A 57,671-nucleotide genomic window follows, 5' to 3' on the forward strand; every position below is an offset into this window, starting at 1 on the left:
TCGGCGGCTACACGCAAAGCCTGATCCTGCGCACCAGCCAATTGCTCTTCGAGCAGTTGTACACGAGCCGCCAGGTCTTCACCCGAAGCCTCGGGGCCCTGGTTGGCGTCTAGATTTTGCGTATCCACTGTCTGTTCGTCAGCCATAGATTTCTCCTTCCAATATCGTCCGCGAGCTCAACTCACGCTTCTGCCCCGGTATATGGGGCCGCAAAATTCAGCTTCAAGGGCTATTTGATGATTAACCCTACAAAAAACACCTGCATTGTCATTCCGCATTGCACTAAGGATTTTCATAAATCAAGCAAATCGACCTAAGAAGAGGCATTGTCAGCCCGAAACAAAACACTGTATAAATAACCAGACCTAAAGCCTGGGAGCGGCCTTTATGCTGGTGCACCTGTCCGTACATAACTACGCCATCGTTGAACATCTCGATCTCGAACTCGATCGCGGGATGAGCGTGATCACAGGGGAAACCGGCGCCGGCAAGTCGATCATGCTCGACGCCCTGGGCCTGACCCTGGGCGATCGCGCCGACAGCGGAGTAGTCCGCCCGGGCGCCGACAAGGCCGATATCCTGGCCACCTTCGACCTGGTCGACATCCCGGAAGCCAGTGCCTGGTTGGCAGAGCGCGACCTCGAAAACGACGGCCCGTGCATTTTGCGTCGCGTGATCACCGCTGAAGGGCGCTCGCGCGGTTATATCAACGGAACCCCCTGCCCTCTCGGCGACTTGAAGGCCTTGGGCGAGTTGCTAATCGATATCCACAGCCAGCACGAACATCAATCCCTGCTCAAAACCGATACCCATCGCCGCCTGCTCGACGAATACGCCGGCGCGACGGACCTCGCCCGCCAAGTGCAACTGGCCGCCCAACGCTGGCGCCAGACCCGCCAGGAACTGGAACGCCTTTCCAACTCCGGAGACGAACAACGCGCTCGCCATCAATTGCTCAGCTATCAACTCGAAGAACTGGAAAACCTCGGCCTCGGCGAAACCGAACTGGAGCAGCTGGAACAGGAGCACAAGAACCTGACCAACGCCGAAACCCTGCTGGGCATTTGCCGGCAAGTGGTCGAACAATGCAGCGAAAGTGATTCCGGCAACGTACTGAACGCGCTCACCGCCAGCCTTAATCGCCTATCAAGCGTGAATAATTCGATTGGCGCCCTGGGCGAAGCCAGCAGCCTGCTGACCAGCGCGCAGATTCAGGTTGAAGAAGCCGTGGGCGAGCTGAACCGCTTTCTCGACAACTTCGACGCCGATCCGGCGCGCCTTCAATACCTGGAAGAACGCCTCGATGCCATCTACACCCTGGCGCGCAAACACCGCATCCAGCCGACCGAAGTCGCCGAGATGCAGCAGAAGCTACTCGATGAAATCGAAACCCTGAATGCCAATGACGAATCCATCGAACGACTGAGCGATGAGCTGGCGTCCTACGCCCGCCATTATCAGGAGAAGGCGCGGGAGCTGAGCGATCTGCGGCATCAAGCCTCAAGCAGCCTGGCCAGCGCCGTGGAACAGGAAATCCAGCGTTTGGGCATGCCCGGCGGCCGCTTTACCATCGAACTGCGCCCCAACTGCAGCGACGAATTGCTGCCCAACGGGCTCGAACAAGTAGAACTGCTGGTAAGCGCCAACCCGGGGCAACCATTGAAAGCCCTGGCAAAAGTGGCGTCGGGTGGCGAACTGTCGCGTATCAGCCTGGCGATTCAGGTGATCACTGCACAGACCTCCCGCGTACCGACCCTGGTGTTCGACGAAGTGGACGTGGGTATCGGCGGTCCGACTGCCGAAATTGTCGGCCAGTTGCTGCGGCGACTCGGGGAGCGTGGGCAGGTCCTGACCGTGACTCACTTGCCGCAAGTGGCGGCGCAGGGGCATCAACATCTATTTGTACATAAGGTCCGCGGTGATGACGCCACACATACGGCCGTCTCCAAACTGAGCAAGACCGATCGCGTTGAAGAAGTGGCACGGATGCTCGGGGGCATCGATCTCACCAAGGAATCACTGGCTCACGCCAAAAAAATGGTCGTTACCGCGAAAACTTGAAAACAGCAGAAAGCACGAAGGCGACCCTGAGGTCGCCTTCGTTCGTTTCGCGAACCTGAAGTTCACGCGACATGCTTACTTTTTCTTGCGCACGTACAGTACAAGATTGTGATCAACCATCTCGAAGCCATACTTGTCGACGATTGCTTTCTGCAGCCGCTCGATTTCTTCGTCGAAGAATTCGATCACTTCACTGGTCTCGACGTTGACCATGTGGTCGTGATGCTTGCCGTCGTCCAGCTCGAAGACCGCATGGCCTCCGTCGAAGTTGTGCCGCACCACAAGGCCAGCTGCCTCGAACTGGGTCAGTACACGGTAAACCGTGGCCAGACCGACGTCCTCACCAGCCTCCATCAGCGCCTTGTAGACATCCTCGGCACTCATGTGGCGTTGCTCGGCGGAATCGAGCATTTGCAGAATTTTGACCCGTGGAAGGGTCACTTTGAGGCCGGCTTTGCGTAGTTCGCTATTTTCAACCATGGTCAGCTTTCTCGCGATGCTGCTTCGCAGCTTCTCTTAATGCGGGTATGATCGGCGTTTACGTTGTCCCAGCCAAGATAGTGGAAGTCGCCCACCGATGCAAAACACCAAGCTCTTGCTAACCAGTTTCACCTTTGTGGGACTGCTCGCACTCGCCGGTTGTTCATTCCCCGGGGTTTACAAAATCGACATCCAGCAGGGCAATGTCGTCACGCAGGACATGATAGACCAGTTACGCCCGGGAATGACCCGCCGGCAAGTACGGTTTATCATGGGTAACCCTCTGCTGACTGACACGTTCCATGCCGATCGCTGGGATTATCTCTACAGCCTGCAACCGGGTGGCGGTGAACGCCAACAGGAACGCATTAGCGTTATCTTCAACCCAAATGATCAACTTGTCAGCCTTTCTGGCGATTTCATGCCGGGCGTGAGCCGCGACGAAGCCATTCTCGGCAAAGACAGCGACACTACAGTGACCGCGCCGGCCGAAAATGCCGAGAAGCCGAAGCCAGAAAAACCGGTCAAGCCTGGGTCGTTGCTGGATCAGATCCAGAAGGACGTGGACAACGTGGAAACCGTTCCAGTCCCGACGCCAGAACCGCTGGAAACCTCGCCGCAATAATTTGCGACGCAATAAAAAACCCGGCATGTCCGGGTTTTTTATCGACTGGCGTTTGACCGGCTCACTGATTCCGGGCTTTAGCCTCGGCAGCCTTGGCGGCGCGCAACCGGCGAACTTCTTTCGGATCGGCGAGCAACGGCCGGTAGATCTCGAGGCGATCCCCTGCCTGAACCGGACGATTGGCCGGTTCAGCGATCACTTTGCCAAAGATTCCAACCGGACAACTGGCCAGATCCAGCTCAGGGAATTCGCTGTTCAAGCCGGATTTGAGCAATGTATCTCGCACCGTTGCACCCACCGGCACGGTTACAGTCAGCAATACCTGACGATCAACAGCGGCATATACCACTTCGACTTTGATCATTGCCTCAACCATGCATCTGTTTCGCACGCTGGCAAAACGCGTCCATCAGCGTATTCGCCGCCTGATTGAACAAAGGCCCCAACGTCGCACGCACCAGCGGGCCCGAGTAGTCGAACGACAAATCCAGACTGATCTTGCAGGCCTTTTCGCCCAACGGCTTGAACACCCAGACGCCGTGCAGCTGGCTGAACGGACCTTCCTCGAGGTTCATCTCGATCGAACGCCCCGGCACCAAGGTGTTACGCGTCACGAAATGCTGACTCAGCCCCCCCTTCGCCACGCCGACGCTGGCACGCATAAACTCAGGAGTGCTTTCCAGGACTTCGGCCGACGAGCACCACGGCAGAAATTCCGGATAGCGGGCTACATCGTTGACCAGGTCATACAGCGCTTGTGCCGGATATGGCAGCAGGGCCGAACGTTGAATGTGTGTCGTCATGTCAGCGTTACTTCCACAGCTGGGCGGCAAATACTACAAGAATGCCGATGGGCGCCACATAGCGCATCAAGAACAGGGACAAAGCGAACAGCAGCGGACGACGGATCGACAATTCGTCGCGCACCGCTTCACGCCCCATCACCCAGCCCGCAAACATTACGAAACACAAACCACCGAGTGGCAACATGATCCGCGAGGTGAAGAAATCGATCACACCAAAGAAGTCCAGACCACCGGCTGCTCCCCATTGATAGAGGTGGAACATCCCGCCTTCGTTCACGAAAAACTTGGCTTGCTTCCAGATATTGAAGGAGAACACAGTGCCCAGACCGACGAACCAGCATGTGAATGCCAGCCAGAAGGTGACCCATGCGCGACTGATCTTCGTGCGCTCAACCAGGTAAGCCACCATCGGCTCGAGCAGGGAAATCGCCGAACTCCAGGCCGCAATCGCCACCAGCACGAAGAACACTACGCCCATCAACTGGCCGAACGCTACATTGCCAAAGGCAAATGGAAGGCTGACGAACATCAGGCCAGGGCCTTCGCTCGGGTTCAGGCCGGCAGCGAACACAATCGGAAACAATGCCAGACCGGCGACCAGGGAAACGAAAGTATCAAGCAGTGCCACACCGACCACGGTGCCGGAAATCGACGAGCTCTTGGGCATATATGCCCCGTAGATCATGATCGAACCGACACCCACGCTCAGAGAGAAAAACGCGTGCCCCATGGCCGGCAGCAAGCCGTCGAGTACTTTTTCGGGGTGGAAGTCGAACATGAAATGCACGCCCTCCATGAAATGGCCAGTGGTCATGCTGTAGCCCAGCAGGACAATCACCATCACGAACAGCAGCGGCATCATGATCCGCAGGCTGCGCTCCAGCCCGGCGACTACACCTTTGGCGATTACCACGGCGGAGAGGAGCATGAAAACCGTGTGCCAAAGTGTCAGGCGCCATGGATCGGCGATCACATTGCCGAAGTAGGCGCCGACCTGATCAGGCGTCGCTCCCTGGAAGTCGCCACGCCCCATGTCGATGATGTAATCCAGCGACCAGCCGCCGACCACACTATAGAACGACAGGATCAGCAGCGCCGTGATCATCCCGGCAAATGCACCCCAGGACCATTTCGCCGAATGCCCCGCTTCCAGCGCCAGGACCTTCAAGGCATTGGCCGGGCTCTGCCGCGCGCGGCGACCGATCAGGGTTTCGGCCAGCATGACGGGCATACCGATCAGCGCAATACAGGCCAGGAACATCAGCACGAAGGCTCCGCCACCGTAGACGCCGACCATGTAAGGGAATTTCCAGATACTACCCAAACCCACGGCCGAACCGGTCGCGGCGAGTATGAAGACCCAGCGGCTAGCCCAACTGCCGTGGACAGAAACCTTGTCTGTCGACATCGTTATCACGCCCAAGCGTTCAAAAAAGAGGCCGCATTGTCCGGGATTCAATCAACCTGCTCAAGCACGTAGCGTCACCGTAGCCGACTCGCTTGCAACTCCCTATAATGCCGCCCCTATGGCTAAACAGAAGAAACACCCAACAGGGACCATCGCGCAGAACAAAAAGGCGCGACACGATTACTTCATCGAGCATAAGTTCGAGGCTGGTCTGGTCCTGGCCGGCTGGGAAGTAAAAAGTTTGCGGGCAAGCAAGCTACAACTGGTTGACAGTTATGTGCTGCTCAAAGATGGCGAAGCCTGGCTGCTCGGCAGCCACATTACGCCGTTGATGACGGCCAGCACCCACGTCATCGCCGATCCGACCCGCACCCGAAAATTGCTGCTCAACCGGCGGGAGCTGGAAAAGCTGGCCGCTGCCGTGCAGCAAAAAGGTTACGCCTGCGTATGCCTGTCCTGGTACTGGAGCAAGCACATGGTCAAGTGCGAGATCGCTCTGGGCAAGGGCAAGAAGGAATACGACAAGCGTGATACCGAACGCGAGCGCGACGCCGGTCGTGAATTGCAGCGCGCGGTGCGAAACAAGGGCAAGGAAGATTAATTTCCCTGCCTGATCGCGGCTTTTGTGGCGAGGGAGCTTGCTCCCGCTCGGCTGCGAAGCAGTCGTAAACGATCTGCTAAACGGTGCAGGCCTGGGGGCCGCTTCGCGCCCCAGCGGGAGCAAGCTCCCTCGCCACAGAGAAGCTGACTACATCCCCTTGCGCCGCTCTGCTCGAGCCACGCGCTGCACTTCCTGACGCACCTCTTCCAGCACTTCCTGCACATACAGAATGTGTCGACTGGAAACCTCTCTTGCCTGCTCTGCCCTGCCTTCGATAATCGCCAGGTACAATTCTCTGTGCTGCGCAATCAGCATGTCGCGGGTTTCGGAGCGCTGCTTGTACATGCCGCCGATGTTGGTCACCACGTTGCGCTTGAGCAGGTCGAACAGCCCACGGATGGTGTGCAGCAACACCGCGTTATGACTCGCTTCGGCGATCGCCAAGTGAAATTTTGCGTCCGCCGCGCCCTCTTCCAGCCGACTCACTTCGTCATGACGCGAATAGCAGTCCTGCAATTCGTCGAATGCCGCCGTCAGTCGCTCGCGATCCACATCAGTCGCACGCAATGCCGCGTAGTAAGCGCAGGAGGCTTCCAGCGTATGACGAAACTCCAGCAAGTCGCGCTGGGCCTCGGGGTTGCTTTCCAGCAGATGCAGCAGTGGATCGCTGAACGTCGAACCCAGGGATTCCACCACATAGTTACCGCCGCCCTGACGACTGACCAGCAGCCCTTTGGCCGTCAGTTTCTGAATCGCTTCGCGCAACGAAGGGCGTGACACGCCGAATTGCTCGGCCAACGCGCGCTCTGCCGGCAAGCGTTCGCCAGCCTTCAATGTGCCCTCGAGGATCATCCCCTCGAGTTGCTCGACAATATCGTCAGACAAACGGCGCTGCCGAATCTGATCAAACCCCATCACTCAATTCTCCACGATCCCGGCGGCTCGCCGGGCTCTCTATTCTGGCCTATTGGCGCTGCACCAGCACCTACCAGACGACGTTTGATCGAACAGATCAGATGCGTTCTGCACCGCTCATTCGACAAAAGTTTTAGGGCGGCAAATTGACACACCGCATACAAGGCTTTTACCCTAGCCAACAGCGATTGTAAATTGGTATTACCAATTAACCAAGAACGCTGACCAGTGCCTGACCAACAACAATTAGGGGCCACCCCATATGCAAACCTGGCAACAGCTCTACAGCCCGCTCGGCAGTCTCGGCGTATCCGCACTCGCGGCCGTCATCCCCATTGTATTTTTCTTCCTCGCTTTGGCCGTGTTCCGCCTCAAAGGCCACGTGGCCGGCAGCATCACCCTGGCGCTGTCGATTGCGGTGGCAATCTTCGCGTTCCAGATGCCGGTCGATATGGCCTTCGCGGCTGCCGGATACGGCTTCGCCTACGGCTTGTGGCCGATTGCGTGGATCATCGTGGCAGCGGTGTTTCTCTACAAACTGACGGTCAAGAGTGGCCAGTTCGAAGTGATCCGCAGCTCGGTGCTGTCAATTACTGACGACCAGCGCCTGCAAGTGCTGCTGATCGGCTTCTGCTTCGGCGCCTTCCTGGAAGGTGCCGCCGGTTTCGGCGCTCCGGTAGCGATTACCGCCGCGCTGCTGGTAGGGCTGGGTTTCAACCCGCTGTACGCCGCGGGCCTGTGCCTGATCGCCAACACCGCGCCGGTGGCTTTTGGCGCCTTGGGGATTCCGATCATCGTCGCCGGGCAAGTCACCGGCATCGATGCGTTCAAGATCGGCGCCATGACCGGCCGTCAATTGCCATTGCTGTCGCTGTTCGTGCCGTTCTGGCTGGTGTTCATGATGGACGGCCTGCGCGGTGTTCGGGAAACCTGGCCGGCAGCCTTGGTGGCCGGCTTGAGCTTTGCCATCACCCAATACTTCACCTCGAACTTCATTGGCCCGGAACTGCCGGACATCACCTCGGCACTCGCCAGCCTGATCTCCCTGACGCTATTCCTGAAAATCTGGCAACCAAAACGCGCCGCCGGCCAACACATCGTCGGCGCCGTCTCGGCTTCCGTGGTGGCCAGCAGCGGTGGTTTCGGCCAACCACGCACCACCGTGGCGTCGCCTTACAGCCTGGGGGAAATTTTCAAAGCCTGGTCGCCGTTCCTGATCCTCACCGTACTGGTCACCATCTGGACGCTGAAACCGTTCAAAGCGATGTTCGCTGCGGGCGGCTCGATGTATAGCTGGGTGTTCAACTTCGCGATTCCGCATCTGGATCAAATGGTGATCAAGGTCGCCCCGATCGTAACCGCCCCGACGGCGATTCCGGCGGTGTTCAAACTCGATCCGATTTCCGCGACCGGCACGGCGATTTTCTTCTCCGCGCTGATCTCGATGCTGGTATTGAAGATCAATCTAAAAACTGGTCTTACCACTTTCAAAGAGACCGTCTACGAACTGCGCTGGCCGATTTTGTCCATCGGCATGGTGCTGGCCTTCGCCTTCGTCACCAACTATTCGGGCATGTCATCAACCATGGCTCTGGTACTGGCAGGCACAGGTGCGGCATTCCCGTTCTTCTCGCCATTCCTCGGCTGGCTCGGCGTGTTCCTGACCGGTTCCGATACGTCGTCCAACGCACTGTTCAGTTCGCTGCAAGCAACCACCGCGCACCAGATCGGCGTCAACGACACCTTGCTGGTGGCGGCGAATACAAGCGGCGGAGTAACCGGCAAGATGATTTCGCCGCAATCGATCGCCGTGGCCTGTGCCGCGACCGGGTTAGTGGGGAAGGAATCGGATCTGTTCCGCTTCACCCTCAAGCACAGCCTATTCTTTGCAACGATTGTCGGCCTGATCACGTTGGCCCAGGCTTACTGGTTCACCGGCATGCTGGTGCACTAAGTACTACACGCGACACGGAAAAAACCGACGCCGGGTTACGCCACCTGGCGTCAGCTATTCACAACCGGGTCTGCAAGGCTGCTGAAAGCTTCCCTCTCTATATTCAGCAGCCTCAGCGGACGGATAACCGGGACCACCCGGAGACACGCCTGATGAGCGAGCTTTTTTACAACGCAGTGCCGAATGCGACCCGCGTCGCCCCCCCACTGCCCAAGCCTCGGCAATACCCCAGCGAGAAACCGTCACGGGTCTACCTGTTCGGGACTTGCGTGGTGGATCTGTTCTACCCGGAAGCCGGGATGGACGCGATCCACCTGCTGGAACGCGAAGGCATTCGTGTTGAATACCCGCAAGGGCAAAGCTGCTGCGGGCAACCGGCCTACACCTCGGGTTACACCGAACAGGCCCGGACCGTGGCGCGCTCGCAACTGGCGCTGTTTGCCGGTGATTATCCGGTGGTGGTGCCGTCGGGATCTTGCGCGGGGATGTTGCGCGAACACTACGCTGACTTGTTCAAGGACGAGCCGCAAACGCTGAAACAGGTCCAGGCCCTGGCCGCCCGGACTTATGAACTGGCGGAGTTTCTGCTGTTTGTCTGCAAGGTACAGCTCAAGGACAGCGGCGAACCAGTCAAAGTGGCGCTGCACACGTCGTGCTCGGCACGTCGAGAAATGAACACCCACCTGCATGGCCGTGAGTTGCTGGCGCAGCTGAGCAATGTGGAGCGAGTCGACCACAGCCACGAAAGTGAATGCTGTGGCTTTGGTGGGACTTTCAGCGTCCGTATGCCAGATATTTCCGGCGCGATGGTGGCTGACAAGACCCGTTCGTTGAAGGAATCCGGTGCGCACAAGGTACTCAGTGCCGACTGCGGTTGCCTGATGAACATCAATGGCTCGCTGGAGAAACAGCAGGAAGCGTTACGCGGTCAGCATTTGGCCAGTTTCCTGTGGCAGCGTACCGGAGATGCCCGATGAACAGCTCCGCGATTATTCCTACGGTCGCCGTCGAAGAAGATTTTCGCGCCCGGGCCCACAAGGCATTGGCTGACACGCAACTGCGAAACAACTTTCGCAGCGCGATGGATTCACTGATGAGCAAACGGGCAGCGTCCTTCAGCGATGCCTTTGAGCGAGAACATTTGCGAGTGCTGGGCAATGCTGTCCGCGCCCGTGCATTATCCAGGTTGCCCGATTTACTTGAGCAGCTTGAACAGAACCTGACCCGCAACGGTGTGACAGTGCACTGGGCGGAAACGGTGGACGAGGCCAATGGCATCGTCTTATCGATCATCCGCGCTCACGAGGCGCGGCAAGTGATCAAGGGCAAATCGATGGTCAGCGAAGAGATGGAAATGAACCATGTCCTCGCGGCTCAAGGCATTGAATGCCTGGAGTCGGACATGGGCGAATTCATCGTCCAGCTCGACCACGAGAAGCCTTCACACATCATTATGCCGGCGATCCACAAGAATGCCGGTCAGGTCGCGTCCTTGTTCCATGACAAACTTGGCGTGGAGTACACCAAGGACGTAGACCAACTCATTCAGATCGGTCGCAAGGTCTTGCGACAGAAATTCTTCGAAGCAGACATCGGCGTCTCCGGCGTCAACTTCGCCGTGGCCGAAACCGGCACTTTGCTGTTGGTGGAAAACGAAGGCAATGGGCGCATGTCGACCACCGTGCCGCCCGTTCACATCGCCGTCACGGGCATCGAAAAAGTTGTCGAAAACCTGCGGGATGTTGTACCGCTGTTGTCGCTGCTGACCCGTTCGGCCCTCGGCCAGCCGATCACCACCTACGTCAACATGATTTCCGGGCCACGCAAGGAGCATGAACTCGACGGTCCGCAGGAAGTGCACCTGGTATTGCTCGACAATGGTCGCAGCCAGGCGTTTGCCGACAGCGAATTGCGCCAGACCCTGAACTGCATCCGCTGCGGCGCCTGTATGAATCACTGCCCGGTCTACACCCGAATCGGCGGCCATGCCTATGGGGAGGTTTACCCTGGGCCTATCGGAAAAATCATCACCCCGCACATGGTCGGCCTGGCGAAAGTCCCCGACCATCCGAGTGCCTCGTCGTTATGCGGCGCTTGCGGCGAAGTCTGCCCGGTAAAAATTCCGATCCCCGCATTGCTGCGTCGCTTGCGGGAAGAGAATGTCAAAGCCCCGGACAGCCCGCATCAAGTCATGCGCGGCCAAGGCAGCAAGTTCTCACGCAAAGAACGGTTTATCTGGAACGCCTGGGCGAAGCTCAACAGCTCGCCAACGCTCTATCGCTTGTTCGGCTTCTTCGCCACTCGCTTGCGCGCGCTGACCCCAAGCAACATCGGTCCGTGGACCCAGAACCACAGCGCACCTAAACCTGCGGCCCGTTCACTGCATGACATGGCCCGCGAGCATCTGGCCAAACAGGAAGACCGTCGATGAGCGCCAAGCAAAATATCCTCGCCAAATTGCGTAACAGTCTGACAGGCACCACACCGGTGCCTGACAACTTCGATATCGAATTGGTGACAGCGCCCTACACCTACACGCCAGAACAACGCATCCCGCAACTGCGCAAACTGATGGAAGCGGTGCACACCGAAATTCATCTGACGTCCAGAGATGGCTGGCCCGAATTGCTGGCGCAACTGCTGCAGGATCGCCAGCTGCCGAGCCTGTTGATTGCGCCGACGACACCTCACGGTCAACGCATCACTGCGCATTGGGCGAAAAATCCTGGCCTGCCCGCGCTCAAAGCCTATGACCGTCCGGTCGAGGAATGGAAAGCCGAGTTGTTCAACGACACCCCGGCCAGCCTGACCACCACCCTCGGCGCAATCGCCGCGACAGGTAGCCTGATTCTCTGGCCGACGCGGGAAGAACCGCGCCTGATGAGCCTGGTGCCGCCGGTGCATTTTGCCCTGCTCAAGGCCAGTGAAATCCGCGATAACTTTTATCAGGTGCAGCAGGAGTTCGAATGGGCCCAAGGCATGCCGACCAACGCCTTGCTGGTGTCCGGCCCGTCGAAGACTGCCGACATTGAGCAAGTCCTGGCTTATGGCGCCCACGGCCCGAAAGACCTGGTCGTTCTGATCCTGGAGGACCAATGAGTCTACCGGCGGCTTTCCTGCAAAATGTGCAGCAACTGATTCCTGAAACGCGACGCTTTGATGATCCGCTGTCTACCTTGGCCTTCGGCACCGACGCCAGTTTCTACCGGCTGATTCCGAAACTGGTGATCCGCGTCGAGTCCGAAGACGAAGTGGTGGCGCTGCTCAAACTGGCGCAACGGGATAAAGTCCCGGTGACCTTCCGCGCCGCCGGCACCAGCCTGTCTGGCCAGGCCATCAGCGATTCGGTGCTGATCGTGCTGGGAGATAACTGGAACGGTCGCGAAATCCGAGGTCAGGGCACGCAAATCCGTCTGCAACCGGGCGTGATCGGCGCCCAGGCCAACGCCTGGCTGGCACCGTTCGGGCGCAAGATCGGTCCGGACCCGGCGTCGATCAACGCCTGCAAAATCGGCGGCATCGTCGCCAACAATGCCAGCGGCATGTGCTGCGGCACGGCGCAAAACACCTATCACACGCTGGCCGGTATTCGTCTGGTGCTGGCCGATGGAAGCCGTCTCGATACCGAAGATGCTGCCAGTGTGATGGCCTTTCGTGAAAGCCACGCCGAGTTGCTGGAACAACTGGCGACTTTGGGCCGCGAGACCCGCGCAAATGCCGAACTGGCTGCGAAAATTCGCCACAAATACCGTCTGAAAAATACCACCGGCCTGTCACTCAATGCGCTGGTGGATTTCGATGAGCCTGTGGATATCTTGAGCCACTTGCTGGTGGGCTCCGAAGGCACGCTCGGGTTTATCAGCGCGGTGACCTACGACACGGTAATCGACCACCCGCACAAGGCGTCGGCGCTGGTCGTGTTCCCTGACGTAGAAACCTGCTGCAACGCCGTCACCGTGCTGAAAAGCCAACCCGTGTCGGCGGTGGAATTGCTGGACCGTCGCAGCCTGCGCTCGGTACAGGACAAGCCCGGCATGCCGGCTTTCGTACAACAATTGTCGACCCATGCCTGCGCCCTGCTGATCGAATCCCGCGCCGCTTCGTCCTCTTTACTTCAGGAACAGCTGACGCAGATCATGGCTGCGCTGACTGGGTTCCCGGTAGAGAAGCAAGTCGACTTCACCGAAGACCCGGTGGAAAACGCCCGGCTCTGGGCGATTCGCAAGGACACCTTCCCTGCCGTCGGCGCGGTGCGTAAAACCGGCACCACAGTGATCATCGAAGACGTGACGTTCCCGGTGGAACAGCTGGCCAGCGGCGTCAACCGCTTGATCGAGCTATTCGACAAACACCACTACGACGAAGCGATCCTTTTCGGACACGCCCTGGAAGGCAATCTGCACTTCGTCTTCACCCAAGGCTTCAACAGCGCGGAAGAAGTCGCACGCTACCAGGCGTTCATGGACGACGTGGCGCAGTTGGTGGCCGTTGAATTCGGCGGTTCGCTGAAGGCTGAACACGGCACCGGTCGCAACATGGCGCCCTTCGTCGAACTGGAATGGGGCAGCGATGCATATCAGTTGATGTGGCAGCTCAAACGCCTGCTCGACCCTAACGGCATTCTCAACCCGGACGTGGTACTCAGCGACGATCCACAAATCCACCTCAAGCATCTGAAACCGTTGCCGGCCGCCGATGAGATTGTGGATAAGTGCATCGAGTGCGGTTTCTGCGAACCGGTGTGTCCGTCGAAAGGCCTGACATTGAGTCCACGCCAGCGCATCGTGATCTGGCGAGATATCCAGGCGAAGAAGCGCGCAGGCGTCAACACCACCGAGCTCGAAGCCGCTTACGAATACCAAGGCATCGACACCTGCGCCGCCACTGGCCTGTGTGCGCAACGTTGCCCTGTAGGAATCAACACCGGCGAACTGGTGAAAAAACTCCGCAGCCGTCAGGCAACGCATACGAAAACCGCTAACTGGATTGAAGGAAATTTCGCCACTGTATTGCAAGGCGCGCGCTTTACTCTGCATGTGGCCAACGGAGCGCGGATGCTGCTGGGGGCCCCACGTTTGGCAAAGCTTTCGGCATCGCTGACGCGGTTATCCAAGGGTCAAATCCCGCAATGGACCAACGCCATGCCGCAGCCGGAAAGGGCCATCCGTTTCAGCCCGACCGTGTCGGACGAGCGGCCTCGGGTGGTGTACCTGGCGGCCTGCGTGTCGCGGGTCATGGGCCCGGCAGCGGGTGATAAAGAGCAAATGTCGCTGTACGAAAAAACCCGCGGCCTGCTGGAAAAAGCCGGTTATCAGGTAGTTTTTCCAGACAATCAGGACAACCTCTGCTGCGGTCAACCGTTTGCTTCCAAGGGTTACGCCGAACAGGCCGAACACAAACGCCAGGAACTGATCGGCGCACTGCTGCACGCCAGTCGTGGCGGGCTCGATCCAATCTACTGCGACACCAGCCCCTGCACCTTGCGATTGGTTCAGGATCTGGGCGACGCACGGCTGGATCTGTACGACCCGGTGCGCTTCATCCGCACGCATTTGATGGATCGCCTCGATTTCACCCCCCAGGAAGCGCCGATCGCGGTGCATGTCACGTGCAGCACTCAGCATCTGGGCGAGAGCCAGGCGTTGATCGATCTGGCGCGCAAGTGCAGTAAAAACGTGGTCATCCCGGAAGGCATTCACTGCTGCGGTTTTGCCGGCGACAAGGGCTTCACCACTCCGGAACTGAATGCTCATTCGTTGCGCACGCTCAAGGACGCGGTACAGCAATGCAGTGAGGGGATTTCCACCAGTCGCACCTGTGAGATCGGTCTGACACAACATGGCGGAATTGACTACCACGGGCTGGTCTATCTGGTGGATCGGGTGACCCAGGCCAGGGCGAGCTGAAGAAAAATAGAACCCTGATGCACCGCCGCGGTCCACCGATCAAGTCCCGTAAACGCGGGACCTTTCCCAAAAATTGGCAGCCCGTCCTGATGGCCAGCGATGCCTGGCCCCTCAGTTGAAGGAGATACCTATGAAACGCTCAGTACTGTTCGGTCTGTTCGTTACTGCCTCAATGCTGGCCTCCTCCTCGTTTGCCGCCGGCGATGATCTCTGTGCAACCAACCTGCAAGCCATCGCCAATGCCAAGACCCAGACCCTGACTCCGGAAATGAAAACTCGCATCGAGGCCAGCGTCCAGCAAGCCAAGGCCTACCAGGCGCAAAACACCGAGGAAGGCACCAAAAAATGCATTTCCGAAACCACTCAAACCCTGCAGGAAATACAGAACGCGGAGAAAGGCGCTAAAAGCTGATAACCACTGAGGGCCGACCTTCGGGTTGGCCTTCTGAGCCATGTAAAACCCAAGCTTGCGGAGCATCAGGCGCACCCACGACTGCTTCGCAGCCGAACGCAGCCTCGCGAGCTCGACAGCTGCTACAGATTGCATTTCGTCTTAAGGGATCAGGCGTTTCTTTTCCCTTTTTCGCTTCACCCTCCCGGCAAAATCTTTCACCCCATCGCCAGCAAAAACAGAACCCTTGCACGCCATCACAGTCCATTTGTTAAGCCCCAATCAGCGCGGCCCAATCCCCCCATTCCCAGGAGATACCCATGAAGCGTTCCGCCCTGGCTGGACTGCTCATCGCTGCAACAATGCTGGCCTCCTGCGCATACGCTTCAAACGAAAGCGATCAATGCGTAATGAAGCTCCAGGAAGTCAACAGCAAGCTATCCAGCGCAGCCACGCTGGACGCCGCCACTAAAGGTGTCGTCATCACCAAAGCCGAACAAGCCAAGGCTGCCCACGCCGCCAACAATGACAGGGAGTGTGTTTCCCTGACGCAACAGGCGCTTCAGGACATTCAAAACCACATGAACAGCCATTAGGGCCGGACCAGAGCCAATCCGGCGTTCGCCGACATGCAGGCAAGGACAGAAGGTCGACTCTCGGCGCATATTGGCGTACACTGCGCTCGCCTGCTGGTGACACACAGCAGGTTCGGGGCCGTTTAGGATTCGACGCCGGTTGCGAAACTTTAGGTGCATGCCGAGTTGGTAACAGAACTCGTAAATCCACTGTTGCAACTTTCTATAGTTGCCAATGACGAAACCTACGGGGAATACGCTCTCGCTGCGTAAGCAGCCTTAGCCCTTCCCTCCTGGTACCTTCGGGTCCAGCAATCATCAGGGGATGTCTGTAAACCCAAAGTGATTGTCATATAGAACAGAATCGCCGTGCAGTACGTTGTGGACGAAGCGGCTAAAACTTACACAACTCGCCCAAAGCACCCTGCCCGTCGGGTCGCTGAGGGTTAACTTAATAGACACGGCTACGCATGTAGTACCGACAGCGGAGTACTGGCGGACGGGGGTTCAAATCCCCCCGGCTCCACCACTTCATCATCTAAAGACGTCCACGGACGTCTTTTTTTGTACCTAAAATCCAGTGGATACGGGGATTTCAGGGCTGCTGGGGGCTTTCCAGGTTTTTTGAGTTCCAGGCGGTTTGGTATTCCCAATGGTATTCCCGGCTACCCGGCGCTAATCTTGGGAATACCAAAAGGTGTCATGGAGTACTTCTCATGTGCGCTCAAACCACCCGCCTCTCCGACCGTCAGCTCAAGGCGGTCAAACCGAAAGACAAGGATTACGTCCTCACGGATGGCGACGGGCTCCAACTGCGAGTCAGAGTCAATCGTTCGATGCAGTGGAATTTCAACTACCGGCATCCCGTCACCAAGAACCGAATCAACATGGCACTCGGCTCCTATCCCGAGGTTTCTCTTGCGCAAGCCAGGAAGAAAACCGTTGAGGCCAGAGAGCTGCTTGCACAGGGCATTGACCCCAAAGCTCAGCGTAATGAACTGCAGGAAGCCAAACGAGCGGAAACGGAACATACGTTCGAGAACGTAGCCAACGCGTGGTTCGAATTGAAGAAGGATTCCGTCACCCCGGCGTATGCCGAAGACATCTGGCGCTCGCTCACACTGCATGTTTTTCCAAGCATGAAATCAACGCCGTTATCGGAAGTGAACGCCCCGATGGTCATCAAGCTGCTTCGTCCGATCGAGGCCAAAGGCAGCCTCGAGACGGTTAAGCGAGTGAGCCAGCGCCTTAACGAGATCATGACCTACGGGGTCAACTCCGGAATGATCTTTGCCAACCCTCTCAGCGGCATTCGAGCGGTGTTCAAGAAACCCAAGAAAGAGAATATGGCCGCGCTACCACCTGATGAGCTTCCGGAGCTCATGATGGAAATCGCGAACGCCAGCATCAAGCGGACGACCCGTTGCCTGATCGAATGGCAGTTGCACACCATGACCCGCCCCTCCGAAGCGGCGACCACCCGATGGGCAGACATCGACTTCGACAAACGCATCTGGACCATCCCTCCGGAGCGAATGAAAAAACGTCGTCCGCACACAATCCCGCTGACCGAACATGCACTCTTGTTATTGGAGACGCTTAAGCCCCACAGCGGCCACAGGGATTATGTGTTCCCGTCAGATAGAAACCCGCGCACCCACGCGAATAGCCAGACAGCCAACATGGCGTTGAAACGAATGGGCTTTCAGGACCGCTTAGTCAGCCACGGCATGCGCTCCATGGCCAGCACAATCCTGAACGAGCATGGATGGGATCCGGAGCTAATCGAAGTCGCGCTGGCCCATGTCGATAAAGACGAAGTTCGGAGCGCCTACAACCGGGCGGATTACATCGAACGCCGCCGTCCGATGATGGCCTGGTGGAGTGAACACATCCAGAAGGCGGCCACTGGCAGCCTGTCGGCATCTGCCATCAATCAAACCAGGGACCGCAACGTCGTGCCAATTCGCTGAGCATCCAAAGGTTGGCGACGCCGGAGACAATCAGTGTCGTGCAGCAGAGCGACAGAAGTGACGAATGTCGCTAAAGCTCTCGCATACCCGCACTTCTTCGGCCAAGCCCCTGAGTAGGGGAAGGCTCCGCATTCCCCTACTCAGGGGCTCATGCTTAAAAGCGTCTATCAGACAACCACGAGTTGCGCCTTTCTGCGGCGGATCAACCCTGCTGTTAATTCATAGTAATAGACGGTCGCTGGTGCTGAGCAACGCAGATAGTGCTCTAAAAACCATCTGGTGTGCTTTTCCTTCCAGGACCAGGGAGTCGCACAACTCCAGCGCTCACGAATCGCCTCATGCATCCTTTCTGCTTGCCTTATGTGCCGCTGCCGTGTGGCATGCGCGCCTTTGAGAACGGGGCTCAGAAACAATGCCATATCGAACTCGGACCTCATCGCCGACCTCCGATGTAGGCACCCACCACATCGATGCGGTTATGTCCCAACTCATGGCTGATCTGCTCTCGTGCACGCTTATCGAGTACTCGATCTTCTCGATGACCACGACCGCAATTGATAGGCGCAGGGAAGCCGGTCAGTTGCTCATAGCGCTCACAGGCGTAAGCCGCACGCAGCTCATGAAAACCTTTCAATCCATGCTCGTGCAGTAGGTCCCGTGCCGGTCGCACAACTGATTGCATAAAGTCTCTGTAGCTTTCGTCGGGTGCTAACAGGTTCCGACTGCCTGCGGGGGAGCTCTCAGTGGCCCTCTTCAGGGCAGCGCTGACTTGGTCGGTGACGGAGATCCAACGCGGCGCCGATGCCCCTGACCGCCCACCTTTGGTGCCATCCTGGATGTTGATCTTGCCCAGTCGTTGGGCCTCTCGTTGCAGCCGAGGCAGGTCCGCCAAGATCGCTTCACGCAGGCGCATACCGGTCTCCCGAGCTAAGAGCACAATGGCACTCACCCTCGATTGCTGTCGCTCTGTCAGCGCTTGCGCAATCAGCCTGACCTGCACTCGGTCTTGGCCTTGCGGTGCCTCACTACGCACGCCTGAGCGCTGCAGGCCCAGCGCCTTGCTCGGACTGGGAATTTTGACGTAATGATCACCGCGTAGCGCAGCCATCGTTCGGTTCACACTGGACAGGCGGTTCTGCGCGGTGGCGATGCCGACGTTACCCTGCTCAACCTGCTCGCGCATATGGGCGGCGTAGCGCATGAGGATGTCACGGTCGATCTGCCGCGCGTCGTTGAGCCTCGGACCTTCGTCAGATCGACACCAATTCACGAACGCCTGCCAGCGATCGCTATGGGCTTTGACGGTAGCAAAATGGCCGTCGCCAAATAGATCCTTCAGTGCTTGCGGTCCGGCATAGCTGAGCTGGCGACCAAAGCCAAAATTACGCCCCGCTCGCTTACCGACCCGAGCCATTTTCCTGCTCCTGATCGACTGCCATGAGATCATGCAAAAGGGCTCTCCAGTGCACACTCACGATAGCGAACTGGGCCCAATCAGTCGGGCGAAAACACAGCGTGTTGTCGGTGATGTAGAGATGCGCACCCTCCTCTTCTAACCACTGGATAATGGCTGTCGTCGAGGTGATAGTTTTACGGAGGGTGGCGACATCGGCGACAGCGGCGACACCCCTTGTCCTGCCTGGCTTTGAGCGTGGCGACAAAGTGGCGACACTCGCGGCGACAAACCGCGCTTTCGGCTCCTTTTGGCGCTGAGCCAGATGGTTGCGCAGCGCTTCATCAAGATTGAACATGGCGCACCTCGAAGGTGTGGCCGTCGGTGATGAGCCACTGATGATCAATCAACTCGACCAGTAGCTTGGTGGCATGGCGACTGCTCTTACGGGCAAAACGGGGACCGTTGCGGTTCAGGTCTCGAATACTGAAGCGCTTCCAATCCTTGACCTGCAGCCAGCGCAGCAGGCGGTCCGCCTCCTCCTTTACCCGGCATACCGGTTCCTGCTCGGTCAGGCGCTGGATCTCGGTGAGGTAGTAGCCGACCAAGGCAGAGGCCCGTTGGATATGGTCGACCTCCACGACACTGCTCTCCTCCACCATGGCCAAAATGCCAGCGATGCGTAGCAGGTTATCGGCGGCCTTCGATCCACTGGGTCGTACGTTGGCCAGCTCGCCAAACTCACCCAACTGGGCCTCGATGGCGTCATGCAAATCAATCCAGCGACGGCGGGCTAACGGACTGAGTGTCAGCGGTGATAGCTGCAGAGCACCATCAGGAGACAATGACCAAGACTGATGAAACAGGGCAAAGAGGCGATGGTGATAGCTCTTTAGGGCAGCGTCCTTGGACAAGTCGACAGACTGATAACTGCGCTGTCCAGCCAGGCTGGTGGGCCAGGTCATCAGGCAGCGACCGAGGATGCCTTGTCCCTGCAGCAATGGATCACTGAGTAACTGCATGGCCAAATACGGTTGGAGCATTAGGTGCAGGCTCAAGCGTCGGTCGTAGGCTCGCAAGCTTTCACCAACCATGGAGCGCGCGCGATCTATCGGACTACCGTCCCAGAGTGACGACAAGGTCGTGACCGCTTTCAAACGGTTATCCCGACTCATGGTGCTGCTACCGAGGAATTGCCCGCCTTCGTCACAGAACAGGCCCATGCTCGGCAAGTCATGACAGAGCCCTTTGATCAGGGCCTCAATGGTTGGGTCTGTGGTGATAAGTCGAGGGGCAGAGGGCTCTGCTTCGAGCGGTACGTTTATTTTGGGATCAGGTTCGGCAGGATTGATACGCTGCGCCTGTCGCTGTGCGGCACGGCACCGGGCAAGTTGTTCGCGATAGCGCTGCCACTGCTCACGCTCCCATTGCCGTGCTGGCAGCAATGCACATCGGTCTGCCGCGGTCTTGCGATCACCGGATGCGGCCACTGTGATTAGGTACAGCGACAGGGGATAGTTTCTCCCGTCGAGCTGTAAGCCTGCGTGACCCTGGGTGGCCAGTGCCGAGGCGGACAATACCGATTGTGCGGCCAGTGCCTGGGGCACGCCGATGACCTCGGCCATGCGCTCAACCGCAGGCCCAAGAATTCCACCCAACGCCTGAATCGGATAAGGCCCGGCCACGGAATTCGACTCAATCAAAGGTCGAGGTGGTCGTGGTAGTTCAAGCTTCGGATCTAACTGCTGCATGGGCCCTCTCCTCGTTCATTGCTGGTTTTCCTCACGTAGTCCCGCCACGACTGTTGAGTGTTATCAGGGATCAAGGCCCCTGCGGCCTGTGAGGTGTTCACTGACGCGGAACGAACGGCTCCTTACGACCGGGAGCAAGGGCATGAACCCATGAATCTGGCCTCCTTAGACGCATCCGAAGATGCGGGCGGGTGGAGGCTGTGCCGAGTGACGAGTTCGGGACCTAGAGATTCTGGGTGGGAGAAGGCAAAGACCTAGACACCTGGGGCATACCTGACTGTCAGTCAGGGGCAGTCCTTCCATAGGCTGCGGCACCGGTGCCTGTGTCGTTGCTGATGGCGACGAATCGGATTTGTCAGGCCGATTGTCACGAGGAGAGTTGCGGCAATGCCCTGTACGACGTGGCTTGCAGCAGTGGTACGAGCGCCCGTCTCTTTCCAAGAGAAAGAGACGGGCGCGGATTGGCGCAGCGAAGAGTGCCAAGAGGTGAGATTGCTGCAGCGCAGCGAGGTAGGTCCATCGTCTGCCGCAGTGGGCAGATCAGTCGAGTGGGCATCCATCACTCTTGGGAGTGATCGTGCGAGCCGCCGGACGCTAATCGCACTTTGGGAGAACCACCAACAAGTGGCGTAGCCTTGAATGTTCTGGCTACCTGGGCAGGTGCTGTCAACGACAGCGATCCGTGCGCCAATTTTTATACCTACTCGAAAAGTCGGTCAAGCGTCACAGGCAAAGTGGGGGAAAAGTGGCGACTGTCGCCACATTTGTCGCCATGCTCCAGGCCCCGTTCTGCATGGGTTGTCGCCGGTGTCGCCGCTGTCGCCACTTCTCTAGCCATGGCCACACGACAAGATCAGTTCTGACACTGAACTGCACCGAGCTCGATAACAATAGTGGGTAGTTTCTGACGGGCAAACGACGGCGTGACACTAATTAAATTTGAAATGGGGGGGTGGAATGGGGTGGCTTGGAGAAAAAGCGAGTAAACCCTCCGATCGGCGCGATCAAAGATCGCTGGATCGGAGGGTTTGGCGGGAAAAGCAAAATCTCAAACGTCAAATACAGCCTCAAGCATCAAAGCTGGTTGATTGGGCGTTGGCAGTTTCACGCCGCATGATCAGCGTCTGCTGCAGCCGCAGCAGAAAATCAGCCTCGAACGCTTCCTGAAAATCCCCAGGGCGATGACGCTTTCGGCTCTGCGCCAGTGCCCACCGTAGCGGAATTTATGAACCGTCAAGCCAAGTCTCCGCACAACGAACGCCGTCCTCAATCATCGGGCCGAATTCATTGCCCCATGGGGTTCGGATACCGAGATGACCTTCAGCGGAGGGGACAGAGAAGGACTCACCGACCTGTTGATGAACGCGTGAGCAGGGTTACCGGACAGATATCAGAACGCCTTGTCGAACAACACCGCGGCAGCACATCTGAAACGATGCGATACCTTACGTCTACTGCTTCAGACAAGATACTCATATAAATGACATCAATGCTGTATCCACCACTAATCTCTTTAGCGAGAGTGACACTGAAACCGTGCATGACTCCAGAGTCAAGGTTAAATCTTCCAACCTTATTCTCCAGAGAGGTTTAAAACCAAACTTACAACAGATGGACGGCAACCACAGCCTTCTAGGCTGTTCACCTACCATTCCAACCTGGCAGACAAAAATTTAGTTACATGACGGCCCTGCCGGACCATTGCATGTAATATATATTGCCAACACCTCCGCACTTGGTTTAACTATAGAGATAAAGCGAGCAAATCTTCGTCAAACCCATCCTTGATTTTTAGCCCTCTGGAGCATCGCTTATACATCATCCAATAATCTCTCAACTCTTCGCTTAATCCGGTATTTACTATTTCTATAAGACAGCTCAGCACAAAGTCCACCATTTCTGTAGACGAATGAAAAAAACCATGCCCTAAATATGACTTATTCCGAACCGTGATAAAGGAGGAGAGGGCTTGAGAGGTCGGTTCAAGAAGCAAAACGTTAAGCTTTAGAGCGCCCCAGAGGTCTTTAACACCTAAAACCTGCTTACCGTTAAGCTCATAAGAAAGAATTCGGCCACTGAAAACAGGAGTCACCTTCCCCAACCCAATCAAAATACTCAACATCAAGAACTCAAAAGATCGAAATGCAAACAATGCAGCCAAGTTAGACTCTAATGACAAATAGACTTTTGACAAAGAAAAACCATATGAAGACTGAACTAGTAAATACTTTGACAGAGCCAAACTATCATGAGAAGCCGCCTTACTCGACGAGAGAGCGATTAGCAGATTCTTACGATCCTCAATGAAGTCGCTTTTGTATTTCCCCTGCCTCCCAAGAACACGGTACTCATCCAACACGGCCTCAAACATATTTACCGCGCCACAATCCAGATGACCAAAAGATGAAATCTTGTTCACCGTCCAACTCACTAATCCACGAGCCAGTGAGTTTTCAGCCCGGGTCAATGCGCAAAAACTGCTCAGACGGTCACTCAATATAAAACAGAGCTTTTCTGCTCTACGTGAAATGCCTGATACCAAAGCTGAAGTACTTTCTATCTGAGAAATAACACCACTGCTCATACTAGGCAACAGAGTGCACTTCTCAAACTCGGATTTTAGCCTATAGCAAAGCTCAGCATCAAACCTCGTGGAAACCCCTATTTCGGTCCCAGCAATAGCATCGTACAATACAACAGGCTGAATACCAGAAAAAGCATAGTACAGCAGCCATTCTTCCAGAGTACGACGTTGCTCTCCAACATATATAATATTATTCTTATTTTTCCACCCGACAATCAACTCCTCATATATCGCCGGGCTCGACTGAATAGAAATAACAACATCGTACGCCTTATCATATATTTCTAAAGCACATTCAGCATACATATCTGCATCTTCAACACTATCCACTCCATGAAGCTGAATGATGCATATATTCACTCTATAGGATCCTCATACTCGTCAAACTCATCGGTACCACTCCCTGGAATGATATCAAGTGTCAAGCCCAAAGTTATCTTAAACGATTCTGAAGCTTTCGTTACAGAACTTGCCACATACGTATCAAGCAAGCTATCAAACTCAGTTGAAACATCTTCCCGCGCCCTGATCTTTTCCCTGTATTCCTTTTTATGCTGCTTCTGTTTGGCTTCAGCTTGTGCGAGCCGATCCTTCTCACTAGCGCTCAGAGTTTCATCTAAAGTATAGGTTTTCTTGAAGTCACGGATATATCCTTTTTCATATGACTTGAAAAAATCAGCAGGGCACTGATCACCATAAGTTTTTATCCGGCTCAAAAAGTCTTTTTCGTTTATACCCTTACCCCGGATAACACCGGCAATAACTTTTAGTGTTTTCTCCAGCCCGAGAAATGACCCAAGCAAGCTTTTCAGCGCTTTTCTAGTCTCATCAATCGTTATAATATTATCTGCACGAAACACTGCATGCTGCATGTAAGACTGTTTATAGTCGAATACATGGCGCAGCTCATGCGAGTGGGCTTCATCAAGAACCGCGACTAAAATATCATTTATCAGCGCAGGTTGAACATTGAAGATGTTCCCGATTTTTAGCAAATCGAACCAAAGGGCGAATATACCTCGTTGATACAAAGCATATTGTACGATCTTTAGCCCAGCTGCATCCATCGCGACTGCGACTTGCTCACCTAACTCACGAACAACCGCTAAAGCCTCTTTATTATCGCGGGATTTATCGATGGGGATTTGCATATAATCCAGAATCTGCTCGTAAGCCGGAGTATAAACATTTATCCCTTTCTGAGTATCCTCACATTTAACTTCGAGCTGCTTCAACTTTCGCTGAAACTCTTCAAACATCGAAGAGAATGCTGTTGCTCGAAAATAAATATCATGCAATAGAGGGACTGCGTATTTATTTACTTGCTCAGCAAGAACCTTTCTCTGTCGCGAGTTAAAAGTATCCCAATCTACGACAGGACACTCAAACGACCCCTTCTCATGTTCGACCGGATATAACGCGTCCTGCACACTATTAAGGTTCAGCCAATATTCAAGCTCGTTCGCTCCTTTTTTAAGATTTTCTCTCAGAGCTTTTTCAATAATACCTATAGAAGTTGCCGAATATTTACGTACAATATTAGTGGAATCTTTGAACTTCTTGGTATTCCACTCAACCGCAGCCAATTTTTGTCGACCATCTCCCATCTCCAGGAGGCTTGAGCAAAACTGACGACAGATTAGGCTTCCGATATTATTATCTTTCAAAAGAATATTGAAGTGCCCACCAACCGTTTCAGCAGTGCTATTCACGTCTACAAACAACTGACGAAAAACCTCAGGAATGGTTAAAACACCTTCTGACTCAAGACGATGCTGAGACTTTGGAGCATAAAGCAGACAAATAGGGATCAGTAAGTCATCTATTAGGCCATCGCGGCGCTTGTATACTTCTTGAAGCGCTTTAAGACGGTGTTGACCGTCTATGACAATTAGTCGAACACCTGGTGAATTACCTTTAGATTTCCACCCCTCAAAAATAACTTGAGATGCTCTAGCTGGGAAGCTGAATTTCTTTCCGCTCGGATCGTATGTTTCGATTATTGGAGAGTTTGCAGATTTAGAAACCTGATATGTAATCTTGAAGAGATTTCGCCCCCACTTTCGATACGCACGCGTTTTATCAGCGGAAATTTCACATGTTTCGTCTTCGTAATAACGCCCCATTTTCTTACCTTCCACCGGAGCAATCGCTACAAGCAGTGGGGGAAAGAAAAGTGCCCTGGACGAGCCACTCGGTACGCCATCTTCGTCTGAGTGTTGCCGCTGACCGAAAACTGACCCAGTAAAGGCTGTTCTGCCGACTGAAAACTGACCCAGGTGTTCAACTGCTTCTGCTCACTTTTCGAGCAGGAGAACACAGGGTGATCAGCATGGAAATGTTGGGAAAAATCCGGCGGATGTACTTCCGCGACAAGCTCTCGCTGCACCAGATAGCCAAGCGTACCGGGCTGTCGAGAAACACCATTCGAAAATGGGTCAGAGCACCCGAAGCCACTCAGCCGGCGTACCAGCGGTGTGCAACCTTCAATAAACTCAGCCCATTCCACGACACGCTGGAACAGGCGCTCAAGGCCGATTCGTTCCGGGCAAAGCACAACCGCAGAAGCGCCAAAGCACTTTTCGAGCAGATCAAAGCCGAGGGTTATGACGGCGGCTACAGCCAGCTCACGGCGTTTGTACGCGCGTGGCGCGGTGAGCAAGGCAAGTCTTTACGCGCTTTCGTACCGCTGACCTTTGCACTCGGCGAGGCCTTTCAATTCGACTGGAGCGAAGAAGGTCTGCTGATCGGCGGCCTGTTCCGACGCATCCAGGTCTCCCACATGAAGCTGTGCGCCAGTCGCGCATTTTGGTTGGTTGCGTATCCCAGCCAAGGCCACGAGATGTTGTTCGATGCCCATACCCGCTCGTTTGGCGCACTAGGTGGGGTACCGCGTCGCGGCATCTACGACAACATGAAAACCGCTGTCGACAAGGTCAACAAGGGTAAGGGCCGCACGGTCAATGCCCGGTTTGCCGTGATGTGTGCCCACTACCTGTTCGACCCGGACTTCTGCAACGTGGCCTCCGGCTGGGAAAAAGGCATCGTTGAAAAGAACGTCCAAGACAGCCGACGGCGCATCTGGCTCGATGCTCAAAACTGCATGTTCCACACCTTCGAGGAACTGAATGCCTGGCTCGGCCAACGCTGCCGTGCGCTCTGGGGTGAGCTGCTGCACCCGCAGTACAACGGGCTGACAGTGGCGGACGTCCTGGAGCTGGAACGCGCTGAATTGATGCCGATGCCGACCGCCTTTGATGGTTATGTTGAACGTACGGTAAGGGTTTCCAGCACCTGTTTGATCAGCGTGGCGCGAAATCGCTACTCGGTGCCGTGTGAGCGGGTCGGCCAGTGGGTCAGCAGCCGTCTGTATCCTTCACGGATTGTAGTCATCGCCGATGAAACGACGATTGCCAGTCACGAGCGCCTCTTTGATCGAGACCAGGTCAGCTTCGACTGGCAGCACTACATCCCGCTTATCGAGCGCAAGCCCGGAGCGCTGCGTAATGGCGCTCCGTTTGCTGATCTGCCGAAGCCGTTGCAACTGCTAAAACGCGGTCTGAGGCGTCACACCAACGGTGATCGAATCATGACGCAGGTACTGGCGGCTGTTCCCATCGCCGGGCTCGATGCCGTGTTGGTGGCGGTGGAGTTGGTACTTGAATCAGGCAGCTTGAGCGCCGACCACATCCTGAATGTCCTGGCTCGACTGACATCGACAGCAGCCCCTCCGTCCGCCGAAACCAGCCTTCAACTCAAGATAGCGCCTGTCGCCAATACGGCGCGCTACGACCGGCTCCGTACCACCGATGAGGAGACTCGCAATGCGTGATCTTATGGTGGAACTCAAAGAACTGCGTCTGCATGGCATGGCCAACGCCTGGGAAGAACTGGCTTCCCAAGGAGAAGCTTCGACGGCGTCGTCGAAATGGCTGCTCGAACATCTGCTTCAACAGGAACATGCAGATCGCGCCGTACGGTCTGTGAATCATCAGATGAACATGGCCAAACTCCCCATGCATCGTGATTTGGCAGGCTTCGACTTCAGCGCTTCCAGCGCAGACGCTCGCTTGGTCAGGGATCTGTCCAACCTGGAGTTCACAGATACCGCGCAGAATGTCGTGTTCATCGGCGGGCCTGGAACGGGCAAGACACACCTGGCCACTGCCTTGGCCGTGTCCGGGATCACGACGCATAACAAACGCGTGCGCTTCTACTCCACGGTGGATTTGGTCAACTTGCTGGAGCGCGAAAAATACGATGGAAAGGCAGGCCGAATCACCCAAGGACTGCTTCGCACAGACCTGGTGATACTCGACGAACTGGGGTATTTGCCCTTCAGCCAGAGCGGTGGCGCCCTGTTATTTCACCTGCTATCCAAGCTGTACGAGCACACCAGCGTGGTTATCACCACCAACCTCAGCTTCTCGGAATGGTCGAGTGTGTTTGGCGACGCCAAGATGACCACTGCGTTGCTGGATCGGCTGACACACCACTGCCACATCGTCGAAACGGGCAACGAGTCCTACCGACTGCAAAACAGCAGCCTGGCCACTCAGACGAAGATCAAGTCACGTGAACGAAAGCGAAAGGACGGTATCGAGGACGACGAGCCGTTTTGATCTGCACCGTAAACACCCTGCCGCATGCCGTTATGCGGTGGGGCTTGATGCCTCTTCTCACTGGGACACTGCTGCTAAGCTTATCCACAATTGCTGGGGCAAAAATCAGCAATCCGCCCTGGGTCAATTTTCAATCGGCAGGGTGGGTCAGTTTTCAATCAGCGCCGACACCACGTGGAAACCCAGCCACTCCAGAGTCGGAAACCCTAGACCTCGACCAACTCTCCAAAACCACCCAACGCGCCGTCAGCGCCCGCTTGCGCGACCCGAAACAGCCCGATCCGGTGAGCCATGTTTTCACCATCCTTCCCGACGTCGACACACCCACCCTGCTCGCTCACGCCAGCGAAACCCTGGCCTCCATGAATGTCATGACCACCGATCTGGCCGACCAGCTCGAAGGCTCGCATCGCAACGTGGCAGTGGCGATTCAGCAACTGGCCGTGCTGGCCGAGATGTTGATCAACCGAGCGCTGGATAACCTCGATTCGCCCCTGCCGGCGGTCACGCCCGCCTGCCACTGAGTGATCGCGCTCGTTGATCGAATGGAGGTTTTGTCATGGATCGATACATGCCGGTCACCGGCATCGACTGCACCATCGCGTCGCTGCTGATCGACACCGAAGCACCGCTTGATGTGCTGCATGAAACGGCGGCCTACCGCATCCGCACGGCGACTCAATTGCTGGAGAGTTTCGCTGTGAACGAAGGCGTTCACAGCGAGCTGGCGCGGGTGTTGGTGACTTCGCTGCGCGATGGCTGCGATTTGCTGGATGTGGTTGGGCGAAGGTTACAGATGCAGGTTTCGGCGTTGTAACGAACCCGGCATAGAAGTCGTTGCCGCTCCCCCAACACATAAAGGCACCTGTCGAGCATATCGCAGGTGCCTTTTTTTGGATTGAACAGCATTAGACGACTCAACAGTAGGTTTCATAATCTGTAACTTACTGTCGACTCAATGGACGCAGAGTCGCCATGCTTTCGCCCTTGTGTAGAAAAAGGATTTCTCTGACAGATTAGAACCACGTCTTCCTGGGAAATTTCCCGCAACCCGTAGCGACTTCCATGAACTGGCGAACAACGTTTCCGGCAGATAGTCTTCACGCTTCGCTGTAAACCCTGCGGACGGTTTGACAAGCCCGAAATAGCGTAAGGATCCCTAACCTCATGGAACGCCCTTATGAAAAAAATCACCCTGCATTTAGTTGAAAATACGGCCACTTCAGAGCCTGAAACCCTCGACCCCACCCAACGTCCCCAAGCCACCGAACGCGCCGTCAGCGCCCGCCGGCGCAACCCTAACAGGAACATCTTCGCCGTCCGCCCCGACGTCGACACGCTCACCCTGCTCTCTCATGCCAGCGAAACCCTGGCGTCCCTCAACGTTATGACTCTGGACTTTGCCAACCGACTCGATGGGCCACAGCGCGATGTGGCGCTGGCGCTTCAGCAGTTGACGATGCTGACCGAGCTTTTGGTCAACCGAGCGCGGGATAACCTTGATCCGAACGCGTCGGTGCCGGCGGGCAAGCCTCCCGTTTTTCACTGAGTGATCGAGCGACGACTACAAGCGCAGATTTCGGCGTAGAAAAGCAAAATGGGCGGCCTCATTGACGTCGCCCATTTTTGCTGATGCCGTCGTTGCTACATCTACAAGTCCTGAAGGCGCTATGCCGGCAGGTCTTTGTTGCTACCCAAAACTCAGTGCAAATGGCGCCGCCGCTTTTTGAATGGCACTGACCACATGAGGTGCCTGCTCTCGATACTGAGGATAGCGCCCCAGCACCACCTCCAACGCAGCCAGCAGCGTCTGGATACGCTCCTTCGGACGGGTGACTTCACACGTATGTGCAAACTCCAGCAGACCTTGTCGCGAGGCAAACATTGACTTGTTGCTCGCCAGATCCAGCGCCAATACATCCTCCGGTATATAAGCCGTGGTATTGACGATGTCATAAGCTGGCGCCAGGTGCGCATCACGTTGCGTAGGCTCCGAGTAAAGCAAGCCAAAATTCTTCAGGTGAGCGTCGCCATTTCCGACGATGCAGCTCAGCGCCACGCTATCGAAGAGTTGATCAAGGGAGGACCGCAGATGCTGCGCGGGGCAGAACAGGCGAATCGCCTTGGCGATTGCTGCATAGCTTTTGCTGTACTTCTGATCGGCTGAAAGCCCCATCAACGCTGCCATGTCCTCGAAACCAAGTGGATTAAGTTGCTCGTCTCGATCAAAACGACGCATCACAAACAACTTGGCATTGTCGGAGAGGAAAAATTCCGGGACGGGGATGCCCGCCTCCTTGGCAATGGACATGCAAAGGAACTCGTTGATCGCCAGACCTGGAAACTCGTCTCGGCCACTTTTGATGATCAAATCGGAAGTTTTCGAGGTGATTCGTGGTCGCGACTCCTGCTGCTCCGGCACCAGGACTTTCGGTTGAACACCTGAAATACCTGCACGCAGGATGTAGCGATCAAGCAGGTCTGCAAAGATATCTTCCGTGCCGTCCCACGTCAGAATCTCTTCAAGTTTTTCTCCCGCAAATGTCTGCTCCTCCAACAGAGCATCGACCGCCTCCGAGCGCACATGAACCCTGCCGATGGGTGAACTGCTACCGGACAGAGCGAGTAACAGCATGGGGTCAACGTTTACGGTTTTAGCCAGGCGATTACGTAGCTGCTCCAGCACATAGCCTTCCGGCAGGTTCATCTGGAAGATAGGGTGCAGGTCTCGTCGACGAAACTCGTCGGGGCGAACGGGCATCGTCAAGCTGATTGCCATGTTGGGTAATGCATCTTCGTCGTAGCGGAAAATGAAATCCTCCGCGCTGGTGAGGATTCGGCCGCTGCTCCCTTCGGGGGTACTGACTTTGAGCGAGGTCATTTTCATTAAAACAGCTCACCAAGTTCTTCCAGGGTTGGCATGGCTGCCGGAATGACAGCAAATTCGCAATCCAGAGCACCTAACACCCGTGCATAAGCACTCATGCTCACAGAAAGAGTGCCCTTCTCTACTGCGATGACCTTCTGCCGAGTCAGCCCGGCGAGTTCGGCGAGATTTGCCTGCGTCAGGCCACGATTCATACGTTTTTCGCGTATTTGCTTACCTAAGCGGGAGATCAACAGAGAATAATCCATGTTCATTTACCGTGACATTTATATTTAAATGTACCGTATACATAACATAATTGCGACTGCGGGGTAGTTCGCTCACTCAGAGGCTGACTGGCGGTTAAAAATTGCCTTAAAAGGCCTTCCATCCACCTGAATTTTTCTTCACCCCCACCGCCTCTCCCCAACCTGTACATCTCCTCGCTCATTTTTGCCCGCGCTCCCGCGGGCTTTTTTTTGTCTGCGTTTTTGTTGCCGGCCAGTTCAAGTAGCCAGCGCAGGGGAAACCTTCGGCAGTTTCTGCAGGCATTTCAATCGATACAAATATTCCTGCTCTCCATGCTGCTGCGAACACCGCGCCTGATAACACTTCCTGATCAAACCAAAACCGGCCGCGTCAGCCAGCCGTTGGCTCGCCACGTTGGCTACGTCTATGGTCAGGTAAAACGTGAAACCGGGCAGGCTTTTGATCAATTCTTTGAGCGCGGTGCGCATATAGCCTTTGCCCGAATATTCGGTGTTGGCCCAGTAGCCGACGACATAGCAGTTGCGGCGCCGGGGCTTCAAGCCGATGCAGCCGATGATCGCGTGCGCGGTATCGTCGACGATGAACAGCCGCCGCTCGCCGGTTTCGCTTTTGAATTCATCGACTGCCCGCACGAGGAACGATCGGGCCTCGTCCTCGGTGGTGTAGGGTTTGGCCCAGGGCAGAAATTCGCAATGGGCGGTAAAACTGGCGTTTAGCGCATGCTGCAACGCTTTACACCATTGCGGATTGGGGGCGCTCAATCTCAATGTATGAGTGCCCACCGTCAGCGAAAGCTCCATTGCATCTTCCTTGAATTCAAACTCAGTCACGTCAAACAGTAACAGCGTCAGAAAGGATACTGCGACTTCACCGGTCCAGCTCGGGATGATTCGCGCCATTTATGGATGATTTGCTCGAAGACGAACGCCTCTCGCTGCCGCGAGGCTAGGGGCGCGCGTCGGCAGCCGGTGAAACCCTTGTTACAAACATTGCCTGACAAAAACCTTTCAGCTCCCGGGATTGCTGCCGATACAAACCTGCTAACCCCCTTGCTGGCTCTTAAAACAACAATCTTCCAGCCAACCGACGATCAAGAAGCACAACGTTCCTGGAGGAATATTGATGAATAGCTGGTTCGGTAACATCAGCGTGAACCTGAAACTGGGCCTGGGATTTGGCCTGGTCCTGGCACTGACCTGTGTCCTCGCCCTCACCGGCTGGACGAGCCTGGGCGGGTTGATTGACCGCAGTAACTGGATGAGCGACATCACTCAGCTCAACGCAGGGCTGACCAAGCTGCGCGTGGTTCGCCTGCAATACATGCTGACCAACGGCGATGAAACGGCCGCACAGAATGTGCAGACCACCCTCGACAGTTTCGTCGCTCAGCAACAAGCGTTGCTGTCCAGTTTCAAGAGCCCGGAAAACGTCAAACTGCTCAAAGAGCAGAGCGCCACCATCAGCGCTTACCAGATCTCTCTGAACAAAATGCGCAGCGCCTACCGCACCGGTAACAGCGCCCGCGACGCCATGGGCGCCAATGCTGAAACCGCCAGCAAGCTGATTGAAGCGATCAGTACCGGCGTGCAGCAAATGCCCCTGAGCGACCAACGTTTCGAACAGTTCCAGGCCATCACCGCGGCCAAGGAAGCGTTTATCCTGGCTCGCTACGAGGTGCGTGGTTACACGGCCAGCACCAACCCCGAGACTGAGCAAAAAGCCGTCGCCCAACTGGACACGGCCATCGCCAGCCTGAAACAGCTCAATGTACATTTCGCCGAGACCCAGCAAGATGCGCTGCGTCAGTTGGAAACCGCGCTGAGCAGCTACCGCAGTGCCTTGCAAGCGTATAAGGCCGCCAACACCGAGGCGGTGCAGGCGCGCAAGGAAATGACCGAACAGGGCGCCACCATCGTGACCCTGAGTGACCACCTGTATCAGATCCAGCTTGACCGCCGCGACGCCGAAAGCGCCCAGGCCCGCACGCTGCAACTGATCAGCACCTTGCTGGCCTTGCTGGTCGGCGTCATTGCCGCCGTAATCATCACCCGTCAGATCACCGGCCCGTTGCGCGATACCCTGGCCGTGGTCGAGCGCATTGCCAGCGGCGATCTGTCCCAGGACGTCAAAGTGACTCGCCGCGACGAACTCGGCGTGCTGCAACAAGGCATCGCACGCATGGGCGTGACCCTGCGCGATTTGATCAGCGGTATCCGCGATGGCGTCACCCAGATTGCCAGCGCCGCCGAAGAATTGTCTGCCGTGACCGAGCAAACCAGCGCCGGGGTCAACAGCCAGAAAATCGAGACCGATCAAGTGGCCACCGCCATGCACGAGATGACTGCCACGGTGCAGGAAGTCGCGCGCAACGCTGAAGAAGCGTCCCAGGCCGCAGCCGCCGCTGATGGCGAAGCACGTGAAGGCGATAAAGTGGTCAACGAAGCGATCGCCCAGATCGAGCGCCTGGCCAACGAAGTGGCGCGCTCCACCGAAGCCATGAGCGTGCTACAGAAGGAAAGTGACAAGATCGGCAGCGTTATGGACGTGATCAAAGCCGTGGCCGAACAGACCAACCTGCTGGCCCTCAACGCCGCCATCGAAGCAGCTCGTGCCGGTGAAGCCGGTCGTGGTTTTGCCGTGGTGGCCGACGAAGTTCGTGGCCTGGCCCAGCGCACGCAGAAATCCACCGAGGAAATCGAAGGCCTGGTGGCCGGCTTGCAGAACGGCACTCAACAAGTGTCGGTGGTGATGAACAACAGCCGCGCCCTGACCGACAGCAGCGTGGCGCTGACGCGCAAGGCCGGCGTATCACTGGAAAACATCACCCGCACCGTGTCCAGCATCCAGTCGATGAACCAGCAGATCGCTGCCGCCGCCGAGCAACAAAGTGCCGTGGCCGAAGAGATCAGCCGCAGCATTATCAACGTACGCGACGTGTCCGAACAGACCGCCGCCGCCAGCGACGAAACCGCTGCATCCAGTGTTGAGCTGGCACGGTTGGGTAATCAGTTGCAGATGATGGTGAGTCACTTCCGGGTGTAACACCGCGCCTCAGGTCCATCAGTATCGTTACTGGTGGGCTTGGGGCTTACTGGTGAATGTCACGACTATTCTCCGTTCAAAATCCTACAACCTTCCCGCCTCATTCCTCCTGCCAAGTGGCGAAGTTTCCAGCTTCCATTGAACGAAGAAGCTGACAGCGCTTCCGCCTGCCACACCGTAATGTCTATCTCTCCACCTCAGAGATGCATCGGCATGGACGACAACACCTCAACCGAGAACAACGCTAAATCCTTACTCGATACATTGATCGAGGCCTACGCCCCCGAAGGCAAAGCGGCAGAATTTGAAAAGCTCGTTAAAGAAAAGCTCGGGCTTACCTCGGTGTTCGATATCACCGGGATGACCGAAGCCGACTTCAAGGACCGTTTAGCTACCGAGAATAACGACAATGCCCTCGCTGGCAGCATCGACGCCGAGTCACTCTATAACGACGCAAGATGTTACGCCGCTCAGATCAGCCACCTCTATCGGGAGCAGCGCACGTCAGACGGAACGGCACAGCATCAAGGGCACCCCTTGGGCATTCGTGCGGTCGAGAAACAGGGCCCTACCTATACCCATCTGTTCAAAGAAAACTGGGACGACGCCTGCAAGAATGATTCGATCGCCGCCATCGATTCACCGGTCGCCTACCTTAGAGCGCTGTACCGGTTTGCCCTGCAACTGGAATCCAGCGCCGCGCAAACATCGGATGAAAAAACCAACCGAATCCCGTTGGCAAAACGCCGCCCGGATCTCGCCGATCTGTCGATTGATCAGCAAAGCACCTTCACTGCACAACCGATGCTCGGAATCGTCAATGCGATTCTGGACAAAAACATTCAGAAGGCGCTGCAGACCACCGATGACAAAGGCAAGTCGACCTATGAGGTTTTAGCGCATAGGTATTATCCCTTTGCCCTTCCTTATGAGTTTTTCCACCATCAGTGCCTGCTGGGGCTGAGCGCGAACAAACCGACGCTCGGAGAACTGAACTATCTCATCAGTGATTCCCTTCCTCTCACACCTTCCAGAAGTTCTTCGTATGGCAAGGTGCTGAAGACTGCGTCTCAGGAAGCTCAGATGCTGATGTCCGGGCTTGGTCCGAAACAGCAAGCGTTGCTGACAGCCTGGGCCGAAAAAAACCTGACACATGAGCTATACACACGACTCACCCCCGAGGAACAGAGCGAGCGCAAAGGCAACTACTGGGAAAAAATCTATGGCTGCGCGTCGATTTCCGACCTGAAAAAAATACCGACCTTTCTGGAGCGAACCGAACTTAAGGCCGAGCAAATGGAAGCATTGCTGGCACAGGGTAAATTCGCGCCTCGTACATCCCCTCATTACTCCTTGGGGGTGCCTTTTTCCCGGCCCTATGGTGCCCGTTATGTAAATGGCCCTGTCGTTGCCGATGATAAAAGCATGACATTGGACAACGAAAATAAGCCCGGCGAAATCATCAATGCGACCGAGGACAAACTCGAACGCCTGCATCGAATGATCCGCCTCCAGCGCTGGCTCGCAATTCCGTTCAACGAACTGGACATCCTGATATGCAGCGGATTGGAATCGCAGTTGCAAGCCAATGCAGAGATGCAACTCGACAGCTATGTCATTCGAGCTCTCGGTGTTTATCGTTTTTTGAACCGACGGTACTCGATCACAGCTGAAGACTTTGCGGCGTTCCTACACCAGATATCCCCATGCGCTATCGGCGATAATACTTCCCTATTCGATAAGGTATTCAATAAAGCCCGGCTGTTCGAAAAGCCACTGAAGCTCGATGGTCAAGCCTTCCAGGCGAACGATTCGGACCCGGTCTCTCATACCATTCTCCAGCACTTAAGCGTCAGCCTGGGCCTGCCTCTGACAGAGGACTCACTTTTGCAGGTCGTCAAAAACACGCAGAAATACCTGGGTCCGCTCAAGTGTGACTTGTCCACGCTGTCATCAAATTATCGCCAGGCCCGGATAGCGCGAATGTTCGGTTTATCGATTGCCGAACTGTCGACGCTGGCAAATTTGCTGGGAGGGGAAAGTATTTCCAGGTGCCTGGTAACCGGTAACACCCTGTCTGGCGAGATTGATGAAGTCGTTCTGAATGCCCCCCCTCAGGAAGCTTCTGCCCTCGACATTCTCGATATCCTGATGCAGTTGGACTGGATAACCCGCTGGATCAAAGAGTCCGCCTATGACATCCCCATTCTGCAACGTCTTCTTGAACTGCATCCCAATGACGACTATCCCTTGGGGAATTTGCAGCATCACCTCACCCAACTGGTCGTCGAAACGCAGCAGTGCGCGGTAACCGCTCAAGAATTGGCGACATTGGCACTGCCGGAAAACGTTGATTGGCAGGCTAAGCTGGCGAATGCCCTGCTTGATGATAAAGGTCTGGTAAAAAATTTCGCCCCTTCGATCAAAGACGATGTACCGCAGAAGCTGACAGATGCGCTGGATAAAATCCTTGTTGAGTTGACACTGGATGCGGATCCCGACAAAGAACTCAGGCTCAAGAACGACTGCAAGCAAAAACTTAAAAACCTTTTCCTGCTCGCCCATGATCGTCAGCAACACCTGATCGAAACGTTTCTGCAGGAAACCTTTCTGCTGCCCATGAATTGTGCAAAGGATGTAGTGGTATGGGCGAAAACCTCGGTCCATGAAATTCTCACCAACGCCCTGGACATTAACGACCCATACCAACTTGCGCACAAACTGCACCCGCTTCTGCGCCATACCGAGGCCGCAGTTCGGTTGCACTTGAGCAACAAGGCCTTGCGCGCGCTCCTGAGCACTGCCCACTGGCTGGACACACCGGATAAACAGCTGAGTCTGTCGTTCAAAACCTTATATCTGTTCGATCGCTTCAACCACTTCATGAATACTTACCAGCAGCCGGAAGAAAGCCTGCTGAGTTACCTGGAGTTCGCGAACTTCTTCGGTCGCGAGACAAGTGTCGTCAACGACCGTCTGGCCCAGTTAATGAAATGGACCACGGCGGAAGTCACCGTGCTCACCTCGAACCTAATGTTCAACCAGGCCAGAACCATGAGGGACATCGATTGGGTCATGCGCTGCCACAACGCTTGCAAAGCTACCGGGCTTAACGCGACCGCCCTGCTAAATGCAGCATCCCTCGACAACAAAAGTCCAGTCGCCCAATGGAAAACAGTCGGTGAAGCCGTCATCGCGGCCAGTCACTAATCCCACTACATGCTCAAGGAATGAACATGTCTGTCGCTATTGAAAAACAGCTGAATGAAAGCCTGCGTGATGCGCAGCTCGGGCTCTATCTGTCAGCGATCGTCCCGAAAGACGAAACCCTGAAAGCCCTGAAAATCGCAGAGCACCTCAAAACGGCCAATGACCTTTACCAGTATTGGTTACTTGATGTGCTGGTCAGTCAAGACGTGCCAACCACTCCGGTTGCCTGTGCCATTGCCAGTCTTCAACAATATATCAACAGCATTCTGGCCAACATGGAACCGGGGTATCACACCGCGCAGATTCCAACCGATCAAGTCGATACCTGGCGCACCGTCATACATCACTACCAGGCCTGGGCGACCAATCAGCGCCTGTACTATTTCCCTGCGGCGTACCTTGATCCGACGCTTCGCAAAACCAGAACCGAAAGCTTCGAACAACTGGAAAACGACCTCAACCGCAACCAGCTCACTGTCGAGTCAGTACAAACGGCTGTGCTGGCCTATCTGACCAGGCTGGAAGAAGTGGCCAACCTGGAAATCGTCAACGGTTACATCGACGGAAGCGATTTCGCCAACAGTACTTATTACTTCATTGGCAAATCCCGTGCAGCCAATACCTGGTACTGGCGTTCGCTGGACATGGCTTGTCGCCCCTTTGTGCCCGGCTCCCGGTCGGCCAAATATGATGCACCGGAACCCCAGGCGTGGTCCGACTGGCACCGCATCAATCTACCTGTTTCCGACAGCACCCTCGAACACACCATCCGTCCGGTCATGTTCAACAATCGCTTATATGTGATCTGGGCTGAATGCATCTTTCAGGATCAGGCGGCCAACGAAAAAAACAAGGGCAACACCAAGCCTTTGTTTCGTTTGAACATGTGTTTCAAGAAATATGACGGGAGCTGGAGTACGCCGCAGACATGCGTGCAAGGTTACGCTTCCAGGGAAGTTCTCAATGAACGGGATCTGGCAATGTTGCTGAAAAGCACACAGACCATTGCCATCCATGATCAATCATCTGATGCCGCGTCATTGCTTCTTGCTCTGTTTATCAATAGTCCTGCACATGTTCAGACAGGGGTTTCTCAGCAGTTCTGGATTTCAGTCAGTATCGACAAGGATTGCGTTATCGCCCCGACACTCAAACTCAATGGGTTCAATAGTGAAAATGGCATTAGTGAAGACGAAGTTAGTAAAAAAGACATTTTTCTAAAAGATTTCGCCGGAAGGTGGCCACCGACCAGTAAAAGATTGCTCCAGTTCAAAATTTCCTTAAATGAGCCACTTTTAAAAAAAGCCCCTCGGATCGGCTCTTATCTGGACCAAAATTCAGGTACGACAGAATTCATCGACTTCACAGACTCGGGAATAAGTGAACACGAGGCCCAGAAAAGCGAGCCTCGCAGCCCCATCCGAATGAACATCACCTTCGCCAGGCACCTGATCGAGCGCGCAGAAGAAAGCATGGACACATTGCTGAGCTGGTCCTCTCAGCATCTGCAAGAACCACCATTCAAGAGCGGCGAACCGTCTGAGACACTGGATTTCTACGGTGCCTACGGCCGCTACTTTGTCGAGCTGTTTCTCTACCTTCCCTGGCTGGTGGCACACCGCTTTAATCAGGAGCGCCAATACGGCGAAGCCGAGCGCTGGTTACAGTACTTGTTCAATCCCGCCCGAAAAGCAGTCAGTGGCAATAACCCTGACTACTGGAACGCGGTGCCACTGATTACTGGCCTTACTCCCAAGCCCGGTCAATTCAGCTACGCCATCCAGGGGCCACAGGATCCGCACCAGATTGCACTGAGTCATCCCGTGCACTTTCGCAAAGCCTTGTACATGCTCTATATCGATATTCTGCTCAACCGCGGCGACACTGCTTACCGCGAATTGAGCCCCGACAGCTTGACCGACGCGAAGCTCTGGTATTTGCGCGCACAGAACCTTTTGGGCCCACGACCGGATATCAGGCAAACCGATCTTTGGGCAGCGCTCACGTTGAAAGAGTTCAGCGAGGAGCCCAATAGAAAGCTGCATGAATTTGAGCAACAGCTGGGTAAAGACCGCAAGCACCTACCGACCACCGACACCCCGGCGTTGGTCCCTGAAGTGTGTATTCGTCCGTACGTCCATTCACATTCCGCGCATGCGATTGACGCCCCGCATTCGCGCTTGCCCTTCAATCCCGTGCTGTTCCCTCGCTGGGAGAAGCTCGAAAGCCGACTGCACAACCTGCGGCATAACCTCGACATTGTGGGTCGCCCATTGAAGCTTGCGCTCTTCGCAGCTCCAGCCGCTTCAGACAATCGGCTCGGCGCCAACACCCAACGCGCTGCGGAGCCCGGTATAACCCCGCGTCTTGGCACAGAGATCCCGCCTTACCGTTTCAATGCTCTGCACGCCCAAGCCATGAGTGCGGTAGACACGGTGATTCAGTTCGGCACAACACTGCTGTCGTTCATCGAACGCAGCGAACAAGCCAGCTATCAAGAGCTTCAGCAACAACACATCTGGGATATGGCCAACTATGCGGTAGACCTGCAGACCCAGGCCCTGAAAATCGACCAGAAATCCCGTGAAGCATTACAGGCCAGTAAAGCCATCGTCGAATGCCGCCAGGATTACTACAGTCAACTGGTCAACGAGATCGTCAATCAAGAAGAAGTAACGGCTGCGGCATTCCATCTGTCGGGGCGCATCGCTGAAGCTGGTGCTCATGCGGCTAATGCAATCGGCCAGGGTCTGAAGGTGCTGCCCAACATCTTTGGTCTGGCAGACGGAGGGACCCGCCTGGAGGGTGGCCCGCACGCTATGATGGCCATGGTTCAAGGCGTGGCGACCGCAGCTTATGGCACTGGAGAAGCCCTGGAACGCGCCGCGCAGTATCGACGCCGCCATCAGGATTGGACGCTCGCCCGCGACCTGGCAAAGCTCGAAATCGCCCAGATCGATGCACAGCTGGCGCTGGAAACCGAACGAGAGACCGCCTCACAACTGCTGTTACGACAAACTCAAACCTCTTTGGCTCACGCCCGCAGCTCCTATGACTTTCTCAGTCAGCGTTTTACCAACTCTCAGCTTTACCAGTGGTTCACCCACCAACTCTCCAGCTTCTACTATCAGGTGTATGACTCAACGTTCTCTCTGTGCCAATTCACCGAACGGAGTTGGCGCTACGAGACAGCCGACAACACCACTCAAACGTTCTTCCAGCACCAGACATGGAACAGCACCTACCGTGGGCTCGGCCCTGGCGAGCGTATGAAGCTGGGCTTGGTGAAGATGAAGAACGCTTATCTGCTGGGCAACGAGCGCGAGCTGGAGATTCGCAAGACCGTGTCGTTACGCCAACTTCATGGGAAGGAAAAGACCGAAGACAAGTCTGCGACATCGATCAACAACCCCTGGGACGATACGCTCTCAGCAGACAACACGTCGATCAAAGGCATTAAATCCACACTGGTCGATACTGGCTCGTGCGAGTTCGAATTGATGGAGTCTCTGTTTGAAAACGACTACCCGGGACACCGTTTGCGCCGGATCAAAAGCATTAGTATTTCCCTGCCGGTTGTCCTTGGCCCTTATGAAAATATCAGGGCCACACTGACCCAGACGAGCACCGAAGTCGTCATGCCCGGCACCGACAAGACGGTGATGAAAAGTCTGCGGGCCAATCAACAAATCGCCCTGTCGACAGGTATCGACGATAACGGTCTTTTCACCCTGAGTTTTCAAGACGAGCGCTACCTGCCGTTTGAATACACCGGCGCGATTTCTAAATGGAAGCTGTCGTTTCCCAACCATGCCGCCCAGAAAGCCATGCTCGAATCGCTCACCGATATCATCGTGCACGTTTGCTATACGGCCCGGGCAGGCGGGGGTGCGCAATGAGTGAGCAGACTGTATTACCTGTCAACGCCCCGTCACTGCCCAAAGGAGGGGGGGCTATTCAGAGCATTGGCAAAGGATTGGGCACCGTCGGCGCCCATGGCGCGGCGTCCTATGAGATTGCCTTGCCGATTTCACCGGGACGCGGCTTCACCCCGTCCCTCTCACTTAGCTATTCAAGCTCTGCAGGCAACGGCGTATTTGGCATCGGCTGGGCAATCTCATTGCCGGTTGTGGCACGACGCACCAGCACGGGGGTGCCGGCCTATACCGAAGAGGATGAGATTATCGGTCCGAGCGGTATGGTGTGGATGCCGGAACGCGATGCCGACGGCACCATCATTCAATCGCGCATCAACACATATAACGACCTGAAGCTGGACACGATCTACGCGGTAGTTCGTCACTTTCCCAGAGTCGAAAGCGCTTTCGAGCGCATTGAACATTGGTCCTCGGAGAGCGACAAGCCGGGTTTCTGGCTGGTGCACGGTGCGGATGGCAGCCTTCATTTGTACGGAAAAAGTCAGCTATCGCGTCGCTTCGATCCACTCAACGCGAGCCGGGTCGGGGAGTGGTTGCTGGAGGAGAGCATGAACGCGCACGGCGAACACATCCTCTACCGGTACAAAGCCGAAACCAACGAACAGGGCATCACGGCCCAACGCTATTTGAGTCATGTCTGCTACGGCAATTTCACGGCAGACGCTCATCTTTACTTGTGGACAGCAGACCGCCTCGCCACGGTGAAATGGCACTTCGAATTGCTGCTTGATTACGGCGAGCGCAGTGCCGGCTACGCTCAGAAACCGTCCTATACGGGGCAACAATGGCTAACCCGCGACGACCTCTTTTCCAGTTTCGCTTATGGCTTTGAACTACGTACCGAACGCCTGTGCCGCCAGGTTCTGATGTTTCACCGTTTCCCTGACGAGTTGGGTGTCGACCCGATTCTGGTTCGTCGCCTTTTGCTGGATTACCGCCAAATGCCTTTGGGGTATAGCCACTTGAGCGCAGCTCATGATCAGGCGTTTACCGATTTGGCATCCGCCGAAAACCGTCCCCCGCTCGAATTCGACTACAGCGAGTTCAATCTACCTTCCGTCAGCCAATGGAAGCGGTTTGAAAACATGCCTGGCCTCAACGACGGGCAGCATTACCAGCTCGTCGACCTGTACGGCGAAGGACTGCCGGGGGTGCTTTATTCCAGTGAAAATGCCTGGTACTACCGCGAGCCCATGCGAGCCGAGGGCAAAAAAGATAGTGTGGTTTATGACCAGTGGAGCGCGTTGCCCGCTATCCCCGTTGCCAATGCTGTAAAACCGATGCATCAGTCACTGAGCGATCTTACCGGCAATGGACGTCTGGACTGGGTGATTGCTCGACCCGGATTGTACGGTTTCTTTTCCCTCAAGCCTGATCGCAACTGGTCGGATTTCGCCACGTTCAGCCAATTCCCCCTGGAGTTTTTCAACCCTGAAGGACAACTGGCCGATCTGATGGGCCAGGGGCTCAGCGATCTGACGCTAATCGGCCCTCGCAGCGTGCGCCTGTACGCCAATCAACGAGAACAAGGTTTTACGGCGGCTCGCGAAGTGCCCCGTGACATGAATGATGACTCCCTGCCAGTGCTCAGGCCGTCATCCACCGAGCTGGTAGCTTTCAGTGATGTTTTGGGCAGTGGCCAACAGCATCTGGTGCGCATTCGTCACGACGAAGTGAAGTGCTGGCCAAACCTGGGTCGTGGACGCTTCGGCAAAGGAGTCGTGTTGGGCTCGCCGAATATTGCCTACGAGGCATTCGATGCTTCATGTGTTCGCCTGGCAGATCTGGACGGTTCCGGGGCAACCGATCTGATCTATCTGAACGCGGACCATGCACTGATCTTCATGAACCGTGGCGGCAATAGCTTCGACGCGCCCGTTACCCTCCCCTGGCCGGAGGGTGTGAGCTATGACCGCTTATGTCAGGTCAGCATCGCCGATCTACAGGGGCTCGGCTGTTCCAGCCTGATTCTGACCGTGCCGCACAGGACACCCCGGCATTGGCGCTACGATTTCGTCAGTGCAAAACCCTATTTGCTCACCGGCACCAATAACAATATGGGGGCTGCCGGCAGCATCAACTACCGCAGCTCAGCGCAGGAGTGGCTGGATGAAAAAAAGAACAAGGTGAACGCCGACCGCGCCCCCATCTGCCATGTGCCATTTGCTCTGCATCTGGTCTCGAAGCTGACTCAGACCGATGAGATTACCGGCAACCGGCAGAGCCAGAGTTTTTCCTATAGCAGCGGCTACTACGATGACAGCGAACGCGAATTTCGCGGCTTCGGTCTGCTCCTGCAAACCACCGGGGGCGATACCGAGTCCCAAGGTTTCACCCTGCCGTGCCTGCAAAAGCGCTGGTTCCATACCGGGCAAGCCGTTGACGCATCACGTGGCCGTTATCACCGCGCAGACAAGCAAGCAGTAAAACTGGGTAAGACGTTGCTGTGTCAGTACTCCCCAGACACGGGCAATGACACGCTCATCCTGCCACCGGATGAACTGACTAGCCGTGAAATGGCCCGCGCCCTTTGCGGACGCCTACTACGTACCGAGCTATTCGGAGTCGATAAGCATCAGAAAACCAGAATGCTGTATTCGATTCAGGAAAACCGCTTCCTGGTTCGGCAATTACAACCCCCTGGGGAAAATCAGCGCTACGCAAGGATGTTGCCGCTGCCATTGGAGTCCATCAGCTACCAGTACGAAAACATCACTGATGATCCTCAATGCCAGCACACACTGAATTTGCAGCACGATGCCTATGGCACCCTTATTCATAGCGTGAACGTCCATTACGCCCGGCGCAAAACCGTCAGTGACGCAGCACCGTTCAGTGATACCCACCAACAACAATGGTGGCGCGACGCTCATGATCCGGCGCAACAGTTCTACTACCTGAACGAAACCCGTGCCGAGTTTATCCATCTTGACCGCGATCAGGAATGGCGATTGGGACTGCCTTACCGTCAGCGCGTCAATGCCTTGAGACTGCCCAAAGCCCCCGAAGCCGGGGGTTTGACCACAAAGGATATTACTTACGAAAAGTTCGTCGAGTTCGTCAAGGGAACCCTATGGGCGACCCAAAGCCTTCTGACCGCATTGAGCGTGCAACGCTACAGACACTCTACAGATGCCCAAACCCTGCCAGACGGCGTCGCTCATTTCGAGGCGCTGTCCGATCATGTGGAAACCGCCGAACTGGACGAAATGACCTTAAAGGCCTTCGATGTTTTACCAAAAGCCTCTCGGCCAAAAAGAAAACTGCTCGAACGCAGCGGCTATCAGCGCATGACCGAATTTCTCCCGCTTTCTACCGCTGCCGCAAAACTCTGGTCCGTCAAACACGGGTTCGTGACTTATGCCAGGCAGGAAGGTTTCTACCGGCCACTGAACTTCCAAGCGAGCCAGAGTTTTGGTGTGACCAAGGTCCGCTACGACAACTATTACTGCCTCATTACCGAGTTCGAACAACCTGATGGCTGCATCACCAAGGCCACCCATGATTACCGGTCATTCCAGCCCCTGAGCATCAGTGATCCCAACGGCAATGTACAAGAGGGCCTCTACAACGGGTTCGGACAAATGTTGGCCAGCAGCTTCCACCGCAACTCCGGCAACGAACTCGTCGGTTTCAAACCTGTCGCCGAATACAAACGGCCAGCATTCGACAATCCGACAGATGCAATCAAGCGGGAAAAAGACGCCCTACAGGACACTGCCAGCACCATCTTTTACGCGCCATTCAGCTGGATGGGACGCGTATCGGACGTAGCGTTGGCGGACAAACACTGGCTGGAACGATGCGTGACCCATCATGACTTGCTGCCGAGCGGACATATCCGTGCGGCTGCTCGGACCAGGTTGTCGGACCTTGCCCCTCTTTCTGTCGATGACGTGAAACTGAAAAGCGAACTGACCGCCTCGATACGTGAACCAGTGCACATGGCCATCCTGATTGCCGATCGTTTTCCAGGTGACGATCAAAAACAAATTCGCATCACCATCACTGACTTCGACGGTTTCGGTCGTACGCTCCAACACAAACAAAAGGTCGCCGAACAGAGCTGGCGTGTCAGTGAACGGGTCGAATACAACAACAAGGGATTGCCGATCCGCATTTACCGCCCACGGTTCTGCGACAAGCACCGTTATATCGAAGATGCGTTCCTGCGCAATTCCAGCCCCCACGACAAACAGTTTTACGATCCGTTGGGCCGCGTTGCTTATACGCGTCAAGCTGAACAAAACGGTGTTTCCTGCATGCGACGGTATACCCGCCACCCGTGGTACACCGTGTACGAAGACGAAAACGACACGCTGGAAGAGATCTTGCCGAAATCCACCTCCACTACCGGAGGTGAAACATGAACGCACGTCTGCACAACAAGACCCCGACGATCAACGCCCTCGACAGCCGCGGGCTACCTGTACGGCAAGTCGCTTACTGGCGAGCCAACGCAGATGACAGCGCCCAGGCACGCATTACCAGCCAGGACCATGACCTTGGCGGACGCCTAATAGCGCAGCGGGATCCAAGACTGTTTGGAAAATTTGCAAAGGCCAATCTGACGACCCTCTACAGCCTGTCCGGCAGACCACTGCGGGTAGACAGCGTTGACGCCGGGTGGCGACTGAACCTGCCGGGGGACGCCGGGCAGACACTTTGCAACTGGGACCAGCGAGGCAATCATTGGCGAACGACCTTCGATAATCAACTACGGCCAATCACGATCCAGGAAGAGTCGCCGGGACAGCCGGCACGCATCATCGAACGCTTCAGTTACGGCGACAATTCGAAAGATTCAGCCGCACTCAATCGATGTGGCTTGTTGATTCGCCACGACGACGAAGCAGGCAGCCTGCTCATCGACGAATACGCCCTTGGTGGTAAACCCTCGCGTCAGACACGCCACTTTGTGTTGAATGCGGAAGCCTTAGACTGGCCGGCAGAGGAACACAGCCGAAACCTCTTACGAGAAACGGGTGATGGCTACAAAACGCAATGGCACTACGACGCAACGGGTGAGGTCATCCGACAGGTGGATGCCGGTCAACACCAGCAGCGCTTTTCCTTTGATGTTGCAGGCCGACTCAAAACCGTGAGCCTGAAACTCAAAGATACCGAAATCGAAAATACCCTGGTGAAGGATCTCGTTTACAACGCCTTCGGCCAGGTTGAATCGCAGACCGCAGGCAACAACGTCATGAGCCGCGCGGTGTTCGATCCCGCCAGCGGTCGATTGACCTCGATGACTGCCTCCGTATCGGACCGCACCTTGCAGTCGCTGCACTACAGCTATGACGCGGTGGGTAATGTGACGCAAATCGAGGACAAAGCTCAGCCCGTGCAGTTTGGCAGTAACCAGAAAGTCGAAGCCGTCAGCACATTCATCTATGACAGCCTCTACCAATTGACCAGTGCAACCGGACGAGAAGCGGCAGGAACAACCACGGCCCCCTATATTCCTGCGCTCGGCATTTCACCCATCGATACCCGGCAACTGTTCAATTTCACCCAACACTACACATACGACGCTGGCGGTAACCTGACCGAACTGCGCCATATGCGGGATCGCAACAATTACACCCGAACTTTTAACGTGGCAAATCTCAGTAATCGTCTGGTGTCCTGGCGCCAGGGCTCTGAATTGCCCGGCACTGCTACAACCTTCGATGACAACGGTAATCTGCAAGACTTGCAATCGGGCCAGTTGCTGCAATGGAATGCACGCAATCAACTTACCGGCGTGGTGCTGGTCAAGCGTGAGGATGGCCCTGACGACGATGAACGTTACGACTATGACGGCAGTGGTCAGCGTATTCGCAAGACTACCACCACCCAGGGTGCATCGATCACTCACACCCGAGAGGTCCGTTATTTACCGGGCATCGAAATCCGTACTCGAGGGAAAGAGCGGCTGGAAGTCATAACGGTGCAGGCCGGTCGTGGCAGTGTTCGTTGCCTGCACTGGACCGAAGGCCAGCCCACAGGTATTCCCGCAGATCAACTGCGCTATAGCCTTGACGACCATTTGGGTTCCAGTTCACTGGAACTTGATGGCAATAGCGAATTGATCAGTCAGGAGAGCTATTTCCCATTTGGCGGAACGGCATGGACAGCGTCTCGCTCGAAGGTGGAAGCCGATTACCGCACCATCCGGTACTCGGGCAAGGAACGCGATGCCAGCGGCCTCTACTACTATGGGGCACGATACTACGCGCCATGGTTGCAACGCTGGATCAACCCGGATCCGACCGGGGCGGTTGACGGGCTGAACCTGTATTGCATGGTTGGGAATAATCCGCTTCGTTACATCGATTATCACGGCACTCAAAAAGACGAAGCCGCCATCAAGGAAGAACTAGGGGCCTATTCCGGCATTTTGAGCGAAGTGAACAAAAGGGTTGGCACGCTGAACCACCAGCTCTACAACAGCATGAGAAAAAGAGACATCGTAAAAAGACTGTTTCAAAGTTACGGGTATAACGCAGTGAGGCATGTGATGGCATTGGTGGCGGGCCTGCTGGCCGCACCAACCGGACCGATGGGCATTGTGGGGGCGGCAGTCGCCACTTCTTTAACGACTGACTCGCTTGCCGGGAAACTCAATGCAACACGGCATCTACCCGTCGCCATGTATCCCCAGACCAGGCGACTAGAGCCTGACGATATAGAATACACAGCACGGACGGCGTTCTATGACGCGAACGCAAAGTTACAGCACGCAAAAGAGAAGGACCTGAATCCGCGGAACACAGTTGGACAGAAAAACCTGTCGGTGATGGCAACCGGCTTCGTTCTGACAAAGGTGCTTGAGGTCAAAGGAGCGTGGATTCCAAACTTTGAATCGTCGACCCAAGCGACCAAAGCCCTCGATGGCCTGCCGGGACAGAAAATCGAACGTTTGAACAATGCCCTGATAGAACTCGACAACTTTCTGGAGCACGATGCTCACGCCATCAACGCAGCATTTGACGAATTGGGTGTGGATGAATTTTATGCCGCGGGTGTGAAAGGCAGGCTGGGTCGAGTTACCGATCGAATGGCCGATCGTATAGGCGTAGAAAGCTCAAGCCTCATAAGCCGCAGCTCAATGCAAAGTGAGATTGCCATCTCACGCGCAACGATACAAAGAGGACGGGAGTTGCTGTTCAAGCTTAATGAGCACAACAAATCGCAAGGCAAGTTTTTTGTTTGAAACTGGCCAGGCGAGGCCTCTCGGGAAATCGGCAGGTCTCGCTTAACCTCATTCAATCAAACACTGATCGCATTGGTAAACACCAACCGATTCCCAAACGGATCACTGATGGTCATGTCCTGGCTCCCCCAGGGCATGGCCTGAATCTGTGGGCGAGCGAAAGCATACTCCTTGGCCAACAATTGCTGCTGGAACGCCTCCAGTTCATCGGTTTCAATGCGCAACGCCGAGCCCGGCGTGCTGTCACCGTGATGTTCGGACAGGTGCAGCACACATTCGCCATGGGAGATTTGCAGGTACAAAGGGAAGTTGGTTTCGAAGCGATGCTGCCAATCGATCTTGAAACCCAGGAAGTCGACGTAGAACTCCAATGCCTTGGTTTCGTCGAAAATCCGCAGGATCGGAGTGGTTTTGCCGAAGCTCATGGAGTTGCTCCCAGACTGAGAAGGCCCAGAGTGTAGCTGGGCTGGATGTCAGCGCTTCGGCTTGGGAACGGCTTTCTTTAATCGCAATGTGCCACTACGAGACATGGCTCAATGAAAGTTATTTTCGTGTAGAGATAGAGAATGTCGGAACTCTCATCCCCGACGCTGACCGTCCCACGCTCTGCGAGGGAACGATCACTGATCGATTTCAGTCATGATGTTCGCTGGCGCGTTTGAGCAGTTTCTTGCAGCGTTCGGACAAATGCAGCACACGCAGCTGCTTGCCAGCCTTGGCGTAGCGCTCGCGCAATGTCTTCAGCGCAGCGATGGCCGAGTAGTCGACAAAGCTCAGATGGCGACAATCAAGTGTCACCTGGGTCGGGTCATTGGCGGGATCGAACTGATTGAGGAATGGTGTAGTAGAGGCGAAAAACAGTGTGCCATGCAGCCGGTATAGTTTGCTGCCGTCGCTTTCCTGATAGCTGTCGGCATACAGTTCGCGAGCCTGTTGCCAGGCAAAGTTGAGCGCCGCAATGATGATCCCGCACAACACGGCGATGGCCAGATCGGTGAACACCGTAATCACCGTCACCGCGATGATCACCAGGACATCGTTCAGCGGCACCTTGTTCAGCACCCGCAACGAGGCCCAGGCAAAGGTCTGCTGCGACACCACGAACATCACTCCGACCAGTGCGGCCAGCGGGATACGCTCGATCAGCGGCGAAAGGAACAGCACGAACAGCAGAATCATTATCCCGGCCACTGCACCGGACAGCCGACCGCGACCGCCCGAGCTGAGGTTGATCATGGTTTGCCCGATCATGGCGCAGCCACCCATGCCTCCGAACGCGCCAGAAATCATGTTGGCAGCGCCCAATGACACGCACTCGCGATCCGGGTAGCCACGGCTCTCGGTGATCTCGTCGGTGAGGTTAAGGGTCAGCAGGGTTTCCAGCAGGCCGACCAGCGCCATCAATATCGCGTAAGGGGCGATGATGCGCAGCGTTTCCAGACCCCATGGGATGTCTGGCAGCGCGAAGCTCGGCAAACTGCCGGCAATGTGCGCCATGTCGCCCAAGGTGCGGGTCGGCAGGCCGAGCAGATAAACCGCCAGCCCAACGCCCAGAATCGCCACCAGCGCAGGCGGCACGGCGCGCGTCAGGCGCGGCATCAAATAAACGATGGCCATCGTCAGCGCCACCAGCCCGACCATCATGTACAGCGGCGCACCACTCAACCAGCCGTCACCGCTCTTGAAGTGCTCCAACTGGGCCAGGGCAATGACAATCGCCAGGCCGTTGACGAAGCCGAGCATTACCGGGTGCGGCACCATGCGCACCAGTTTGCCCAGCCTCAACAAACCGAACGCCAGCATGATCAAACCGCCCAGCAGCACCGTCGCCAGCAAGTACTGCACGCCGTGCTGCACCACCAGCGCGACGATCACCACAGCCATCGATCCGGCGGCACCGGACACCATCCCCGGCCGCCCGCCAAACAGCGCCGTCAGGGTGCAGATGATGAAAGCGCCGTACAGCCCCATCAATGGATTGAGGTGGGCTACCAGCGCAAAGGCGATGCATTCGGGCATCAGTGCGAAAGAGGTCGTGAGTCCGGCCAGGACATCGGCGCGCAGACGTTTGGGTTTCATGGTTTACCTAAAAAGACAGGCGGGAGAAGAGAGGGCGGATATTACGGAATTGAGGGCGGGCCGGCCAGTGAATGGGGCGCCGGAAACGCTTTCGCGAGCAAGCCCGCTCCCACATGAGCCCTGTGTCGCTCCCATTATCGTGAATTGACGCAAGTCCACTGTGGGAGCGGGCTTGCTTGCGAAAAACGATGACGCGGTCTACGAATCAGCCCTTGAAATCCGCAATCGCATAAGCCGCCAATTTGCCCTGGATGAAGTCCAGGAAGCACTGAATTCGCAGGGCAAGTTGCGAGTTGCGGTAATACACCGCATTGATCGGTTGGCGATATCCGCTGTTGAACTCAGCCAGCAATACCTGCAAACGACCGGCGCGGATGTCGTCGATGGTCATGAAGTGCGACAAGCAGGCGATGCCCTGCCCTGCCAGCGCCAGGTGTCGGATCGTCTCGCCGCTGGACGCATTGATCGACGCCTGGATCGGCCAGCGATCACCGTGGACATAGCGCAACGGCCATTGGTTGAGGCCTTCGTTGTGGGTAAACCCAAGCAGCGTATGTTCGGCCAGGTCGGTAACGTCGGCCGGTACGCCGTGTTGTTCCAGATACGCCGGGCTGGCGACAATGTGCAGCGGGCTGCAACCCAGTGAGCGGGCGTGCAGGGTCGAATCGGCCAGCGTGCCAATGCGGATGGCGATATCGGTACTTTGTTCGAGCAGGTCGATGATCAGGTCATTGCTGTTGAGTTCGAGCTCGATGTCCGGGTAGAGACGGCGGAACTCATCGATGTACGGCACGATGGCATGCAGCATGAACGGCGAGGCAGCATTGATTCGCAAACGCCCGGAGGGGGTTTGCTGGCGTGAGGACAGGCGCTCTTCGAGTTGGTCCATCTGATCGAGAATCAGCTTGGCCTGCTCGAAAAAATACTTGCCCTCCTCGGTCAGGTCCATGCGCCGCGTGGTGCGGTTGATCAACGTGGTGTCGAGCTTGGCCTCCAGTCGCGACAGCGTGCGGCTGACCGCCGAGGGCGTTTGCCCCACCTGTTCGGCAGCCGCTGAAATCGACCCGCACTCAATCACGCAGACGAAAATCTGCAACTCATCGGATCTGGCTTTCACGTGTGTCCCTTATCGATAGTCCTGCGCGGTTCTACTGTGGCGAGAGGCTTGCCTGTGGCGAGGGAGCTTGCTCCCGCTGGTGCGCGAAGCGGACCCAAAACCAGCACATGCGGTGGTTCCGCAAACCGCGTCGGCTGACTTTACGACGGCTTCGCCGCCGAGCGGGAGCAAGCTCCCTCGCCACAGATTCAGTCCCGCTTCAGATATCGATAGTAGCCGAGCGTTATGCCTTAAGACCAAACACCTCGCTCAAATGCTGCTCATAACGCGCTACATCGGCTTCGATGTTCGGGCGTTTCATCACATCGACGCACAGGAAGGTCGGCAAACCGGTCATGCCGAGGAAGGTGTTGGCCTTGTGGAACGGGAAGTACACCGCATCCACACCTTTGGCTTCGAAGAAGTCGGTCGGATCGTCGAAGGCTTGTTGCGGCGCGTTCCAGGTCAGTGACAGCATGTATTTTTTACCGTGCAACAAACCGCCGCTGCCGTACTTCTGCGAGGCGTCGGAGCGCGTGCGGCCATCGCTGGCGTAAAGGCTGCCGTGGCCTTCGGTGAAGACTTCATCGACGTACTTCTTGACGGTCCAGGGCGCGCCCATCCACCAGCCGGGCATCTGATAAATGATCACATCGGCCCAGAGGAATTTGGCGACTTCCTCCGCGACGTCGTAGCCCTCGTCGATGAACGTGGCTTTTACATCCACACCACCACGATCCAGCACGCTCAGCGCCGCTTCGTCCAGGGTCTTGTTGTAGCGACCATCGGAGTGAGCGAACTTTTTGCCGCCATTGAGCAACAGGACTTTTTTCATGGGAAAAATCTCGCAAGGTTGAAATTCGATGGCGGCAGAGTAGCGATCGACCTCGCGTGGAATAAGCCCTTATCCAGCAAAATTCATTTGACCAATACGCACGAATCGACAGGGGATTGTTGCCGTAAACTTGCGCCGATTCTAACTTCCCAGGAGATCCTGATGAGCGAACTGCAAGGCTTCATCCTGCACGCCAAGACCCGCCCGGAAAAAGCCGAGGCCTTTGAAGCGTTGTTCCGTGCTTATGTCGAACCGAGTCGCGCCGAACCCGGTTGCATCGAGTACCACATGCTACGCGACAAACAGGACCCGACTCTGTTTATCTTCTACGAGATCTGGCAATCCCAGGCTCATCTGGATACGCACTCGAACCTGCCGCACATGAAGCAATTCCTCGACATGCGCATGGAGTATCTGGAACGGGATTTTGATATCCGGCCGATCGAGATGCTCAGCACTTCATCCGCTAGCCGCTGATCAGCAAGTGGCCACCGAGCAGGCCGAGGCCGATGAAGAACGCGCGCTTGAACAACACGGCGCTGATCCGCTGGCGCAGCCATTGCCCCAACAGCATGCCGAGCACCGCCGGAATCAGCGCCAGCAGCGATGCACTCAACTCGCCACCGCCGAGGGCACCGCGCCATAACAGCCCGGCGGCCAACGCGAGGGTCGAGACGGTGAACGACAGGCCCAGCGCCTGCACCAGTTCATCCTTGCTCAAGCCCAACGCTTGCAAATAAGGCACCGCCGGAATCACGAAGACGCCGGTGGCCGAAGTGATGATGCCCGTCAGCACACCACACAGCGGCCCGAGCCAACACTCGCTACGACTGCCGACACGCAAGGTCGGCAGGAACAACCCGCTCAAGGCGTATATCAACAACGCCGCCCCCAACCCCCGTACGACCCAATGCCCACCGGCCATGCCGATCCACACCGTACCGACGCCCGTGCCGATGAAAATCGCCAGCAGCATCAGCCACAACCGGTTCAGCAGCCCGCGCAAATGACCGCCAAAGGCCAGTTGCCAGACGTTGGTCAGCGTCGCGGGAATAATCAGCAACGCCGCAGCCTGCGACGGCGCCATAGCCAGACCGAGCAAGCCCATGGCAATGGTCGGCAGGCCGAGGCCGATTACACCTTTGATCATCCCGGCCAGCAGGAAGGTGGCGATAACCAATAAGGACAGGGCCAAACCCAGATGTTGATAAAACGCGGCGAGTGTATTCATGGGGCTATGCTGAGCCCTGAAGGTTGCCTTGAAAATCTGCCATATACTGAGGCTGCCTCTTGCTGATCAAGAGGCAGAAGACTTCGCTGGTGCTGCTGGCGCTTTCGCGAGCAAGCCCGCTCCCACAGGGATCGAATGCGGACACAAGAAGTCGGAACACCCGAGATCCATTGTGGGAGCGGGCTTGCTCGCGAAAGCATCCGCCCAGACAACAAACCTCCTGAGGCTGTGACAAATGCACTTCGACCTCACCGACCTGCGCCTCTACCTGAACATCTGCGACACCGGCAACATCACCGCCGGTGCCGCTCGCAGTCATTTGTCGCTTGCCGCTGCGAGTGCGCGAATCCGTGCCATGGAAGCTTCACTGGGCATCGAGTTTCTTGAGCGAGGTCGCCGCGGTGTCAGTCCGACACCCGCCGGCAAGGCCCTGGCGCAGCACGCCCGAGTCCTTTTGCAACAGACCGAGCGCATGCAGCAGGACCTGGTCGAGTACGCCAAAGGGGTCAAAGGCCAGGTGCGGTTGCTGTGCAACACCACGGCAATCACCGAGTACCTGCCTGAGTTGCTGGCAGACTTTCTGCGCAACCATCCGAACCTCGACATCGACCTGCAAGAGCTGCCCAGCGCGCGCATTACCCACGCCTTGCGCCAAGGTGCAGCGGACTTGGGCATTGTGTCCGACGCCGTGGATACCGATGGCCTTCAGACCCGCTATTTCCGTGACGACCCCCTGGTACTGATCCTGCCCTGCGATCACCCCTTGGCCGACACCGAATCATTAAGCTTCAGCGCCACCTTGCACCACGATTACGTCGGCCTGAACGCCAACAGCGCCTTGGCCGTGTACCTGGAAGAACAAGCCCTGCACAACGGTTTACGGATGCAGATCCGCATCCGCGCCGATGGCTTCGATGGAGTGATGCGCATGGTCGCCCGAGGAGCCGGGCTGGCGATCGTGCCTTTGGCGGCAGTCGAACGCTGGCCGACTGAAACACCGTTCAAAAGCATCGGACTGAAAGAGCCATGGGCCCGCCGCAAACTGTTGCTGTGCGCCCGGGACTTCGCCGTGCTGCCCGGTTATGCCCAGGCTTTGCTGAATGCCTTGACTCTCCCTGAGGGGCAGACTTTACCGACCGGCAGCGGCCAAGAAATTATTGATCGTGCATTGTTGTAAAACCTTCACATAGGCACGGCAATGGTGCAAAACAGCTTTGCACAGTCTCTTGTTCTCAGCGTTTACAGGTAACTGAATGTCGACCCCAGACATCCCGGTGGCCCCTTCTCGGCATAGGCTGGTCATTCAATCCTGCCGCTAGCCTGGAGCTGACATGTCTGCACCTATCACCGTCCTACGCGATACCCACCCATTGCCCGTGCTCGACGCCTGCAAATGGGAAAAACTCGAAGGCGACCCGCACACCGTCAACCTCAACGCCTACACCAGCGAAGACGGTAGCAAGATCATGGGCACCTGGATCTGCACGCCAGGCAAGTGGTACGTGGAATACGTGAAGTGGGAATACTGCCATTTCCAGGAAGGCTACTGCATCATCACTCCGGAAGGCATGGCGCCGATTCACCTGCGTGCCGGTGATATTTTCGTCATCGAGCCAGGGATGAAGGGCACATGGGAAGTGGTTGAGACCGTGCGTAAGTATTTCGTGTTTGCCTGATGCAAAAAACCGAGAGACCACCCGACGTGGTCTCTCGGCAAAAAAAACTGATAGGAATCCGCATCCCTTGTGGCGAGGGAGCTTGCTCCCGCTGGTCGCGAAGCGAACCCAACAAGCTGATGCGGTGTTTCAGATACACCGCATGCTCAGGACTTACGACTGCTCCGCAGCCGGACGGGAGCAAGCTCCCTCGCCACAGCAAGCCTCCCATCACCATCCCTAAAAAATCCTTATTGGGGCTTGCGATAGCTGTTAATGATCGCCGAGAAGTCCTTCCCCCCTTCCCCACGCTGACTCATCGCCTGATACAACTGCTGCGCCACCGCGCCGAGGATCACCGGTTGATGCGCCTGACGTGCCGCCTCGGTGGCCAGTCCCAGATCCTTGAGCATCAGCTCGGCACCGAAACCGCCGGTGTAACCGCGCGAGGCTGGCGCTGTTTCGACGATGCCCGGCCATGGGTTATACATCTCCGAACTCCAGCACCGCCCGGTGGAACTGTTGATGATCCCAGCGAGCACTGTCGTGTCGATCCCCAATGCATCACCCAAGGCCATGGCTTCGCTGACGCCGACCATGGAAATCCCCAGCAGCAAGTTGTTGCAGATCTTGGCAATTTGCCCGGTGCCGACTTCGCCGCAATGGACGATGTTGCGGCCCATCTGCGCCAGCACCGGTTGCAGGGTTGCGAACAGCTCAGGCGTGGCGCCGACCATGAAGGTCAGCGTCCCGGCCGCGGCACCGCCGGTACCGCCAGAGACAGGGGCATCGGCCATGGCCACGCCTTGTTTGGCAGCCACTGCGGCAACATCACGCGCCGTCTGCGGATCAATGGTGCTGCAATCCACTGCCGGAACGCCCTTGGCGATCCCTGCCAGCACGCCATCCTCACCCAGCCAGACACTGCGCACATGCACAGCGGCTGGCAGCATGGTGATCACCAGCTCTGCATCTTGAGCGGCTTCACGCGCCGAAGCGCTGATGCTGCCGCCCAATTGCTCCAACTCTGCCAGCACAGCTTTGTTCAGATCGACCAGGCGCAGTGAATGGCCGGCCTTGATCAGGTTGCGCGCCATCGGCGCCCCCATGTTGCCGAGACCGATAAAAGCGATTTTCATGTCCGGCTCCTTAACGCAAGTGGATGGTGGTGTTCACACCGTCGTTGACGCTGTCGTCGTCGAACCAGCGCGCAGTGACGGTCTTGGTTTGAGTGTAGAACTGCACCACTTGCTTGCCATAAGGACCGAGATCGCCGAGCTTCGAACCACGGGAGCCGGTGAAGCTGAAGAACGGCACCGGCACCGGAATCGGGATGTTGATGCCGACCTGGCCGACGTCGATTTCCGTCTGGAATTTACGCGCCGCCGCACCGCTCTGGGTGAACAAACCCGTGCCGTTGCCGAACGGGTTGGCGTTGACCAGTGCGATGGCTTGATCGAGGGTATCGACTTCCAATACCACCAGCACCGGGCCGAAGATTTCCTGGGTGTAGATCTGCATCTCGGGAGTGACACCAGAGAACAGGGTCGGGCCGACAAAGTTACCCTCCTCGTAGCCCGGAACGCTGATGTCGCGACCGTCCAGTTCGAGCTTGGCGCCTTCCTTGATACCGCTTTCGATCAGATCAAGAATCCGCGCCTTGGCTCGCTTGGAAATCACTGGGCCAACATCAGTGCCCGGCTCGCTGCCGGCATTGACCTTGAGTTTCTGCGCCAGCGCTTTCAGGTCTGGCAGCCATTGCCTGGCCGCGCCCACCAGCACCACCACCGAGGTGGCCATGCAGCGTTGCCCCGCCGCACCGAAACCGGCACCGACCAACGCATTGAGGGCTTGCTCGCGATTGGCATCAGGCAGTACAACGGCATGGTTCTTGGCGCCCATCATCGATTGCACGCGCTTGCCATGTTTGCCCGCCAGGTCATAGACATGCGTGCCAACCGCGGTCGAACCGACGAACGAAACAGCCTTGATGTCCTTGTGGGTGCACAACGCATCCACCACATCCTTGCCGCCATGAACGACGTTGAGCACACCCGGCGGAATGCCGGCTTCGATGGCCAGTTCCACCAACAGCATGGTCGACATCGGGTCCTGTTCGGACGGCTTGAGCACGAAGGTGTTGCCGCAAGCGATGGCCATCGGGAACATCCACAGCGGAATCATCGCCGGGAAGTTGAACGGA

Annotated in this window: 46 protein-coding genes, 1 other RNA gene and 1 pseudogene (2 of these 48 only partly in view); 26 read left to right on the forward strand and 22 right to left on the reverse strand. The window is 56.3% G+C overall.

All coding sequences use genetic code 11. The annotated features are described in order from the left end of the window. A protein-coding gene (gene grpE, locus ABH909_RS28455; RefSeq protein WP_429439590.1) for a nucleotide exchange factor GrpE crosses the window boundary here: on the reverse strand, nucleotides 1-146 show its beginning. Its footprint begins 421 nt before the window's first position; the window shows 146 of its 567 coding nt (coding positions 1-146); the start codon lies at nucleotides 144-146; its stop codon lies off the left edge, out of view. Between the two features lie 241 nt (nucleotides 147-387). On the opposite strand from grpE, the gene recN reads away from it, so the two are divergent. Then, nucleotides 388-2,061: a DNA repair protein RecN gene (recN, locus tag ABH909_RS28460; protein ID WP_429439593.1), complete on the forward strand. Its 1,674-nt coding sequence runs from the start codon at nucleotides 388-390 to the stop codon at nucleotides 2,059-2,061. 75 nt (nucleotides 2,062-2,136) lie between these two features. Here the strand turns inward: recN and fur are convergent, their stop codons facing one another. Then, nucleotides 2,137-2,541 (reverse strand): ferric iron uptake transcriptional regulator, encoded by a 405-nt coding sequence (fur, locus tag ABH909_RS28465; protein ID WP_003197684.1) that lies wholly within the window; start codon nucleotides 2,539-2,541, stop codon nucleotides 2,137-2,139. Between the two features lie 97 nt (nucleotides 2,542-2,638). Between fur and ABH909_RS28470 the strand changes: the two genes are divergently transcribed. Continuing rightward, on the forward strand, nucleotides 2,639-3,166 hold the full coding sequence (locus tag ABH909_RS28470) for an outer membrane protein assembly factor BamE (protein WP_007900538.1): 528 nt from the start codon (nucleotides 2,639-2,641) through the stop codon (nucleotides 3,164-3,166). 61 nt (nucleotides 3,167-3,227) lie between these two features. Here the strand turns inward: ABH909_RS28470 and ABH909_RS28475 are convergent, their stop codons facing one another. Genes ABH909_RS28475 through ABH909_RS28485 form a run of 3 tightly spaced genes read right to left on the reverse strand, consistent with a single transcriptional unit; the run spans nucleotide 3,228 to nucleotide 5,380 of the window. Next, the gene (locus ABH909_RS28475) at nucleotides 3,228-3,542 is read right to left on the reverse strand and encodes an RnfH family protein (RefSeq protein ID WP_429439596.1); all 315 of its coding nucleotides are present in this window, start codon (nucleotides 3,540-3,542) and stop codon (nucleotides 3,228-3,230) included. Next, nucleotides 3,535-3,969, reverse strand: a complete 435-nt coding sequence (locus ABH909_RS28480; RefSeq protein WP_429439599.1) for a type II toxin-antitoxin system RatA family toxin — start codon at nucleotides 3,967-3,969, stop codon at nucleotides 3,535-3,537. The genes ABH909_RS28475 and ABH909_RS28480 overlap by 8 nt, the downstream gene beginning before the upstream one ends. 7 nt (nucleotides 3,970-3,976) lie before the next feature. Further along, nucleotides 3,977-5,380, reverse strand: coding sequence for a sodium-dependent transporter (locus ABH909_RS28485; RefSeq protein WP_429439601.1), 1,404 nt, complete (start codon nucleotides 5,378-5,380; stop codon nucleotides 3,977-3,979). Nucleotides 5,381-5,498: 118 nt separating this feature from the next. Here ABH909_RS28485 and smpB point away from each other — a divergent pair, with 118 nt between their 5' ends. Then, complete coding sequence (smpB, locus tag ABH909_RS28490; protein ID WP_007900551.1) at nucleotides 5,499-5,981, forward strand: SsrA-binding protein SmpB; 483 nt, start codon at nucleotides 5,499-5,501, stop codon at nucleotides 5,979-5,981. A 147-nt stretch (nucleotides 5,982-6,128) separates the two neighbouring features. Here the strand turns inward: smpB and ABH909_RS28495 are convergent, their stop codons facing one another. Next, nucleotides 6,129-6,896 (reverse strand): GntR family transcriptional regulator, encoded by a 768-nt coding sequence (locus tag ABH909_RS28495; protein WP_008067187.1) that lies wholly within the window; start codon nucleotides 6,894-6,896, stop codon nucleotides 6,129-6,131. A gap of 262 nt (nucleotides 6,897-7,158) precedes the next feature. On the opposite strand from ABH909_RS28495, the gene ABH909_RS28500 reads away from it, so the two are divergent. The 9 genes from ABH909_RS28500 (at nucleotide 7,159) to ABH909_RS28540 (ending at nucleotide 17,695) form a co-directional block, all read left to right on the forward strand. Then, a complete protein-coding gene (locus ABH909_RS28500; protein WP_429439604.1) occupies nucleotides 7,159-8,850 on the forward strand; it encodes a lactate permease LctP family transporter in 1,692 nt (563 codons plus the stop codon). A gap of 152 nt (nucleotides 8,851-9,002) precedes the next feature. Beyond that, complete coding sequence (locus tag ABH909_RS28505) at nucleotides 9,003-9,827, forward strand: (Fe-S)-binding protein (RefSeq protein WP_429439607.1); 825 nt, start codon at nucleotides 9,003-9,005, stop codon at nucleotides 9,825-9,827. Continuing rightward, nucleotides 9,824-11,281, forward strand: coding sequence for a LutB/LldF family L-lactate oxidation iron-sulfur protein (locus tag ABH909_RS28510; RefSeq protein ID WP_429439610.1), 1,458 nt, complete (start codon nucleotides 9,824-9,826; stop codon nucleotides 11,279-11,281). The genes ABH909_RS28505 and ABH909_RS28510 overlap by 4 nt, the downstream gene beginning before the upstream one ends. Further along, nucleotides 11,278-11,949 (forward strand): LutC/YkgG family protein, encoded by a 672-nt coding sequence (locus ABH909_RS28515; protein WP_429439612.1) that lies wholly within the window; start codon nucleotides 11,278-11,280, stop codon nucleotides 11,947-11,949. The genes ABH909_RS28510 and ABH909_RS28515 overlap by 4 nt, the downstream gene beginning before the upstream one ends. Continuing rightward, entirely contained in the window at nucleotides 11,946-14,756 is a 2,811-nt protein-coding gene (locus ABH909_RS28520; protein ID WP_429439614.1) for an FAD-binding and (Fe-S)-binding domain-containing protein, read from the forward strand. Before ABH909_RS28515 ends, ABH909_RS28520 begins: the two co-directional genes overlap by 4 nt. Before the next feature lie 130 nt (nucleotides 14,757-14,886). After that, complete coding sequence (locus ABH909_RS28525; RefSeq protein ID WP_429439617.1) at nucleotides 14,887-15,168, forward strand: hypothetical protein; 282 nt, start codon at nucleotides 14,887-14,889, stop codon at nucleotides 15,166-15,168. A gap of 299 nt (nucleotides 15,169-15,467) precedes the next feature. Further along, nucleotides 15,468-15,743 (forward strand): hypothetical protein, encoded by a 276-nt coding sequence (locus tag ABH909_RS28530; RefSeq protein ID WP_429439619.1) that lies wholly within the window; start codon nucleotides 15,468-15,470, stop codon nucleotides 15,741-15,743. Between the two features lie 114 nt (nucleotides 15,744-15,857). Further along, nucleotides 15,858-16,251: a transfer-messenger RNA gene (ssrA, locus tag ABH909_RS28535) on the forward strand. A gap of 187 nt (nucleotides 16,252-16,438) precedes the next feature. Continuing rightward, nucleotides 16,439-17,695: an integrase domain-containing protein gene (locus tag ABH909_RS28540; RefSeq protein ID WP_429439622.1), complete on the forward strand. Its 1,257-nt coding sequence runs from the start codon at nucleotides 16,439-16,441 to the stop codon at nucleotides 17,693-17,695. A gap of 167 nt (nucleotides 17,696-17,862) precedes the next feature. Here ABH909_RS28540 and ABH909_RS28545 read toward each other — a convergent pair whose 3' ends face one another. The 6 genes from ABH909_RS28545 to ABH909_RS28570 all read right to left on the reverse strand — a co-directional run bounded on the left by ABH909_RS28545 (nucleotide 17,863) and on the right by ABH909_RS28570 (nucleotide 25,564). Then, nucleotides 17,863-18,132, reverse strand: a complete 270-nt coding sequence (locus tag ABH909_RS28545) for a hypothetical protein (RefSeq protein ID WP_429439624.1) — start codon at nucleotides 18,130-18,132, stop codon at nucleotides 17,863-17,865. Beyond that, entirely contained in the window at nucleotides 18,129-19,109 is a 981-nt protein-coding gene (locus tag ABH909_RS28550; RefSeq protein ID WP_429439626.1) for an integrase domain-containing protein, read from the reverse strand. The genes ABH909_RS28545 and ABH909_RS28550 overlap by 4 nt, the downstream gene beginning before the upstream one ends. Continuing rightward, a complete protein-coding gene (locus ABH909_RS28555; RefSeq protein ID WP_429439629.1) occupies nucleotides 19,093-19,446 on the reverse strand; it encodes a hypothetical protein in 354 nt (117 codons plus the stop codon). The genes ABH909_RS28550 and ABH909_RS28555 overlap by 17 nt, the downstream gene beginning before the upstream one ends. Next, on the reverse strand, nucleotides 19,433-20,839 hold the full coding sequence (locus ABH909_RS28560) for a YfjI family protein (protein ID WP_429439631.1): 1,407 nt from the start codon (nucleotides 20,837-20,839) through the stop codon (nucleotides 19,433-19,435). The genes ABH909_RS28555 and ABH909_RS28560 overlap by 14 nt, the downstream gene beginning before the upstream one ends. A 1,744-nt stretch (nucleotides 20,840-22,583) precedes the next feature. Next, a complete protein-coding gene (locus tag ABH909_RS28565) occupies nucleotides 22,584-23,783 on the reverse strand; it encodes a hypothetical protein (protein ID WP_429439634.1) in 1,200 nt (399 codons plus the stop codon). After that, on the reverse strand, nucleotides 23,780-25,564 hold the full coding sequence (locus tag ABH909_RS28570; RefSeq protein WP_429439636.1) for a hypothetical protein: 1,785 nt from the start codon (nucleotides 25,562-25,564) through the stop codon (nucleotides 23,780-23,782). The genes ABH909_RS28565 and ABH909_RS28570 overlap by 4 nt, the downstream gene beginning before the upstream one ends. Before the next feature lie 191 nt (nucleotides 25,565-25,755). On the opposite strand from ABH909_RS28570, the gene istA reads away from it, so the two are divergent. From istA to ABH909_RS28595, 5 genes are all read left to right on the forward strand, one after another. Further along, entirely contained in the window at nucleotides 25,756-27,255 is a 1,500-nt protein-coding gene (istA, locus tag ABH909_RS28575) for an IS21-like element ISPpu27 family transposase (protein WP_429438236.1), read from the forward strand. Continuing rightward, nucleotides 27,248-28,045, forward strand: coding sequence for an IS21-like element helper ATPase IstB (gene istB / locus ABH909_RS28580; protein ID WP_429438237.1), 798 nt, complete (start codon nucleotides 27,248-27,250; stop codon nucleotides 28,043-28,045). The genes istA and istB overlap by 8 nt, the downstream gene beginning before the upstream one ends. A gap of 104 nt (nucleotides 28,046-28,149) precedes the next feature. Next, nucleotides 28,150-28,569: a DUF6124 family protein gene (locus ABH909_RS28585; RefSeq protein WP_429440131.1), complete on the forward strand. Its 420-nt coding sequence runs from the start codon at nucleotides 28,150-28,152 to the stop codon at nucleotides 28,567-28,569. Between the two features lie 35 nt (nucleotides 28,570-28,604). Continuing rightward, the gene (locus tag ABH909_RS28590) at nucleotides 28,605-28,862 is read left to right on the forward strand and encodes a hypothetical protein (protein WP_007900566.1); all 258 of its coding nucleotides are present in this window, start codon (nucleotides 28,605-28,607) and stop codon (nucleotides 28,860-28,862) included. 363 nt (nucleotides 28,863-29,225) lie between these two features. Then, the gene (locus ABH909_RS28595; protein ID WP_429439639.1) at nucleotides 29,226-29,594 is read left to right on the forward strand and encodes a DUF6124 family protein; all 369 of its coding nucleotides are present in this window, start codon (nucleotides 29,226-29,228) and stop codon (nucleotides 29,592-29,594) included. A 141-nt stretch (nucleotides 29,595-29,735) separates the two neighbouring features. On the opposite strand, the gene ABH909_RS28600 is transcribed toward ABH909_RS28595, so the two are convergent. From ABH909_RS28600 to ABH909_RS28610, 3 genes are all read right to left on the reverse strand, one after another. Then, nucleotides 29,736-30,932, reverse strand: coding sequence for a type II toxin-antitoxin system HipA family toxin (locus tag ABH909_RS28600; protein WP_429439642.1), 1,197 nt, complete (start codon nucleotides 30,930-30,932; stop codon nucleotides 29,736-29,738). Next, nucleotides 30,932-31,180 carry a helix-turn-helix transcriptional regulator gene (locus tag ABH909_RS28605; RefSeq protein WP_032830757.1) on the reverse strand — a complete coding sequence of 83 codons (249 nt, stop codon included), beginning with the start codon at nucleotides 31,178-31,180 and terminating at the stop codon, nucleotides 30,932-30,934. Before ABH909_RS28605 ends, ABH909_RS28600 begins: the two co-directional genes overlap by 1 nt. A gap of 237 nt (nucleotides 31,181-31,417) precedes the next feature. Further along, nucleotides 31,418-31,981 carry a GNAT family N-acetyltransferase gene (locus ABH909_RS28610; protein WP_429440134.1) on the reverse strand — a complete coding sequence of 188 codons (564 nt, stop codon included), beginning with the start codon at nucleotides 31,979-31,981 and terminating at the stop codon, nucleotides 31,418-31,420. A 457-nt stretch (nucleotides 31,982-32,438) separates the two neighbouring features. Here ABH909_RS28610 and ABH909_RS28615 point away from each other — a divergent pair. From ABH909_RS28615 to ABH909_RS28640, 6 genes and pseudogenes are all read left to right on the forward strand, one after another. Continuing rightward, a pseudogene (locus ABH909_RS28615) lies at nucleotides 32,439-33,317 on the forward strand (methyl-accepting chemotaxis protein); the annotation flags it as partial. A 201-nt stretch (nucleotides 33,318-33,518) separates the two neighbouring features. Further along, the gene (locus ABH909_RS28620; protein ID WP_429440137.1) at nucleotides 33,519-34,223 is read left to right on the forward strand and encodes a methyl-accepting chemotaxis protein; all 705 of its coding nucleotides are present in this window, start codon (nucleotides 33,519-33,521) and stop codon (nucleotides 34,221-34,223) included. 213 nt (nucleotides 34,224-34,436) lie between these two features. Then, on the forward strand, nucleotides 34,437-37,433 hold the full coding sequence (locus ABH909_RS28625; protein WP_429439645.1) for a Tc toxin subunit A: 2,997 nt from the start codon (nucleotides 34,437-34,439) through the stop codon (nucleotides 37,431-37,433). A 26-nt stretch (nucleotides 37,434-37,459) separates the two neighbouring features. Then, nucleotides 37,460-41,332 carry a neuraminidase-like domain-containing protein gene (locus tag ABH909_RS28630; RefSeq protein ID WP_429439648.1) on the forward strand — a complete coding sequence of 1,291 codons (3,873 nt, stop codon included), beginning with the start codon at nucleotides 37,460-37,462 and terminating at the stop codon, nucleotides 41,330-41,332. Next, complete coding sequence (locus tag ABH909_RS28635) at nucleotides 41,329-45,741, forward strand: SpvB/TcaC N-terminal domain-containing protein (protein WP_429440140.1); 4,413 nt, start codon at nucleotides 41,329-41,331, stop codon at nucleotides 45,739-45,741. The genes ABH909_RS28630 and ABH909_RS28635 overlap by 4 nt, the downstream gene beginning before the upstream one ends. Next, entirely contained in the window at nucleotides 45,738-48,572 is a 2,835-nt protein-coding gene (locus ABH909_RS28640; RefSeq protein WP_429439650.1) for an RHS repeat domain-containing protein, read from the forward strand. The genes ABH909_RS28635 and ABH909_RS28640 overlap by 4 nt, the downstream gene beginning before the upstream one ends. A gap of 56 nt (nucleotides 48,573-48,628) precedes the next feature. Here ABH909_RS28640 and ABH909_RS28645 read toward each other — a convergent pair whose 3' ends face one another. From ABH909_RS28645 to ABH909_RS28660, 4 genes are all read right to left on the reverse strand, one after another. Then, nucleotides 48,629-48,997 carry a glyoxalase superfamily protein gene (locus ABH909_RS28645; RefSeq protein ID WP_429439653.1) on the reverse strand — a complete coding sequence of 123 codons (369 nt, stop codon included), beginning with the start codon at nucleotides 48,995-48,997 and terminating at the stop codon, nucleotides 48,629-48,631. 208 nt (nucleotides 48,998-49,205) lie between these two features. After that, nucleotides 49,206-50,651: a SulP family inorganic anion transporter gene (locus ABH909_RS28650; RefSeq protein ID WP_429439655.1), complete on the reverse strand. Its 1,446-nt coding sequence runs from the start codon at nucleotides 50,649-50,651 to the stop codon at nucleotides 49,206-49,208. 205 nt (nucleotides 50,652-50,856) lie between these two features. Then, nucleotides 50,857-51,768 carry a LysR substrate-binding domain-containing protein gene (locus tag ABH909_RS28655; protein ID WP_429439656.1) on the reverse strand — a complete coding sequence of 304 codons (912 nt, stop codon included), beginning with the start codon at nucleotides 51,766-51,768 and terminating at the stop codon, nucleotides 50,857-50,859. Nucleotides 51,769-51,991: 223 nt separating this feature from the next. After that, the gene (locus tag ABH909_RS28660; RefSeq protein WP_429439658.1) at nucleotides 51,992-52,582 is read right to left on the reverse strand and encodes an NAD(P)H-dependent oxidoreductase; all 591 of its coding nucleotides are present in this window, start codon (nucleotides 52,580-52,582) and stop codon (nucleotides 51,992-51,994) included. Between the two features lie 162 nt (nucleotides 52,583-52,744). Between ABH909_RS28660 and ABH909_RS28665 the strand changes: the two genes are divergently transcribed. Beyond that, nucleotides 52,745-53,059, forward strand: coding sequence for a putative quinol monooxygenase (locus ABH909_RS28665; RefSeq protein WP_429439661.1), 315 nt, complete (start codon nucleotides 52,745-52,747; stop codon nucleotides 53,057-53,059). Here the strand turns inward: ABH909_RS28665 and ABH909_RS28670 are convergent. Then, nucleotides 53,049-53,813 (reverse strand): sulfite exporter TauE/SafE family protein, encoded by a 765-nt coding sequence (locus ABH909_RS28670; RefSeq protein WP_429439663.1) that lies wholly within the window; start codon nucleotides 53,811-53,813, stop codon nucleotides 53,049-53,051. The genes ABH909_RS28665 and ABH909_RS28670 overlap by 11 nt on opposite strands. Before the next feature lie 235 nt (nucleotides 53,814-54,048). On the opposite strand from ABH909_RS28670, the gene ABH909_RS28675 reads away from it, so the two are divergent. Together ABH909_RS28675 and ABH909_RS28680 are read left to right on the forward strand one after the other, a co-directional pair. Continuing rightward, nucleotides 54,049-54,990, forward strand: coding sequence for a LysR substrate-binding domain-containing protein (locus ABH909_RS28675; RefSeq protein WP_429439666.1), 942 nt, complete (start codon nucleotides 54,049-54,051; stop codon nucleotides 54,988-54,990). A gap of 154 nt (nucleotides 54,991-55,144) precedes the next feature. Continuing rightward, on the forward strand, nucleotides 55,145-55,489 hold the full coding sequence (locus tag ABH909_RS28680) for a cupin domain-containing protein (RefSeq protein WP_030128140.1): 345 nt from the start codon (nucleotides 55,145-55,147) through the stop codon (nucleotides 55,487-55,489). A 230-nt stretch (nucleotides 55,490-55,719) separates the two neighbouring features. Here ABH909_RS28680 and mmsB read toward each other — a convergent pair whose 3' ends face one another. Further along, the gene (gene mmsB / locus ABH909_RS28685) at nucleotides 55,720-56,607 is read right to left on the reverse strand and encodes a 3-hydroxyisobutyrate dehydrogenase (protein WP_429439668.1); all 888 of its coding nucleotides are present in this window, start codon (nucleotides 56,605-56,607) and stop codon (nucleotides 55,720-55,722) included. A 10-nt stretch (nucleotides 56,608-56,617) separates the two neighbouring features. Next, nucleotides 56,618-57,671 carry the 3' portion of a CoA-acylating methylmalonate-semialdehyde dehydrogenase gene (locus ABH909_RS28690; protein WP_429439670.1) on the reverse strand. It continues 464 nt past the right edge of the window, so 1,054 of the gene's 1,518 nt are visible here — the last part of the coding sequence; its start codon lies beyond the right edge, outside the window — the gene reads right to left on this strand; the stop codon is at nucleotides 56,618-56,620.

It is taken from the genome of Pseudomonas sp. BS3782 TE3695 (assembly GCF_050435305.1).
In the GTDB taxonomy this organism is placed as follows: domain Bacteria; phylum Pseudomonadota; class Gammaproteobacteria; order Pseudomonadales; family Pseudomonadaceae; genus Aquipseudomonas.

Excerpts from the sequence above, each read along its gene's own strand:
- recN (WP_429439593.1), top strand. The coding sequence starts at position 388 with ATGCTGGTGCACCTGTCCGTACATAACTACGCCATCGTTGAACATCTC.
- fur (WP_003197684.1), bottom strand. The coding sequence starts at position 2,541 with ATGGTTGAAAATAGCGAACTACGCAAAGCCGGCCTCAAAGTGACCCTT.
- ABH909_RS28470 (WP_007900538.1), top strand. The coding sequence starts at position 2,639 with ATGCAAAACACCAAGCTCTTGCTAACCAGTTTCACCTTTGTGGGACTG.
- ABH909_RS28475 (WP_429439596.1), bottom strand. The coding sequence starts at position 3,542 with ATGGTTGAGGCAATGATCAAAGTCGAAGTGGTATATGCCGCTGTTGAT.
- ABH909_RS28480 (WP_429439599.1), bottom strand. The coding sequence starts at position 3,969 with ATGACGACACACATTCAACGTTCGGCCCTGCTGCCATATCCGGCACAA.
- ABH909_RS28485 (WP_429439601.1), bottom strand. The coding sequence starts at position 5,380 with ATGTCGACAGACAAGGTTTCTGTCCACGGCAGTTGGGCTAGCCGCTGG.
- smpB (WP_007900551.1), top strand. The coding sequence starts at position 5,499 with ATGGCTAAACAGAAGAAACACCCAACAGGGACCATCGCGCAGAACAAA.
- ABH909_RS28495 (WP_008067187.1), bottom strand. The coding sequence starts at position 6,896 with ATGGGGTTTGATCAGATTCGGCAGCGCCGTTTGTCTGACGATATTGTC.
- ABH909_RS28500 (WP_429439604.1), top strand. The coding sequence starts at position 7,159 with ATGCAAACCTGGCAACAGCTCTACAGCCCGCTCGGCAGTCTCGGCGTA.
- ABH909_RS28505 (WP_429439607.1), top strand. The coding sequence starts at position 9,003 with ATGAGCGAGCTTTTTTACAACGCAGTGCCGAATGCGACCCGCGTCGCC.
- ABH909_RS28510 (WP_429439610.1), top strand. The coding sequence starts at position 9,824 with ATGAACAGCTCCGCGATTATTCCTACGGTCGCCGTCGAAGAAGATTTT.
- ABH909_RS28515 (WP_429439612.1), top strand. The coding sequence starts at position 11,278 with ATGAGCGCCAAGCAAAATATCCTCGCCAAATTGCGTAACAGTCTGACA.
- ABH909_RS28520 (WP_429439614.1), top strand. The coding sequence starts at position 11,946 with ATGAGTCTACCGGCGGCTTTCCTGCAAAATGTGCAGCAACTGATTCCT.
- ABH909_RS28525 (WP_429439617.1), top strand. The coding sequence starts at position 14,887 with ATGAAACGCTCAGTACTGTTCGGTCTGTTCGTTACTGCCTCAATGCTG.
- ABH909_RS28530 (WP_429439619.1), top strand. The coding sequence starts at position 15,468 with ATGAAGCGTTCCGCCCTGGCTGGACTGCTCATCGCTGCAACAATGCTG.
- ABH909_RS28540 (WP_429439622.1), top strand. The coding sequence starts at position 16,439 with ATGTGCGCTCAAACCACCCGCCTCTCCGACCGTCAGCTCAAGGCGGTC.
- ABH909_RS28545 (WP_429439624.1), bottom strand. The coding sequence starts at position 18,132 with ATGAGGTCCGAGTTCGATATGGCATTGTTTCTGAGCCCCGTTCTCAAA.
- ABH909_RS28550 (WP_429439626.1), bottom strand. The coding sequence starts at position 19,109 with ATGGCTCGGGTCGGTAAGCGAGCGGGGCGTAATTTTGGCTTTGGTCGC.
- ABH909_RS28555 (WP_429439629.1), bottom strand. The coding sequence starts at position 19,446 with ATGTTCAATCTTGATGAAGCGCTGCGCAACCATCTGGCTCAGCGCCAA.
- ABH909_RS28560 (WP_429439631.1), bottom strand. The coding sequence starts at position 20,839 with ATGCAGCAGTTAGATCCGAAGCTTGAACTACCACGACCACCTCGACCT.
- istA (WP_429438236.1), top strand. The coding sequence starts at position 25,756 with ATGGAAATGTTGGGAAAAATCCGGCGGATGTACTTCCGCGACAAGCTC.
- istB (WP_429438237.1), top strand. The coding sequence starts at position 27,248 with ATGCGTGATCTTATGGTGGAACTCAAAGAACTGCGTCTGCATGGCATG.
- ABH909_RS28590 (WP_007900566.1), top strand. The coding sequence starts at position 28,605 with ATGGATCGATACATGCCGGTCACCGGCATCGACTGCACCATCGCGTCG.
- ABH909_RS28595 (WP_429439639.1), top strand. The coding sequence starts at position 29,226 with ATGAAAAAAATCACCCTGCATTTAGTTGAAAATACGGCCACTTCAGAG.
- ABH909_RS28600 (WP_429439642.1), bottom strand. The coding sequence starts at position 30,932 with ATGAAAATGACCTCGCTCAAAGTCAGTACCCCCGAAGGGAGCAGCGGC.
- ABH909_RS28605 (WP_032830757.1), bottom strand. The coding sequence starts at position 31,180 with ATGGATTATTCTCTGTTGATCTCCCGCTTAGGTAAGCAAATACGCGAA.
- ABH909_RS28610 (WP_429440134.1), bottom strand. The coding sequence starts at position 31,981 with ATGGAGCTTTCGCTGACGGTGGGCACTCATACATTGAGATTGAGCGCC.
- ABH909_RS28620 (WP_429440137.1), top strand. The coding sequence starts at position 33,519 with ATGACTGCCACGGTGCAGGAAGTCGCGCGCAACGCTGAAGAAGCGTCC.
- ABH909_RS28625 (WP_429439645.1), top strand. The coding sequence starts at position 34,437 with ATGGACGACAACACCTCAACCGAGAACAACGCTAAATCCTTACTCGAT.
- ABH909_RS28630 (WP_429439648.1), top strand. The coding sequence starts at position 37,460 with ATGTCTGTCGCTATTGAAAAACAGCTGAATGAAAGCCTGCGTGATGCG.
- ABH909_RS28635 (WP_429440140.1), top strand. The coding sequence starts at position 41,329 with ATGAGTGAGCAGACTGTATTACCTGTCAACGCCCCGTCACTGCCCAAA.
- ABH909_RS28640 (WP_429439650.1), top strand. The coding sequence starts at position 45,738 with ATGAACGCACGTCTGCACAACAAGACCCCGACGATCAACGCCCTCGAC.
- ABH909_RS28645 (WP_429439653.1), bottom strand. The coding sequence starts at position 48,997 with ATGAGCTTCGGCAAAACCACTCCGATCCTGCGGATTTTCGACGAAACC.
- ABH909_RS28650 (WP_429439655.1), bottom strand. The coding sequence starts at position 50,651 with ATGAAACCCAAACGTCTGCGCGCCGATGTCCTGGCCGGACTCACGACC.
- ABH909_RS28660 (WP_429439658.1), bottom strand. The coding sequence starts at position 52,582 with ATGAAAAAAGTCCTGTTGCTCAATGGCGGCAAAAAGTTCGCTCACTCC.
- ABH909_RS28665 (WP_429439661.1), top strand. The coding sequence starts at position 52,745 with ATGAGCGAACTGCAAGGCTTCATCCTGCACGCCAAGACCCGCCCGGAA.
- ABH909_RS28670 (WP_429439663.1), bottom strand. The coding sequence starts at position 53,813 with ATGAATACACTCGCCGCGTTTTATCAACATCTGGGTTTGGCCCTGTCC.
- ABH909_RS28675 (WP_429439666.1), top strand. The coding sequence starts at position 54,049 with ATGCACTTCGACCTCACCGACCTGCGCCTCTACCTGAACATCTGCGAC.
- ABH909_RS28680 (WP_030128140.1), top strand. The coding sequence starts at position 55,145 with ATGTCTGCACCTATCACCGTCCTACGCGATACCCACCCATTGCCCGTG.
- mmsB (WP_429439668.1), bottom strand. The coding sequence starts at position 56,607 with ATGAAAATCGCTTTTATCGGTCTCGGCAACATGGGGGCGCCGATGGCG.